Here is a 56,874-nt window from a genome sequence, read left to right on the forward strand (position 1 = left end):
GCATTTGAGAAGTTCTCAATCTGAGTCTTTACCTCATCCCTGGAGGGAAGCGGAAAGTCAATTAAGGTTACTTCCTTCTGCAAGTCATTGGCGATTTCAAAGTTGGGTGCAACTATTATGCAGTTGCTTCTATAACCGTGTGAGCGGATGTTGATGGCGAGGTCTTTCAGTCGGCGGCGATAGATGGCGTTACAGCTGCCGGTAAGGTAGTTGTGTGCGTCACAGAAGACAAAAATATTCTTGCTGTTTTCCTCCCGCGCCTTTTCTTCGCAGAAATCCAGTGCCAGTTTCAGGTCAAAGGTCTTATCTCCGACCACGGCGCCGTTGGTCTGGATGCCGAGCGTCGAGTTCCAGAGGAAGAGTCGATGATTGAGCGATTTTGAGATCTCACCTAGCTCGGCAATGACCCGCTCTTCTTCAAACGATTCGATAACCAGAATCGCATAACGTGCCTTTAGATAGTCGGTGATTTTTTTGGTGCGATTCATGTCGCGCATCTCCTTAATGCATTGAGTTATTTGGGTTGTATAGGGAGGCCGGTCCTGGTCATGCCAAGGCCGGAAACAACGAACTCAACGCTTCTTGTAGTCCTGAAAAAATTGATATCTACTCGATCGCTGGTCTTGATCAGTTGCTTGTGTTGATAAGGATGAATGGCATTGCTGTTATAGCGACCAGCAAGCGTTAGATCCACGGCCTTGACCACTCTCGTCATGGCCGCGTCGCGGAAGATTTCCTTGGGGGCGTACCCGCTGTAGAGCACCCAGTTCTTCTCCTCATGCACAGCGTTGATGAGTTCCTCTATGGCCAGGGCCTGGTCAAGCGGCTCTCCACCCGAGATGGTCACTCCGTCGATTCCCTCCAAGGCATTTATCTGTTCAGCCAGGGCGCTCACGGAAATGGATGTGCCGGCTCCGGGGTTATGGGTGTTCTGATTGAAACAGCCGTTGCAGTTCAGGCTGCACCCTTGCACCCACACAACCATCCGCAGTCCTGGGCCGTTGGCGCGACTCAACTCGGTATGATGCACATGCAGGTTCATCTAGAGTCTGGCGCTCAGTATTTGCAGCGTCTGTTCCTCATGTACCACCGTGTATTCCGGTTTCCATTCGGTCAGCAGCTCGGCTGTAGGGCTGGCCAGCAGCGATTCAAGCTCCTCGGTAAGCTTCGTGCATATATCACCCTTCACGCCAAACACCTCTTCTTTGATTTCATTGCCAGAAAAAGTGACGCGGATGCTGTATTCGTAGTTTGAGCCGAATTCTATTTCGAAGTGATCGGCTGATTCTTTTAGTCGCGTTGGGACGCCGGAGGCATTTATACGGCTAATGGTATTTTCAACGGCAACGCTGATGTAGGCCCGTTGAAAGCGGGATGCCAGGCCCACGATTTTCGTTTCGTCCCCGGGTGCGGGGTAGCTTTGTTCGATTAATAGCTCATAAAGGTTGTTTTCTATCTTGCATACGAAATAGTTGAAGTCGTCTTCAGCGCGCGCGCAGATGGCGCGAAATTGGCGTTTGCCCAAGTAGCCCAAAGAGCCAAGGGCCGCCTTACTGAATTCGCTGTTGAATTCGGAGACCAGGTCGGTTGTAGGTGTCAGGCCGAGTTTTACAAAGGCCTTGGTTATTGCTTCTTCGTCGGTATAGGTAAAATCGAATTTTGTACAATGTGACATGTCATAGCTCCAGCTTTCTACCAGGCTTGATTTCTTCTGCGTTTTTTATGTTGTTTAGCGTGGTGGACGAAAGCTCTATATTGCGGAGAGGGGGCGTCGAAGTGTTGGAGTCGGTCGGGGAGGTTTGGGCCTGTGGTGTGTCTTGAATTGCAATTACCCGGCGTCGCTGAGAGGTTTGTGGTGCGCTGTTCTCACCAAGTAAGCTGGAGTCTATTACTTCAAGCAGGCGTTTTATAGTCAAAGCCGGGTTTGAAGTTGCTTTTTCATAGAGGCCAATGCTAAGTAATACATCGGTGCTGTCATCGAAAATTAACTTTACGTAGTAGGTCTGAGATTCGTTGCCGATAATGCCTATGTGAGTGATCTGATTAAGATCGCGGGAAAGCTTTTCCCAATGGTTGCCGTTGAAGGAGGCAATGATCAGTTTGGTGGCTGAGGCGATAAAGGCGTTGCTGCCTCTTTGGATGTCATCATCATAAAAGTTTTGGTAACTCACCAACGCTTTTTCTCCAGGGGCGATTCCCAATGAAGAGGCGAGGTATTGGTTGGCCGAGAAGTCTATGTCTTCATGGAATTTTATGGACTTTGACCAATGATAAAGGCCAATTGAAGCGATGACGGTATTAGCGCTAATGAATATATAGTTGGAGGGGAGAATCAGTATAAGTCCGATAGCGAGTAAGGGAAGTATCCAGAAACCATATTTTATGAGTTTCTGCACCTTGGCTTGCTTTGAACGATAACCTGTAAATGATTTCCCTGGAGCGTATTTGCGTCCTGGAATAAATATGATGACTGCGGCCAGGCCAAAAAAAATCACGCCGATAAGTCCAAGTACCGCAGTTTTGGTCCTGCCGCTCTGTAAGCCTTCAAGAAATGCCAGGACACCTCCAGCAACAAAAACAGGAAGCATTGCAAGAATGGCCAAGCTGCGGGCCTTCCCCTTTGTTTCTATGAACATCTTCCACAGGGGAACAGTTGTTATCACTCCCTCTCTCCTTGATGGGCAAAATTGGCGGTCTTGATGCGATGGTTTCGTATTAAGTGCCCGGCGCATTCTACACAGACAGCTAATAAAAAGAATGGGGGCAGGCATCTGGCATTGGAAATGGAAACTCCACAAAAGTACCGCTATCAATCAGCGATGCGTGCTTTCAACGCGTGCAGGCTAGAGGTTGCTGGTTGATAACCGAGATTGCAGATTTGTATCCAGTGGCTGGATTTGAAAGAGGCAAAATCAGGAGGAGTGGGCGGAAGGTGTTGGGGGCAAAGGACTTGGGAGCGAGCCCGAGAGCACACCAGAAGTCTGGTGGGAAAAGAGCTTGCCGGAGAAGGTGTTCTGGCGGGCAGTCAATGATTCGCCAAACGCTTCTCGGGCAAGCCCTGCTACAACGGGGCGTGTTCCAGGTTACTGGCGGCGCAACACGAAATCGCGAATCCGCTCGGCCGCCTCGACGCATTCCGCCAGCGGCGCTACCAGGGCCATGCGCACACGGCCGGCGCCGGGGTTGTTGCCGTCCACTTCCCGGGACAGGTAGGAACCCGGCACCACGGTGACGTGTTCCTGTTCGAACAGGTCGCGGCAGAACGCGGCGTCATCCCCGGCCACGTTGGGCCACAGGTAGAAGCTGCCGTCCGGGCGCTGCACGTCCAGCACCGGCGAGAGGATCGCCAGCACCGCATCGAACTTCTCGCGGTACAGGGCGCGGTTGGCGCGTACATGCACTTCGTCGTTCCAGGCGGCCACGCTGGCCAGTTGGGTTTGCACCGGCATGGCGCAGCCGTGGTAGGTGCGGTACAGCAGGAAACCCTTGAGGATCTCGGCATCACCGGCGACGAAGCCCGAACGCAGGCCTGGCAGGTTGGAGCGCTTGGACAGGCTGTGGAACACCACGCAGCGCTTGAAGTCCTGGCGACCCAGCTCGACGCAGGCGCTGAGCAGGCCTGGCGGCGGGCTCTGTTCGTCGAAGTACAGCTCGCTGTAGCACTCGTCGGCGGCGATCACGAAATCGTGTTCGTCGGCCAGGGCGATCAGCTTCTTCAGGGTGTCCAGCGGAATCAGCGCACCGGTAGGGTTGCCCGGCGAGCAGAGGAAGAGGATCTGGCAGCGCTGCCAGATCTCTGCGGGCACGGCGTCGAAGTCCGGGTTGAAGCCGTTTTCATCCAGGCACGGCAGGTAGTGCGGCTTGGCCCCGGCCAGAAAGGCCGCGCCTTCATAGATCTGATAGAAGGGGTTGGGGCTGACCACCAGGGCCTCGTCACCACGGTTGACCACGGTTTGGGTGAAGGCGAACAGTGCCTCGCGGGTGCCGTTCACCGGCAGCACGTTGCGCGCCGGGTCGATCCAGCCCGCCGGCACGCCGAAGCGCCGCTCGCACCAGGCGCCAATGGCTTCGCGCAGGGCCGGAATGCCCAGGGTGGTGGGGTACACCGCCATCTGCTCGAGGTTGCTGGCCAGGGCTTCGGCGACAAAGCTCGGCGAGCGGTGCTTGGGCTCACCGATGGACAGCGCGATTGGGCGTTTGTCCGGGTTGGGGGTGACGGTGCCGAGCAAGGCGCGCAGCTTTTCGAACGGGTAGGGCTGCAACTGGTTCAAAGCGTTGTTCATGGATGCGGGTTCTCACTCAAAGCGCTGGTTCTGGCCTGTCAGATGCTCAGGCGGGTCAATTCGATGGTCGGTTCGTGGCCGACGCTCAGTTGTTCGACGATGGCGTCCTGCAAGCGGCTGCACAGTTGCGGGTCGGACAGTGGCTGGTTGTGCGCGTCGGTAATGAAGAACACGTCTTCCACGCGCTCGCCCAGGGTGGCGATCTTGGCGTTCTGCAGCGACAGGTCGAACTCCAGGAAGATCTTGCCGATCCGCGCCAGCAGGCCCGGGCGGTCCGGGGCGCTGAGCTCCAGCACGGTGACCGGGCGCTGGGCGTCGTTGTGGATGGTCACTTCGGGCTCGAAGGCAAAGTGCTTGAGCTGGCGCGGCACCCGACGCTGGATGATGGTCGGGTAGTCGTCGGGGTTGCGCACGGCTTCGGTCAGGCCCTTGCGGATCTGCTCGATGCGCTGCGGGTTGTTGCCGATGGATTCGCCGTCGTTGTCCAGGACGATGTAGGTGTCGAGGGTGAACTGGCTGCTGGAGGTGATGATGCGGGCGTCATGGATGTTCAGGTTGAGCTGGTCCATGGCGGCCACGGTCACCGCGAAGAAGTCGTGCTGGTCGGGGGCGTAGATGAAGATCTGGGTGCCGCCCTCGAACTCGCGCTGGGCGATTTCCTTGATCAGCACCAGCGGCCCGCCGTCGGCCGGCTGCTGGAGGATGGCGTCGCTGTGCCAGGCCACGTCGCCGGCGGTGTGGCGCAGGAAATAGTCGTCGCCCAGCTGTGACCAGAGCTGCTCGACTTCGTCCGGGTCGGTGCCGCTGCGCACCAGGATGTCCAGGGCCGCGCTCTGGGTCTGGCGGATTTGCTCTTCACGGTCCACCGGGTTTTCCAGGCCGCGGCGCAGGGCACGCTTGGTCTCGGTGTAGAGCTGGCGCAGCAGGCTGGCGCGCCAGGAATTCCACAGGGTCGGGTTGGTGGCGTAGATATCGGCCACGGTCATTACATAGAGGTAGTCGAGGCGGGTCTGGTCGACCACTATCTGCGCGAAATCGTGGATCACCTGCGGGTCGGAGAGGTCCTTGCGCTGGGCGGTGGTGGACATCACTAGGTGGTTCTGCACCAGCCAGACGATCAGCCGGGAGTCCCATTGCGGCAGCTGGTGGCGCACGCAGAAGGCCTGGGCATCCACCGCGCCGATATCCGAGTGATCGCCATGCCGGCCCTTGCCGATGTCGTGGTACAGCCCGGCCAGGTAGATCAGCTCGGGCTTGGGCAGCTTGCCCATGAGCTTGCTGGCCAGGGGGAATTTCTCGGAGATGGGCGTGTACTGCAGTTTGCGCAGGTGCTTGATCAGGTTCAGGGTGTGGGCGTCGACGGTATAGATGTGGAACAGGTCGTGCTGCATCTGCCCGACGATAAAGCCGAATTCCGGCAGGTAGCGCCCGAGAATGCCGTAGCGGTTCATTCGCCGCAGGTTGCGGTGGATGCCGATCTCGCACTTGAACAGTTCGATGAACAGGCTGGTGTTGCGGATATCGTGGCGGAAGTCGTCGTCGATCAGGTGCCGGTGCTCGCGCAGCAGGCGGATGGTGTCGGCGCGCACGCCCTTGATCTCCGGGTGCTGGGCCATCAGCACGAAGATTTCCAGCATGGCGAACGGCGTGCGCTTGAACACGTTGTCGTTGATCGCCTCGATATAGCCGTCATGCAACTGGAAGCGCGGGTTGATCGGCTGTGGCGGGGCCTCGTCCTCGGGGGCCAGGATCACCTCCTCGAAGTGCTGGATGATCAGGTCGCTGAGCTGGGCGATGCTCATCACCACCCGGTAGTACTGCTGCATGAAGCTTTCGATGGACTGCTTGGCGTCCTCGCCGGCAAAGCCCAGCAACTCGGCGATGGAGCGCTGGTGGTCGAGCAGCAGGCGATCCTCGGCGCGGCCGGCCAGCATGTGCAGGGCGTAGCGGACCTTCCACAAGAATTCCTGGGACGAGGCCAGCAGGGCGTTCTCGCTTTCCACCAGGAAGCCTTCGCCGGCCAGGGCCCGCAGGTTCAGGGTGCCGTACTGGCGGCGGGCGACCCAGAGGATGGTCTGGATGTCCCGCAGGCCGCCGGGGGAGCCCTTGACGTTGGGCTCCAGGTTGTACTCGGTGTCGTTGTACTTGTGGTGGCGCGCCTTCTGTTCGGCGTGCTTGGCCAGGAAGAAATCCTTGCTCGGCCACATGTGTTCGGTACTAGTGACTTCCAGCATGCGCTGGCGCAGGCGCTCGGGGCCAGCGATGGTGCGGCTTTCCATCAGGTTGGTGATCACCGTCAGGTCGGCGCGGGCCTGCTCGGCGCATTCGTCCACCGAGCGCACGCTTTGCCCGACTTCCAGGCCAATGTCCCAGAGCAGGGTGAGGAAGCGTTCGATGGAGTCGCGGAAGATCTCGTGATCGGCGCTGTCCAGGAGGATCAGCAGGTCGATGTCGGAGTAGGGGTGCAGTTCGCCGCGGCCGTAGCCGCCGACCGCCACCAGGGCGATGTCGGCTTCGTCGCTCCAGCTGAACTGGTCCCAGGCCTTTTGCAGGATGTTGTCGATGAACCAGGCGCGGTCCTCGATCAGCCGGCGGATTTCCCGACCGCTGCGAAAGCGGTTGTCGAGCACCTCCCGTGCCTGGCGGATGGCTTTCTTGAAGGCCGCTATCGGGCTGGCCTTCAAAGCCAGTTCCGCCTGGAACTGGCCGCGGTCGAAGAGTTCGGGGTCCACCTGCGGCATCGATTGGCTTTCCTTTCTATCTATAAGGTCGGGACGCGCGGTTGGGGCTTCAGGCAGACACTCGGGGGATGGTGTCGTCGCTGCGCAGGGTGAAGATCTCGTAGCCGGTCTCGGTCACCAGCAGGGTGTGTTCCCATTGCGCCGAGAGCTTGCGGTCCTTGGTGATGGCGGTCCAGCCGTCGCCCAGTACCTTGGTGTCGGCCTTGCCCTGGTTGATCATCGGCTCGATGGTGAAGGTCATGCCGGCCTTGAGTTCCATGCCGGTGCCGGCGCGGCCGTAGTGCAGGATCTGCGGCTCTTCGTGGAACACCTTGCCGATGCCATGGCCACAGAATTCGCGAACCACCGAGAAACCGTTCTTTTCCGCGTGCTTCTGGATCACTTCGCCGATGTCTCCGAGGCGGCAGCCCGGCTTCACCAGCTCGATGGCCTTGTACATGCATTCCTGGGTGACTTGCGACAGGCGCTCGGCCCAGACCGGCACGCTGCCGACGTGGAACATGCGGCTGGTGTCGCCGTGGTAGCCATCCTTGATCACGGTGACGTCGATATTCAGGGTGTCGCCATCCTTCAACGCTTTCTCGTTGGGGATGCCGTGGCATACCACGTGGTTGATCGAGGTGCAGATGGACTTGGGGAAGCCCTTGTAGTTCAGGGGGGCCGGGATCGCGCCCTGCACGTTGACGATGTAGTCGTGGCAGATGCGGTCCAGCTCGTCGGTGGTGATGCCGGGTTTGACATGCTCGGCAATCATTTCCAGGACTTCGGCGGCCAGTTTGCCAGCGACACGCATTTTTGCGATGTCCTCGGGAGTTTTGAGGGTGACGGTCATACAGGCTCTCTTGACGCTCAGTGGCGCGATAAACACGGAATGGCTTGAAAACCTGCATCCGCAAGGCTCGGCCTGCGATGGGCCGGTGAGGTTTTCAGAAGCCGCAAAGGTGCGATTCTAACAGAGGCTCGGCGCAAATCTGTGGTTCTGCTGGTGCGTCTCTCTATATGACGGGGCATTCTGGACCTGTTTCGAGGGCTGGGCAAAAAGCCCTGGGATAGGCGGCTGTGAATCCGGGTTCCGTTTTCGCCCTTGCTGTGGTATAAAATGCGCCGCTTTCCGGGGATGCCCCGAAAAGCCCAAACCCACACACGTGTCGACACGATGACCTGGGTGCCCGCAGCACTGGCTGTTGGTTGGTCATTGGGATACGTGGAGGCCTAACCCGACTTATCAAGGAACTATCATGTCCCAAGTCAATATGCGCGATATGCTGAAGGCCGGTGTGCACTTCGGTCACCAAACCCGTTACTGGAATCCGAAAATGGGCAAGTACATTTTCGGCGCGCGTAACAAGATTCACATCATCAACCTTGAAAAAACCCTGCCAATGTTCAACGAAGCTCTGACTTTCGTAGAGCGTCTGGCCCAGGGCAAAAACAAGATTCTGTTCGTCGGCACCAAGCGTTCCGCTGGCAAGATCGTTGCTGAAGAAGCAGTACGTTGCGGTTCGCCGTACGTCGATCACCGCTGGTTGGGCGGCATGCTGACCAACTACAAAACTATCCGTGCTTCGATCAAGCGTCTGCGCGATCTGGAAGTTCAGGCTGAAGACGGTACCTTCGCCAAGCTGACCAAGAAAGAGGCGCTGATGCGCACTCGCGATCTGGAAAAGCTGGATCGTTCGCTGGGCGGTATCAAGGACATGGGCGGCCTGCCTGATGCTCTGTTCGTGATCGACGTTGACCACGAGCGCATTGCCATCACCGAAGCCAACAAGCTGGGCATCCCGGTCATCGGCGTTGTCGACACCAACAGCAGCCCAGAAGGCGTTGACTACATCATCCCAGGCAACGATGACGCCATTCGCGCCATCCAGCTGTACATGGGTTCGATGGCTGACGCCGTGATCCGTGGCCGCAACAACGTTGCTGGCGGCACCGAAGTGTTCGAAGAAGCTGCAGCACCGGCGGCTGAAGCCTGAGTAACTGACGCTTAGCGTTGACTCAGCACGCAAAAAGGGGGCTTGGCCCCCTTTTTGCCAACTCGAAATTCATTTCGTTGCCGTGGCCCCTTACAGCATCTGTAATGCGCGGCTGTTATGAAGTGGTTTCGGGGCAAGGCCCAAGAATTGAGCGCCCGTTCGATCGGGTGGAATGGTTGAAAACCTATCCAAGAGGATTTTGAAAATGGCAGAGATTACTGCAGCGTTGGTTAAAGAACTGCGCGAGCGTACCGGCGAAGGCATGATGGACTGCAAGAAGGCCCTGACCAAGGCCGGCGGCGACATCGAGAAAGCCATTGATGACATGCGTGCTTCCGGCGCGATCAAGGCTGCCAAGAAAGCCGGTAACGTAGCTGCCGAAGGCGCTATCGCCATCAAGGACGACGGTAAAGCCGCCGTTCTGCTGGAAGTCAACTCGCAGACCGACTTCCTGGCTCTGCAAGACGACTTCAAGGCATTCGTTGCTGCCAGCGTGGAACAGGCTTTCGCCGACAAGCTGACCGACGCTGCTCCGCTGATCGAAGCCCGTGAAGCTGACCGTCTGGTTCTGGTTGGCAAGACCGGTGAAAACGTCAACATCCGTCGTCTGGCTCGCGTTGAAGGTGACGTGGTCGGTACCTACCTGCACGGCAACAAGATCGGTGTTGCCGTTGTTCTGAAAGGCGGCTCGGTTGAGCTGGCCAAGGACATCGCCATGCACGTAGCCGCCAGCAACCCTGAGTTCCTGCTGCCATCGCAAGTTTCCGCCGAAGCCATCGAGCGTGAAAAAGCCGTGTTCCTGCAGCTGAACGAAGACAAGATGAAAGGCAAGCCAGCTGAAATCGTCGAGAAGATGATTGCCGGCCGTATCAGCAAGTTCCTGGCCGAAGCCAGCCTGGTTGAACAAGCCTTCGTCAAGGACCCAGAAGTCACCGTGGGTGCTCTGGCCAAGAAAGGCGGCGCTGAAATCGTTTCCTTCACTCGCTTCGCCGTAGGTGAAGGCATCGAGAAGAAAGAAGACAACTTCGCCGAAGAAGTTGCTGCACAACTGGCTGCTGCCAAGCAACAGTAAGACGGTTTTTTAACTGTCGCCCAGAAGAGGCTGCCCGCTCACGCGCGCAGCCTCTTTTCAAATGGGCTGGATGATTTTGTTGTCCAAGGTCGGAACCGGTTTACAAAGCCGTGTTCTGATGGCGCTGTGACAGCGTCAAGCTAGAGTGAACGCAGGCTGTAAACAGCCAGCAAAGAATTTTTAAATACGCCGCAGGAGAGATTCGCAATGGCTCAGCAGGGCAGTGGTTATCAAGCTCGCTATAAACGCATTCTACTCAAGCTTAGCGGCGAGGCCCTGATGGGCTCGGAAGAGTTCGGGATCGATCCCAAGGTGCTGGACCGCATGGCACTGGAAGTCGGCCAGTTGGTCGGCATCGGGGTCCAGGTGGGCCTGGTGATCGGCGGCGGCAACCTGTTCCGCGGCGCCGCACTGAGTGCCGCCGGCATGGATCGGGTGACTGGCGACCACATGGGCATGCTGGCCACTGTGATGAACGGCCTGGCCATGCGCGATGCACTGGAGCGGGCAAATATCTCGGCCATCGTGATGTCGGCTATTTCCATGGTTGGCGTGACCGATCACTATGACCGTCGCAAGGCCATGCGCCACCTGAACTCCAAAGAGGTGGTGATTTTCGCGGCCGGTACCGGTAACCCGTTCTTTACCACCGACTCCGCAGCCTGTCTGCGCGCCATCGAGATCGATGCCGATGTCGTGCTCAAGGCAACCAAGGTCGACGGTGTTTACACTGCAGACCCGTTCAAGGACCCGCATGCCGAGAAGTTCGATCATCTGACTTACGATGAAGTGCTGGATCGCAAGCTGGGAGTGATGGACCTGACGGCTATCTGCCTGTGCCGCGACCACAAGATGCCGCTGCGGGTATTCAACATGAACAAGCCCGGCGCCCTGCTGAATATCGTGCATGGTGGCGCTGAAGGAACCCTGATCGAGGAAGGCGAACAATGATCAACGAAATCAAGAAAGACGCTCAAGAGCGCATGAAGAAGTCCCTGGAATCCCTGGCCCATGCTTTCGGCCAGATCCGCACCGGCAAGGCCCACCCCAGCATCCTGGGCAGCGTGATGGTGCCTTACTACGGTACCGACACGCCGTTGAGCGGTGTTGCCAACGTGACGGTGAAGGACTCCCAGACCCTGCAGGTGGTGCCGTTCGAGCGCAACATGCTGGGGGCTATCGACAAGGCCATCGGCAGTGCCGGCCTGAACCTCAATCCGACCAACCTGGGTGAGCTGCTGCTGATCAAGATGGCGCCGCTGACCGAGGAAACCCGCAAGGGCTTCACCAAGCAGGCGCGTGCCGCTGCTGAGGACGCACGGGTTGCTGTGCGCAATATTCGTCGCGATGCCCTGGGCGAGCTGAAGAAGCTGACCAAGGACAAAGAGATCAGTGAAGACGAAGAGCGCCGTGGCAGTGCCGATATCGACAAGCTGATCAAGGACTTCGAAGCTCAGATCGCCAAGGCGACTGAAGAAAAAGAAAAGGACCTGATGGCCGTATAAGGGTCAGACGTTTTCATGGAAAAGACCAAACAGCCAGTATCGTCCTCGGTGCCGCGGCATGTCGCGATCATCATGGACGGTAATAACCGCTGGGCCAAAAAACGCTTTATGCCGGGTGTCGCCGGGCATAAGGCGGGTGTCGACGCGGTACGTGCAGTGATTGAAGTGTGTGCCGAGGCCAAGGTCGAGGTGCTGACGCTGTTCGCCTTTTCCAGTGAGAACTGGCAGCGCCCGGCCGACGAAGTCAGTGCCTTGATGGACCTGTTCTTCAAGGCGTTGCGGCGTGAGGCCAAGCGTCTGAACGAAAACAACATCAGCCTGCGGATCATTGGTGACCGTTCGCGTTTTCATCCCGAGTTGCAGGCGGCGATGCGCGAAGCGGAAGCCATGACGGCGGGCAGCGATCGTTTCATCCTGCAGATCGCCGCCAACTATGGCGGTCAGTGGGATATCGCCCAGGCCGCCCAGCGCCTGGCGCGGGAAGTCCAGGCTGGCCATCTGCGCCCCGAGGACATCACTCCGGACCTGTTGCAGACCTGTCTGGTTACCGGTGACCTGCCGTTGCCAGACCTGTGCATCCGTACCGGTGGTGAGCATCGCATCAGCAATTTCCTGCTGTGGCAGCTGGCCTATTCCGAGTTGTATTTCTCCGACCTGTACTGGCCGGACTTCAAACACGACGCCATGCGCCTGGCGCTGGCCGATTACGCATCTCGCCAGCGGCGCTTCGGTAAAACGAGTGAGCAGGTCGAGGCTGGAGCCCGGGTTTAATGCTTAAACAACGAATCATTACTGCACTGATCCTGTTGCCGATCGCCCTGGGCGGTTTTTTCCTGCTCGAAGGCTCTGGGTTCGCCCTGTTCATCGCCCTGGTGGTGAGCCTGGGCGCCTGGGAGTGGGCTCGCCTGGCGGGCTTCGAGGCGCAGTCGGCGCGGGTCGCCTATGCCGTGCTGGTGGCCGGGCTGTTGTTCCTGATGCACCTGGTGCCGGGCGTCGCGCCCTGGGTGCTGGGCGCGGCGGTGTTGTGGTGGGGGCTGGCGACTTTCCTGGTGCTGACCTACCCGCGCACCCGTGAGCAGTGGTCCGGCGCGGCGCCCAAGCTGCTGATCGGCTTGCTGATCCTGCTGCCGGCCTGGCAGGGCTTGGTGTTCATCAAGCAGCTGCCGCTGGGCAACTGGCTGATCATGGCGGTAATGGTGCTGGTCTGGGGCGCGGACATTGGCGCCTACTTCTCCGGCAAGGCATTCGGCAAGCGCAAGCTGGCGCCCCAGGTCAGTCCCGGCAAGAGCTGGGAAGGCGTGTATGGCGGCTTGGCCCTGAGCCTGCTGATTACCGCGGTGGTGGGGCTGGTACGGGGTTGGGGCTTTGGCCAGATCCTCCTGGCGCTGCTCGGCGCGGCCATCGTGGTGTTTATCTCGGTGGTCGGTGACCTGACCGAGAGCATGTTCAAGCGCCAGGCCGGCATCAAGGACAGCAGTAACCTGCTGCCTGGGCATGGCGGCGTGCTGGATCGCATCGACAGCCTGACCGCGGCCATTCCGGTGTTCGCGGTGCTGCTGTGGATGTCTGCACCGTGAGTGGCGTGCAGCAGATCACGGTGCTGGGGGCCACTGGCTCCATTGGCTTGAGCACCCTGGATGTGATTGCCCGGCATCCGCAGCGTTATCAGGTATTCGCCCTCACGGGTTTCAGCCGCTTGGCCGAATTGCTGGCGCTGTGCATTCGCCATGTACCGCGTTTTGCCGTGGTGCCTGAAGTGGCGGCTGCCAGCCGGTTGCAGGAAGACCTGCGGGCTGCCGGCCTGCCTACCCGGGTTCTGGTGGGTGAGCAGGGTTTGTGCGAGGTTGCCTCGGCGCCTGAAGTCGATGCGGTGATGGCGGCGATCGTGGGGGCGGCAGGTTTGCGTCCGACCCTGGCGGCGGTGGAAGCCGGCAAGAAGATTCTTCTGGCCAACAAAGAAGCGCTGGTGATGTCCGGCGCGCTGTTTATGCAGGCGGTGGGCAAGAGTGGTTCGCTGCTATTGCCTATCGATAGCGAGCACAACGCCATCTTCCAGTGCATGCCCGCGGATTTTTCCCGGGGCTTGAGCCAGGTCGGTGTGCGGCGGATTCTGTTGACCGCCTCCGGTGGTCCGTTCCGTCAGACGCCTATGGCCGAGCTCGAGCATGTCTCGCCGGAGCAGGCTTGTGCTCATCCGAACTGGTCCATGGGACGCAAGATCTCCGTGGATTCGGCCAGCATGATGAACAAGGGCCTGGAACTGATCGAGGCTTGCTGGCTGTTCGATGCCAAGCCGGCCCAGGTCGAGGTGGTGGTGCATCCGCAGAGCGTGATTCACTCCCTGGTGGATTATGTCGACGGCTCGGTGCTGGCGCAGTTGGGTAACCCGGACATGCGCACGCCCATCGCCAATGCCCTGGCCTGGCCGGAACGTATCGATTCCGGGGTGGCGCCGCTGGATCTGTTCGCCATTGCCCGCCTGGATTTCCAGGCACCCGACGAGCAGCGGTTCCCTTGCCTGCGCCTGGCGCGTCAAGCTGCCGAGGCCGGTGGCAGTGCCCCGGCAATGCTCAATGCGGCCAACGAGGTGGCGGTTTCGGCGTTTCTCGAACGGCGCATCCGCTATCCGCAGATCGCGAGTATTATCGAAGAGGTTTTGCAGCGCGAACCGGCGCAGGCGGTCAATGAGCTCGATGCCGTGTTCGCGGCTGACGCCAAGGCCCGAGGCCTGGCAGAGCAATGGTTGCAGCGTAACGGGCGATAGGATGCGCACCCGCGTGAGTGGCGGCCAATAGGATTGCGGAGAAAGTAGATGAGCGCGCTCTATATGATTGTCGGCACCCTGGTAGCCCTGGGCGTGCTGGTCACCTTCCATGAATTCGGTCATTTCTGGGTCGCGCGGCGCTGTGGCGTCAAGGTGCTGCGCTTCTCCGTGGGCTTTGGCATGCCCTTGCTGCGCTGGCATGACCGCCAGGGCACGGAATTCGTGATTGCCGCCATTCCCCTGGGCGGCTACGTGAAGATGCTCGACGAGCGTGAAGGCGAGGTTGCGGTCGAGGAGCTGGGCCAGTCCTTCAATCGCAAGTCGGTGCGCCAGCGCATTGCCATTGTCGCTGCGGGGCCGATTGCCAACTTCCTGCTGGCGCTGGTGTTTTTCTGGGCGCTGGCGATGCTGGGCAGCCAGCAGGTGCGTCCGGTCATCGGCGAGGTCGAGGCGGGCAGTATCGCTGCGCAAGCTGGCCTGCTTGCCGGTCAAGAGATCGTGGCCATCGATGGCGAGCCGGTTTCCGGCTGGGCTGCAGTCAACTTGCAGCTGGTAAGGCGCTTGGGTGAAAGCGGTGCCTTGCAACTGCTGGTGCGCGAGCAGGGCGCCAGCGTCGATTTGCCGCGCCAGCTGACTCTCGATAAGTGGCTCAAGGGTGCCGAGGAGCCTGATCCGATCCGCTCCCTGGGAATTCGTCCATGGCGCCCGGCGTTGCCGCCGGTGCTTGCCGAGCTCGATCCCAAGGGCCCGGCCCAGGCTGCCGGGCTGAAAACCGGCGACCGCCTGCTGGCCCTCGATGGCCAGCCGCTCAACGATTGGCAGCAAGTGGTCGACTGGGTGCGGGTGCATCCGGGAAGCAAGGTGGTGTTGCAGGTCGAGCGCGATGGCGCGCGGATCGAACTGCCGGTGACCCTCGCCAGTCGCGGCGAGAGCAAGGCGCCCAATGGTTACCTGGGGGCTGGGGTGAAAGCGGTGGACTGGCCGCCGGAGATGCTCCGCGAGGTCAGCTACGGCCCTCTGCAGGCCATTGGCGAAGGGGCCCGGCGGACCTGGACCATGAGCGTCCTGACCCTGGAATCATTGAAGAAAATGTTGTTCGGCGAGCTCTCGGTAAAAAACTTGAGTGGACCGATAACCATTGCTAAAGTGGCGGGCGCTTCTGCCCAGTCGGGCATTGCTGATTTCTTGAATTTCCTTGCTTATCTGAGTATTAGCCTGGGTGTTCTGAATCTGTTGCCCATCCCGGTGCTGGATGGGGGACATTTGTTGTTTTATCTGATCGAGTGGGCGCGTGGTCGTCCCCTGTCGGATCGGGTGCAGGGTTGGGGGATACAGATCGGTATCAGCTTGGTGGTCGGAGTCATGCTGCTTGCTCTGGTCAACGATCTGGGTCGTCTGTAACGCTTCGCTGAATTGCGAATCTGCCGCATTTTGCGGCAGTTTGTTTATTGCCAGTTGGAATAAGAAAGGACTTCATGAAACGTCTGCTGCTAACTGCGGTTCTCACCGTATTGATGATCGCCGAAGTTCACGCCGAGTCCTTCACTATCTCCGATATCCGGGTCAACGGCCTTCAGCGCGTTTCCGCGGGTAGCGTCTTTGGTGCCTTGCCGTTGAACGTCGGCGAGCAGGCGGACGACCGTCGCCTGGTGGAGTCCACTCGTGCGCTGTTCAAAACCGGTTTCTTTCAAGATATCCAGCTGGGCCGCGAAGGCAATGTCCTGGTCATCACGGTAGTCGAGCGGCCGTCGGTTGCCAGTATCGAGATCGAAGGCAACAAGGCGATCTCCACTGAAGACCTGATGAAGGGCCTGAAACAGTCCGGCCTGGCCGAAGGCGAAATCTTCCAGCGCGCCACTCTCGAAGGCGTGCGTAACGAACTGCAGCGTCAATACGTCGCTCAGGGCCGTTATTCGGCCAGCGTTGAGACCGAAGTGGTGCCGCAGCCGCGCAACCGGGTTGGCCTCAAGGTCAAGATCAACGAAGGCACGGTCGCTGCCATCCAGCACATCAACGTGGTGGGCAATACTGTCTTCCCCGATGATGACCTGATCGGTCTGTTCGAACTCAAGACCACCAACTGGCTGTCGTTCTTCAAGAACGATGACAAGTACGCCCGTGAAAAACTTTCCGGTGACCTGGAGCGCCTGCGTTCCTACTACCTGGATCGTGGCTATATCAACATGGATATCGCCTCCACCCAGGTGTCCATCACCCCGGACAAGAAACACGTCTATATCACTGTCAACGTCAACGAAGGCGAGAAGTACAGCGTTCGCGACGTGAAACTCAGCGGCGACCTGAAAGTGCCTGAAGACCAGGTCAAGGCGCTGTTGCTGGTGGAGAAGGGCCAGGTGTTCTCGCGCAAGCTGATGACCACCACGTCCGAGCTGATCACCCGTCGCCTGGGTAACGAGGGTTATACCTTCGCCAACGTCAACGGCGTGCCGCAGCCACACGATGAAGACCACACCGTGGACATCACTTTCGTGGTGGACCCGGGCAAGCGTGCCTACGTCAACCGCATCAATTTCCGTGGCAACACCAAGTCTGAGGACGAAGTGCTGCGTCGCGAAATGCGCCAGATGGAAGGCGGCTGGGCTTCGACCTACCTGATCGATCAGTCCAAGACCCGCCTCGAGCGCCTGGGCTTCTTCAAGGAAGTCAACGTCGAGACTCCGGCCGTGCCGGGTGTCGATGACCAGGTCGACGTCAACTACGCAGTTGAAGAGCAGGCTTCCGGTTCGATCACCGCCAGCGTCGGTTTTGCCCAGAGCGCCGGTCTGATCCTCGGTGGTTCGATCACCCAGAACAACTTCCTGGGTACCGGTAACAAGGTCAGCATTGGCCTGACCCGCAGCGAATACCAGAGCCGCTACAACTTCGGCTATGTCGACCCCTACTGGACCGCCGATGGCGTGAGCCTGGGCTACAACGCCTTCTATCGCACCACCGACTACAAGGACCTCGACGTCGACGTAGCCAGCTACGCGGTGGACAGCCTGGGTGCCGGCGTCAGCGTGGGCTACCCGATCAGCGAGACTTCGCGCCTGACCTTCGGCTTGACCGCACAGCAAGACAAAATCAAGACCGGCCTGTACACCGTCGACGAAATCTTCGACTTCGTGAACAAGCAGGGCGACAACTACCTGAACTTCAAGGCGTCTGCCGGCTGGTCCGAGTCGACCCTGAACAAGGGCGTGCTGGCCACCCGTGGTCACTCGCAAAGCCTGGTGCTGGAAACCACTACTCCGGGTAGCGACCTGTCGTTCTTCAAGCTCGACTACCGTGGCCAACTGTTCACGCCGCTGAGCGAGAACTACACCATGCGCTTCCATACCGAGCTGGGTTATGGCGATGGCTTCGGTGATACCAAGGGCCTGCCGTTCTACGAGAACTACTATGCCGGTGGTTTCAACTCGGTTCGTGGCTTCAAGGACAGCACCCTGGGCCCGCGCAGTACCCCGAGCCGTGGTGCAGGTGTAACCGGCAACGCCGGTACGGCTGCCGACCCGGATCAGGATCCGCTGCCATTCGGCGGTAACGTGTTGATCCAGGGTGGTGCCGAGCTGCTGTTCCCGCTGCCGTTCGTCAAGGATCAGCGTTCCCTGCGTACTTCCCTGTTCTGGGATGTGGGTAACGTCTTCAACTCTCGTTGCGAATCCACGTCCAACACCATTGCGGCGTCGAACGTGAAAACGCAGTGCAACGATATCAGCCTGAGCAACCTGGCCAGTTCGGTGGGTGTCGGCGTGACCTGGGTCACCGCCCTGGGGCCATTGAGCTTTGCCCTGGCGATGCCAGTGAAGAAACCGGATAACGCTGAAACCCAGGTGTTCCAATTCTCCCTCGGCCAGACCTTCTAAGCGTCCGGCCCAAGACAACGACAATGGATTTTGTAGGAGTGCATCGTGCGTAAGTTGACTCAATTGGTTCTCCTGGCCTCGGTTCTGGTCGCGAGCCCGGCATTTGCCGAAATGAAAATCGCTGTCCTGAACTATCAGATGGCCCTGCTGGAATCCGACGCGGCCAAGAAGTACGCGGTAGATGCCGAGAAGAAGTTCGGCCCGCAGCTGACCAAGCTGAAGACTCTGGAAAGCAGCGCCAAGGGTATCCAGGATCGTCTGGTTGCCGGTGGCGACAAGATGCAGCAAGGCGAGCGTGAGCGCCTGGAGCTTGAGTTCAAGCAAAAGGCCCGTGACTTCCAGTTCCAGTCCAAGGAGCTGAACGAAGCCAAGGCCGTTGCCGACCGCGAAATGCTCAAGCAACTGAAGCCGAAGCTGGATAGCGCAGTTGAAGAAGTGATCAAGAAGGGCGGTTTCGACCTGGTCTTCGAGCGTGGCGCAGTGATCGATGTCAAGCCTCAGTACGACATCACTCGCCAGGTCATCGAGCGTATGAATCAGCTGAAGTAAGCCATGACTGCGACTATGAAACTCGGCCAGTTGGCCGAGTTCCTCGGCGCCACCCTGAGTGGCGACCCGGAGAAGGAAATCACTGGGCTGGCCACCTTGCAGGAGGCCGGCCCAGCTCAGTTGAGCTTTTTGGCAAATCCGCAATACCGCAAGTACCTGGCCGAGAGCCAGGCCGGCGCGGTGCTGCTGAAGGCTGCCGATGCCCAAGCCTATGCCGGCGATGCATTGGTGGTGGCTGACCCTTACCTGTCCTACGCCCGTGTTTCCCATCTGTTCGATCCCAAGCCCAAGGCTGCGGCCGGTATTCACCCTTCTGCGGTGATTGCCGTCGATGCCGTGGTGGACCCGCAAGCCAGCATCGGCCCATTCGTGGTGATCGAGAGCGGTGCGCGGATCGCGGCCGGTGTCACCGTTGGCGCCCACTGCTTTATCGGTGCCCGCAGTGAAATCGGCGAAGGCGGCTGGCTGGCTCCCCGCGTGACCCTGTACCACGACGTGCGCATCGGCAAGCGCGTGGTCATTCAGTCGGGCGCGGTGCTGGGCGGTGAAGGCTTCGGCTTTGCCAACCAGAAGGGCATCTGGCAGAAGATCGCGCAGGTCGGTGGCGTGACCATCGGCGACGATGTGGAGATCGGCGTGAATACCGCGATCGACCGCGGCGCCCTGGCCGACACCCTCATCGGCAACGGTGTGAAGCTGGATAACCAGATCCAGATCGCCCACAACGTCCAGGTCGGCGATCACACCGCCATGGCCGCGTGCGTGGGGATTTCCGGCAGTACCAAGATCGGCAAGCACTGTATGCTCGCCGGCGGTGTGGGCCTGGTTGGCCACATCGAGATTTGCGACAACGTATTCCTGACCGGCATGACCATGGTCACCCACTCGATCACCGAGCCGGGTGCCTACTCTTCCGGTACTGCCATGCAACCTGCTGCCGAGTGGCGCAAGAGCGCGGCACGCATCCGTCAGCTCGATGACATTGCGCGGCGCCTGCGTCAGTTGGAAAAGCGCGTTGGGGACGTGACCCCCGACGGCAATGCTTCATCAGATGGCTGATACCATTTCCATATCAAGTGTGCACAGCCGCTAGACTGCCTCCTTGATTTGCTAGAGGAGTGCGCGTGAGTCGCGCACTCCCACTCTTTACTACAGGCTTCCCCCCGAAATGATGGACATCAACGAGATTCGCGAATACTTGCCTCACCGTTACCCTTTCCTGTTGGTGGATCGGGTGGTGGACCTGGATGTCGAAGGCAAGCGCATTCGTGCCTACAAGAATGTCAGCATCAACGAACCGTTCTTCAATGGCCACTTCCCGGCGCACCCGATCATGCCGGGCGTGCTGATCATCGAGGCCATGGCCCAGGCTGCGGGTATCCTCGGTTTCAAGATGCTCGACGTGAAGCCGGCTGATGGCACCCTTTATTACTTCGTCGGTTCCGACAAACTGCGTTTCCGCCAGCCAGTGCTGCCGGGCGACCAGTTGATCCTCGAAGCCAAGTTCATCAGCTGCAAGCGGCAGATCTGGAAGTTCGAATGCCAGGCCTCGGTTGATGGCAAGCCGGTATGCTCGGCTGAAATCATCTGTGCGGAACGCAAACTATGAGTTTGATTGACCCTCGCGCAATCATCGATCCGACGGCCGTCCTGGCCGACGACGTTGAGGTTGGCCCGTGGTCGATCATCGGCGCTGGTGTGGAAATCGGCGAGGGTACAGTGATCGGGCCTCATGTTGTGCTCAAGGGCCCGACCCGGATCGGCAAGCACAACCGCATCTACCAGTTCTCTTCGGTAGGTGAGGACACCCCCGACTTGAAGTACAAGGGCGAGGAAACTCGTCTGGTGATCGGTGACCACAACGTGATCCGCGAAGGCGTGACCATTCACCGTGGCACCGTCCAGGACCGTTCCGAAACCACCCTGGGCGATCACAACCTGATCATGGCCTATGCCCACATTGGCCACGACAGCGTGATCGGCAACCACTGCATCCTGGTCAATAACACCGCACTGGCCGGCCATGTGCATGTGGAAGACTGGGCGATTCTTTCCGGTTTCACCCTGGTGCATCAGTACTGCCATATCGGCGCCCACAGCTTTTCCGGCATGGGCACCGCCATCGGCAAGGATGTTCCGGCCTTCGTCACGGTGTTCGGCAACCCGGCCGAAGCCCGTAGCATGAACTTCGAAGGCATGCGCCGGCGCGGTTTCAGCGAAGAGGCGATCCATGCGCTGCGGCGTGCCTACAAGGTGGTCTACCGCCAGGGGCTGACCGTGGAGCAAGCCTTGGCCGAATTGACCGAAGCCGCAACGCAGTACCCTGAAGTCGCGCTGTTTCGTGACTCGATCCAGTCGTCGACTCGCGGCATCACCCGCTGATCATGGGGACTCTGCGCGTTGCGCTGGTGGCTGGCGAAGCCTCCGGCGACATTCTCGGCGCCGGTCTGATGCGGGCCCTCAAGGCCCAGCACCCGGCGGTGGAATTCATCGGTGTCGGTGGTCCGCTGATGCAGGCCGAAGGCCTGGTTTCCTACTTCCCCATGGAGCGCCTGGCAGTCATGGGGCTGGTGGAAGTGCTCGGGCGCCTGCGTGAGCTGCTGGCCCGGCGCAAGCTGCTGATCCGCACCCTGATCGCTGAAAAGCCGGACGTGTTCATCGGCATCGATGCCCCCGACTTCACCCTGAATATCGAACTCAAGTTGCGTCAGGCCGGGATCAAGACCGTGCACTACGTCAGCCCTTCGGTCTGGGCCTGGCGGCAGAAGCGGGTGCTGAAGATCCGCGAAGGCTGCGACCTGATGCTGACCCTGTTTCCCTTCGAGGCGCGTTTCTACGAAGAGCAGGGCGTGCCGGTCAAGTTCGTGGGTCATTCCCTGGCCGATGCCATTCCGCTGCAGGCGGATCGCGCCGCGGCACGTGCCGAATTGGGCCTGCCCGAGGGGCCGTTGGTGGCCCTGATGCCCGGCAGTCGCGGTGGCGAAGTGGGGCGCCTGGGTGCTCTTTTCCTGGATGCCGCCCAGCGTTTGCGCGCCTTGCGCCCCGGCGTGCGCTTCATCATGCCCTGCGCCAGCCCGGAACGTCGGGTACAGCTGGAGGAGTTGCTGGCCGGTCGCGACCTGCCATTGACCTTGCTCGATGGCCAGTCGCACAAAGCCCTGGCGGCCTGTGATGCGGTGCTGATCGCCTCGGGTACCGCGACCCTCGAGGCCCTGCTGTACAAGCGGCCGATGGTAGTGGCTTACCGCTTGGCGCCGCTGACCTTCTGGATTCTCAAGCGTATGGTCAAGAGCCCCTATATCTCCTTGCCCAACCTGCTGGCCCAGCGCCTGCTGGTGCCTGAGTTGTTGCAGGATGACGCCACGGCCGAAAGCCTGGCCCAGACCCTCTCGCCGCTGATTGAAGGCGGCGAGGAACAGACCCGCGGTTTTGACCAGATCCACCGCACCTTGCGCCGTGATGCGTCGAATCAGGCCGCACAAGCTGTGCTCGAACTGATTGGCAAGCCTGTATGAGTAATCCGAAGATGCAGATGGGACTGGATTTCACCCTGGTGGCCGATGCCGGCGACCTGGTGGCCGGCGTCGATGAAGTCGGCCGCGGCCCCCTGTGCGGTGCGGTGGTGACCGCAGCGGTGATTCTCGATCCGCAGCGGCCGATCATCGGCCTCAATGACTCGAAGAAGCTCACCGAGGCCCGCCGCGAGAAACTCTTCGACGAGATCTGCGAAAAGGCCCTGAGCTGGTGCATCGCCCGGGCCGAGGTGGAAGAGATCGACGAGCTGAACATCCTTCACGCCACCATGCTGGCCATGCAGCGGGCGGTGGAAGGCCTGGATGTGACGCCTAAGCTGGCGATGATCGATGGCAACCGCTGCCCGAAACTGGCGATGCCGGCCGAGGCGGTGGTCAAGGGCGATAGCAAGGTGCCGGCGATCGCTGCCGCCTCGATCCTGGCCAAGGTCAGTCGCGATCGCGAAATGGCCGCCATGGAGAAAATCTACCCGGGCTACGGCATTGGCGGGCACAAGGGCTATCCAACCCCGGTGCATCTGGAAGCCCTGGCTCGCCTGGGGCCGACGCCGATCCACCGGCGTTCCTTCGCTCCGGTGCGCCAAGCCTATGAAGCACTCGAGGCGCAGGGCGGGATACCGTCCTGAGGCTGATGTTTTGATCGGGGCCCGGTACAATCCGGGCCTTGTTGTTTTCGCGCTTATTACAGGATCACTATGCCGGCTTCATTCGTTCACCTGCGCCTGCACACTGAATTTTCCCTGGTCGACGGTCTGGTGCGGATCAAGCCGCTGGTCAAGGCGCTGGCCGGCATGGGCATGCCGGCGGTGGCGGTCACCGACCAGAGCAACATGTGTTCCCTGGTCAAGTTCTACAAGGCCGCCATGGGTGGCGGGATCAAGCCGATCTGCGGCGCCGACCTGTGGTTGTCGAACAAGGACCCGGACGGCCCCCTGAGCCGCATCAGCCTGCTGGCGATGAATGCTGAAGGCTATCGCAACCTCACCGAACTGATTTCCCGCGGTTTCACCGAGGGGCAGCGCAATGGCCTGACCATTATCGAGCGCGAATGGGTGGTGCAGGCGGCGCAAGGCTTGATCATGCTCTCCGCAGCCAAGGAGGGCGAAATCGGCATGGCCCTGGTCGACGGCGACCTGGCCGTGGCTGAAAGCCTGGCCCTGGAGTGGATGGCGGTCTTCCCGGAGCGCTTCTATCTGGAAGTGCAGCGCACCAACCGGCCCAATGACGAAGAACACCTGCACGCCGCGGTGGCCCTGGCCGACAAGATCGGTGCGCCGCTGGTGGCCACCAACGATGTGCGCTTTATCAAGCAGGGCGACTTCGAAGCCCACGAAACTCGCGTTTGCATTGGTGAAGGTCGGGCCCTGGATGACCCGCGCCGTTCGAAGAACTACAGCGACCAACAGTACCTGAAAAGCGCCGAGGAAATGGCCGAGCTGTTCAGCGACCTGCCTGAGGCGCTGGAAAACACCGTGGAGATTGCCAAGCGCTGCAATATCCAGGTGCAGCTGGGCAAATACTTCCTGCCGGATTTCCCTACGCCCAACGGCATGGGCATCGACGACTACCTGCGTCACGTTTCCCACGAAGGCCTGGAAGAGCGTCTGGCAGTGCTCTGGCCCAAGGACACCACGCCCAACTATGAAGAGAAGCGCCAGACCTACCTGGATCGCCTGAAGTTCGAGCTGGATATCATCATCCAGATGGGCTTCCCCGGTTACTTCCTGATCGTTATGGACTTCATCAAGTGGGCCAAGAACAACGGCGTGCCGGTGGGCCCGGGCCGGGGCTCGGGTGCCGGTTCGCTGGTGGCCTATGTGCTGAAGATCACCGACCTCGACCCGCTGGCCTATGACCTGCTGTTCGAGCGGTTCCTCAACCCCGAGCGTGTATCCATGCCCGACTTCGACGTCGACTTCTGCATGGATGGCCGCGACCGGGTGATCGACTACGTGGCCGAGGCCTACGGGCGCAATGCGGTGAGCCAGATCATCACCTTCGGCACCATGGCTGCCAAGGCGGTGGTGCGCGACGTGGCGCGGGTCCAGGGCAAGTCCTATGGCCTGGCCGACCGTCTGTCGAAGATGATCCCCTTCGAGGTCGGCATGACCCTGGAGAAGGCCTACGAGCAGGAAGAGATACTGCGCGACTTCCTCAAGGTCGACGAGGACGGCCGCGAGATCTGGGACATGGCCCTCAAGCTCGAAGGGGTTACCCGCGGTACCGGCAAGCACGCCGGTGGCGTGGTGATCGCGCCGACCAAGCTCACCGACTTCTCGCCGATCGCCTGTGACGAAGAGGGCGGCGGCCTGGTGACCCAGTTCGACAAGGATGACGTCGAGGCCGCCGGCCTGGTGAAGTTCGACTTCCTTGGCCTGCGCACCCTGACCATCATCAAGTGGGCGATGGAGACCATCAATCGCGAGCAGGCGAAGCACAACCTGCCCGACCTGAATATCGATTTCATCCCGCTGGACGACCGCAAGACCTACGAGCTGTTGCAGAAGGCCGAGACCACGGCGGTGTTCCAGCTGGAATCCCGGGGCATGAAGGAGCTGATCAAGAAGCTCAAGCCCGACTGCCTGGAAGACCTGATCGCACTGGTGGCGCTGTTCCGCCCAGGCCCGCTGCAATCGGGCATGGTGGACGACTTCATCAACCGCAAGCACGGCCGTGCCGAGCTCGCCTACCCGCACCCGGACTACCAGTACGACGGCCTGCAGCCGGTACTGGCGCCGACCTACGGCATCATCCTGTACCAGGAACAGGTGATGCAGATTGCCCAGGTGATGGCTGGCTACACCCTCGGCGGCGCCGACATGCTGCGTCGGGCCATGGGTAAGAAAAAACCCGAGGAAATGGCCAAGCAGCGCGGTGGTTTCATCGAAGGTTGCGCCAATAACGGTATCGACGGCGAACTGGCGGGCAACATCTTCGACCTGGTGGAAAAGTTCGCCGGCTACGGCTTCAACAAGTCGCACTCGGCCGCTTATGGCCTGGTGTCCTACCAGACCGCCTGGCTCAAGACCCACTTCCCGGCGCCGTTCATGGCCGCGGTACTGTCGGCGGATATGCACAACACCGACAAAGTGGTGGTGTTGATCGAGGAAGTGCGCAGCATGAAGCTGCGCCTCGATGCGCCGGACGTGAACAGTTCCGACTTCAAGTTCACGGTCAACGACGACGGGCGCATCGTCTATGGCCTGGGCGCGATCAAGGGCGTGGGCGAGGGCCCGGTGGAGGCGATTGTCGAGGCTCGTGCCGAAGGCGGCCCGTTCAAGGACCTGTTCGACTTCTGTGATCGCGTCGACCTCAAGCGCATCAACAAGCGCACCCTGGACGCGCTGATCCGCAGCGGCGCCCTGGACCGCCTGGGCCCCTATTTCCATGACGAGCTCAAGGCCTACCAAGCCAATATCGACCGCAACCGCGCGGTGCTGGTAGCGGCCCTGGAGGAGGCGATCAAGGCTGCCGAGCAGACCGCACGCACGGCCGACAGCGGCCACGCCGACCTGTTCGGCGGCTTGTTCGTCGAAGAGGACGCCGATGTCTATGCCAAGCATCGCCAGGCTCGGGAACTGACCTTGAAGGAACGCCTGCGGGGCGAGAAAGACACCCTGGGCCTGTACCTGACCGGTCACCCGATCGACGAATACGAAGGCGAGATCCGCCGTTTTGCCCGCCAGCGCATCATCGACCTGAAGCCGGCGCGCGATACCCAGACCGTGGCCGGGATGATCATTGCCCTGCGGGTGATGAAGAACAAGAAAGGCGACAAGATGGGCTTCGTCACCCTCGACGACCGCTCGGGGCGGATCGAGGCCTCGTTGTTTGCCGATGCCTTCCATTCGGCGCAGTCGCTGTTGCAGACCGACGCCATGGTGGTGGTGGAGGGTGAGGTCAGCAACGACGACTTCTCCGGTGGCTTGCGCCTGCGGATCAAGCGGGTGATGAGCATGGAGGATGCGCGAACCAACCTGGCCGAGAGCCTGCGCCTGAAAGTCCGTACCGAAGCCTTGAAGGGCGATCAGCTACGCTGGCTGGGGGAGCTGTTCAAGCGTCATCGTGGCGCCTGCCCGATCACCATGGAATACACCCGGGATGACGCCAAGGCCCTGTTGCAGTTCGGCGAGGACTGGCGGATCGATCCGGCAGACAGCTTGATTCAGGCTCTGCGTGACCAGTTCGGCAAAGACAACGTCTTTCTCCAATACCGTTGACGGCAAGGCGCCGCTATTGCGCCTTGGTGTCACCTGAATTTTTAATCTCGACCTCGACGCGCCTGTCCCTTAAGGTAAGGCGCGAATAGACAACCGGCCCGCCCAAGCCCCCTTGGACGTCGAGCCCAGACGGACGCCTATGAACCCGAATTTTCTTGATTTCGAACAGCCGATCGCCGACCTGCAAGCCAAGATCGAAGAGTTGCGCTTGGTCGGTAATGACAATTCGCTGAATATCGGCGATGAGATCTCCCGCCTGCAGGACAAGAGCAACACCCTGACCGAAGACATCTTCGGCAAGCTCACCAGCTGGCAGATCGCACGTCTGGCACGCCACCCGCGCCGCCCCTACACCCTGGACTACATCCAGCACATCTTCACCGAGTTCGACGAGCTGCATGGCGATCGCCACTTCTCCGACGACGCCGCGATCGTTGGCGGCATTGCCCGTCTGGACGAGCAGCCGGTGATGGTCATTGGTCACCAGAAGGGCCGTGAAGTACGCGAGAAAGTGCGCCGCAACTTTGGCATGCCGCGTCCGGAAGGCTACCGCAAGGCTTGCCGCCTGATGGAAATGGCCGAGCGCTTCAAGATGCCGATCCTGACCTTTATCGATACCCCGGGCGCCTACCCGGGCATCGATGCCGAGGAGCGCAACCAGAGCGAGGCCATTGCCTGGAACCTGCGAGTCATGGCGCGCCTGAAGACCCCGATCATCGCCACCGTGATTGGCGAAGGCGGTTCCGGCGGTGCGCTGGCCATTGGCGTCTGCGACCAGCTGAACATGCTGCAGTACTCCACCTATTCGGTGATCTCGCCGGAAGGTTGCGCCTCGATCCTGTGGAAAACCTCGGAGAAGGCCGCCGACGCGGCAGAGGCCATGGGCATTACCGCCGAGCGCCTGAAAGGCCTGGGCATTGTCGACAAGGTGATCGCCGAGCCTCTGGGCGGCGCCCATCGCGACCCGGCCGCTGCCGCTGCCTCGATCCGTGCCGAGCTTGGCGCTCAGTTGGCGATGCTCAAGGGCATGGATAACGACGCGTTGCTGACCCGTCGTTATGATCGCCTGATGAGCTACGGTCTCTGATCGATCGCAGCTCCCGTCTCTAGGAGCTGCTGAGCGGCCTTGACTGTACTCGCGACCCGGGCGCCGTTGATCGATTCGATCGCGGCGCCTTTTTTATTGCGGGCCGGTGCCCGGCCGCTGCCACAGGTCCTGATTGCTGCATGAATCCGCTCGCTGCTCGACTGTTGCACCACCTTGAGCCCTGGCGTGACGCCGGCCATTGGCGCATCGCCTTTTCCGGTGGCCTGGACTCCACCGTGCTGCTGCACGTGCTGGCGGGCCTGGCGCAACGGCAGCCACTGCCACCCCTGAGCGCGGTTCATGTCCATCACGGGTTGCAAGCCGCGGCGGATGCCTGGCCGGGGCATTGCCAGGCGGTTTGCGATGCCCTGGGGCTGCCGTTGCAGGTGATCCGAGTCGAGGTGCAGCCCGGAGCCAGCCTGGAGCGCGCCGCCCGGGAAGCGCGCTATGGTGCGTTCGCTGGATTGACCGCGGTCAATGAGCTGCTGCTGACCGCACAGCACCGTGACGATCAGGCTGAAACCCTGTTGTTCCGTTTGCTGCGCGGTGCTGGCGTTCGCGGGCTGGCGGCCATGCCGCACATTCGCCCCTTGGGCGCCGGTCACCTGCTGCGGCCGTTGCTCGGGGTGTCTCGGGACGAGTTAGAGGGCTACGCCGCCGAGCATGGCTTGAGCTGGATCGAAGACCCTTCGAACAAGGATCAGCAGTATTCGCGCAATTACCTGCGGCATCAGCTCATGCCCATGCTGCGGGCCCGCTGGCCCCAGGCGGCGGCCAGCATGAGTCGCAGTGCCGCGCACCTGCGAGAAGCACAGGGGCTGCTCGATGAGCTGGCGCTGATGGATCTTGAGGCTGCCCGCGGGCAGGAGGATTTCCCCTGGCTGGACTTGCCATCCCTGGCCCTTGGCCCCTTGCGGCAATTGTCTGCGGCCCGCCAGCGCAATGCCCTGAGTCATTGGTTGAGCGCGCTTACCCGCCTGCCGGACAGCGATCACTGGGTCGGCTGGGAGAGCCTGCGGGATGCCACTGCGGCGGCGCAGCCGCTCTGGCGCCTGGCCGATGGCGAGTTGCATCGCGCGGGGGAGCGCATCTGGTGGCTCAGCGGCGACTGGTTGCGCCCCCTCGGGGCCGGCTGCTCCTGGGCCGCCCCCGACCAGCCCCTGCAGTTGCCCGGTAACGGCCAGGTGTATTTCAGTGGCCAGGCGCCGGCGAGGCCCTTGCAGATTCGTTACCGCCAGGGGGGAGAAATCATGCCGATCGATGGTCGAGGTCACCGTGATCTCAAGCGTCTGCTCAACGAAGCCCGGGTGCCGGGTTTCGTCCGTGGCAGATTGCCGCTGCTGTATCAGGGCGAGAGCTTGCTGGGGGTGGCCAACCTGCCGGGGCTGCGAGCCGAACCCCGGTCTGCCTGGCAATTGCATTGGCAAGCACCGATCAGCGATCAAGGTTTGAGCTGAAAGGGGCTTTCCGGTAGACTACGCTCCCTTCTTGATACAACTTCTGTGGATTCGCCTGAATTGCAGGAGTTGCCGATTACCAAGCAGTCTTTGCTGGGCGATTCCAAAAAATGTGTAGCGAGCAACCTACCGGTGTTTTTGCATCCGGTCTGTCACCACGCGGCGGTTTTTTTGAAAGGTGCACTGTGATTAATGCAGGTGATCGGGGGCTTCGGCCTTCCTTCGCTTTCCCCGGCGGCACTGACCGCTTTAACGCAGACTTCTAGGGTTTTTCATGACGCGCTACATATTCGTCACGGGCGGTGTTGTTTCTTCATTGGGGAAAGGCATTGCCTCGGCTTCATTGGCGGCCATCCTGGAGGCGCGGGGACTTAAGGTCACCATGCTCAAGCTGGACCCGTACATCAACGTCGACCCGGGCACCATGAGCCCGTTCCAGCACGGTGAAGTGTTCGTCACCCACGACGGCGCCGAGACCGACCTGGACCTGGGCCACTACGAGCGGTTCATCCGCACCACCATGACCCAGAACAACAACTTCACCACCGGCCGCGTGTACGAGCACGTGCTGCGCAAGGAGCGCCGTGGTGATTACCTGGGCGCCACCATCCAGGTGATTCCGCACATCACCGACGAGATCAAGCGTCGCATCATCAAGGGCGCCGGCGATGCCGACGTGGCCCTGGTGGAAATCGGCGGTACTGTCGGCGACATCGAGTCGCAGCCGTTCCTCGAAGCCATCCGCCAACTGCGAGTCGAAGTCGGCTCCAAGCGCGCGATGCTGATGCACCTGACCCTGGTTCCGTACATCGCCACCGCTGGCGAGACCAAGACCAAGCCGACCCAGCACTCGGTGAAGGAGCTGCGCTCCATCGGCCTGCAGCCTGACGTGCTGATCTGCCGCTCCGACCATCCGGTGGATGTGTCCTCGCGGCGCAAGATCGCCCTGTTCACCAACGTTGAAGAGCGTGCGGTGATCTCCCTGGAAGACGTCGACACCATCTACAAGATCCCGGCCGTGCTGCACGCCCAGGGCCTGGACGATTTCGTCGTCGAGCGCTTCGGCCTGCAGTGCAATGGCGCCGACCTGTCCGAGTGGGAACAGGTGGTGGACGCCAAGCTCAACCCTGAGCACGAAGTCACCATCGCCATGGTCGGCAAGTACATGGAGCTGCTGGACGCCTACAAGTCGCTGATCGAAGCGATGAGTCACGCCGGCATCACCAACCGCACCAAGGTCAACCTGCGCTATATCGATTCCGAAGACATCGAGAACCAGGGCACTGCGCTGCTCGAAGGCGTCGATGCAATCCTGGTTCCAGGCGGTTTCGGCCTGCGTGGTGTGGAAGGCAAGATCACCGCGGTGCAATACGCTCGCGAGAACAAGGTGCCGTACCTGGGTATCTGCCTGGGTATGCAAGTGGCGGTCATCGAGTTCGCCCGTAACGTCATGGGCTGGAAAGACGCCAACTCCACCGAATTCGATCGCGCCAGCGGTCACCCGGTCGTGGGCCTGATCACCGAGTGGGAAGATGCCACCGGTGCTGTCGAGACCCGTACCGAAGCGTCCGACCTGGGCGGCACCATGCGCCTGGGCGCTCAAGACTGCCTGCTGGAGTCGGGTTCCAAGGTGCATGACTGCTACGCCAAGGACGTGATCGTCGAGCGTCATCGTCACCGTTACGAAGTGAACAACAAGCTGCTGCCACAGCTGATCGAGGCTGGCCTGAAGGTTTCCGGTCGTTCCGGCGATGGCGCCCTGGTTGAAGTGGTCGAGGCTGCGGATCATCCATGGTTCGTCGCTTGCCAGTTCCACCCCGAGTTCACCTCGACGCCACGTGACGGCCATCCGCTGTTCAGCGGTTTCGTCAAGGCGGCATTGGCTCAACACCAGAAGAAGGCGTGAACCTGATGGCGCAGAAGATCATCCGCGTCGGCGATATCGAGATCGCCAACGACAAGCCGATGGTGCTGTTCGGCGGCATGAACGTGCTGGAAAGCCGTGATATGGCGCTGCGGGTCTGTGAAGAATACGTGCGGGTGACCGACAAGCTCGGTATCCCCTACGTGTTCAAGGCCAGCTTCGACAAGGCCAACCGTTCGTCGGTGACCTCGTACCGCGGCCCGGGCATGGAAGAAGGGCTGAAGATCTTCGAAGAGATCAAGAAGACCTTCAACGTGCCGGTGATCACCGATGTGCACGAGCCTTACCAGTGCGAGCCGGTGGCCCAGGTCTGCGACATCATCCAGCTGCCGGCCTTCCTCTCGCGGCAGACCGACCTGGTGGTGGCCATGGCCAAGACTGGCGCGGTGATCAACATCAAGAAGGCCCAGTTCCTCGCGCCTCAGGAAATGAAGCACATCCTGAGCAAGTGCGAAGAGGCCGGCAACGATCAGCTGATCCTCTGCGAGCGTGGTTCCAGCTTCGGCTACAACAACCTGGTAGTGGACATGCTCGGCTTCGGCATCATGAAGCAGTTCCAATACCCGGTGTTCTTCGACGTGACCCACGCCCTGCAAATGCCGGGCGGTCGTTCCGACTCCGCCGGTGGTCGCCGGGCCCAGGTCACCGACCTGGCCAAGGCGGGCATGAGCCAATCCCTGGCCGGCCTGTTCCTGGAAGCTCATCCGGACCCGGACAATGCCAAGTGCGATGGCCCTTGCGCCCTGCGCCTGGACAAGCTGGAGCCGTTCCTGGCCCAGCTCAAGGCCCTGGACGAACTGGTCAAGAGTTTTCCGACGGTAGAAACCGCGTAAAGCCGATTTCTCCGGTAAAGTACCGCACGATTATTGCTCAGGCCCCCGGGCCTGAGCCTTATCGTCTGCAAGACTGTCCGCTTTCCCCCGCCTTGCCGACGGTAAAAGATTTCCTACAGCTGCGTCGTTTTCGTCAACTTTGGAGTGTTTACAACAATGGCAAAAATCGTCGACATCAAAGGTCGTGAAGTTCTCGACTCCCGTGGCAACCCCACTGTCGAAGCGGACGTGCTTCTCGACAACGGCATCATCGGCAGCGCTTGCGCGCCGTCCGGTGCTTCCACCGGCTCCCGTGAAGCACTGGAGCTGCGTGATGGCGACAAGAGCCGTTACCTGGGCAAGGGCGTGCTCAAGGCGGTAGCCAACATCAACGGTCCGATTCGCGACCTGTTGCTGGGTAAAGACCCGATCGACCAGAAGGCTCTGGATCAGGCCATGATCAAGCTGGACGGTACCGAGAACAAGGCGACCCTGGGTGCCAACGCGATCCTCGCCGTGTCCCTGGCTGCTGCCAAGGCCGCAGCCCAGGACCAGGACCTGCCGCTGTACGCCCACATCGCCAACCTCAACGGCACGCCGGGCGTGTACTCGATGCCGGTGCCGATGATGAACATCATCAACGGTGGCGAGCACGCTGATAACAACGTCGACATCCAGGAATTCATGGTGCAGCCGGTTGGCGCCAAGTCCTTCTCCGAAGGCCTGCGCATGGGCACCGAGATTTTCCATCACCTCAAGGCCGTACTGAAGGCCCGTGGCCTGAACACCGCCGTGGGTGACGAAGGTGGTTTCGCGCCGAACCTGGCTTCCAACGAAGACGCCCTGAAAGTGATCTCCGAAGCCGTGGCCAACGCCGGCTACACCCTGGGCACCGACGTGACCCTGGCCCTGGACTGCGCCGCCAGCGAATTCTACGAAGACGGCAAGTACAACCTGGCCGGCGAAGGCCAGGTGTTCACTGCCGAAGGTTTTGCCGAGTACCTGAAAGGCCTGACCCAGCGCTACCCGATCATCTCCATCGAAGACGGTCTGGACGAGTCCGACTGGGTTGGCTGGAAAATCCTCACCGACAAGATCGGCGAGAAGGTGCAACTGGTGGGTGACGACCTGTTCGTGACCAACACCAAGATCCTCAAAGAAGGCATCGACAAGAAGATCGCCAACTCGATCCTGATCAAGTTCAACCAGATCGGCACCCTGACCGAAACCCTGGAAGCCATCCAGATGGCCAAGGCTGCCGGCTACACCGCGGTGATCTCCCACCGTTCCGGTGAAACCGAAGATTCGACCATCGCCGACCTGGCCGTGGGCACCTCGGCTGGCCAGATCAAGACCGGTTCGCTGTGCCGTTCCGACCGCGTTTCCAAGTACAACCAACTGCTGCGTATCGAAGAGCAGTTGAATGGCAAGGCCAAGTACAACGGCCGTGGCGAGTTTCGCGGCTGAGTTGTAGATGGTAAAAAGACACCGGATTGTGTCGGAAAAATCGCTACAGCGAGTTTTTTACCACTAATCTGATGCCTTAAAAGCACAAGCCTGGTTCTTCCAGGCTTCGTGCTATCAGTAGCTCCAAAGTTGTTGGCATGGCTGTCTTTTTCACTGGATACCCGATATTCGATGCGCAGTCCCAATTGGTTGTTCCTGGTCTTGCTCTTGCTGCTGGCCGGCTTGCAGTACCGCCTGTGGGTGGGGAACGGCAGCCTGGCCCAGGTAGCGGACCTGACTCAGCAGATTGCCGACCAGCACGCTGAAAACGAGCGTCTGCTGGAGCGCAATCGCGTACTCGATGCGGAAGTCATGGAATTGAAGAAAGGCATGGAGACCGTTGAAGAACGGGCTCGCCATGAGCTGGGCATGGTCAAGGAGGGCGAGACCCTCTACCAGTTGGCCCAATGAGCGATCTGCTGCCGGCCTTCTGGGCCGTGATTCCTGCCGCGGGCGTCGGTGCCCGCATGGCCGCGGACCGTCCCAAGCAGTACCTGCAACTGGGCGGACGCACAATTCTCGAACACAGCCTCGGCTGTTTTCTCGACCATCCTGGCCTCAAGGGGCTGGTGGTCAGCCTGGCGCTTGACGATCCCTACTGGCCGAACCTGGCCTGCGCCCGGGACCCGCGAATCCAGCGGGTTGCCGGTGGCGCAGAGCGTTCCGGCTCGGTGCTCAATGCCTTGCTGCATCTGCACGCCCAGGGCGCGGCCGATGAAGACTGGGTGCTGGTGCACGATGCCGCGCGGCCGAACCTGTCCCGGGATGACCTGGACAAGCTGCTGGCCGAACTGGCGGACGACCCGGTGGGTGGCCTGCTGGCGGTGCCGGCCCGGGATACCCTGAAGCGCATCGACAAGCACGGGCGGGTGCTGGAAACCGTCGACCGCAGCCTGATCTGGCAAGCCTATACCCCGCAGATGTTCCGTCTGGGCGCCTTGCACCGAGCCTTGGCCGACAGCCTGGTGGCGGATGTGCCAATCACCGATGAAGCTTCGGCGATGGAGTGGGCGGGGCAGGCCCCGCGGCTGATCGAAGGGCGTGCCGACAACCTCAAGGTCACCCGGCCCGAGGATCTGGAGTGGCTGCGTCAGCGTTGGTCCAATCGCCACTGACCTCGATTCCGCCGGTTACAAATCCTGGTACTCCGGGCGTTGTGCCAAGCCCTGCTTGAGATAGTCCACCAGTTTGCGCACCTTGGGCGACAGGTGCCGTTGTTGTGGGTACAGCGCCCATACGGCGGTGTTGGGCGGCTGATGAGCTTCGAGCAGGGAGATCAGCGTGCCGTTCTGCAGATGCTCCAGCACGTAGTAGTCCGGCAGCTGGCACAACCCGACGCCCTGCAAGGCGGCATCCAGCACCGCTTGGCCGCTGTTGCAGCGCCAATTGCCCTGGACCCTTTGCGAAAATTCGCGCCCATCCATCTCCAGTTGCCAGATGTCCGAGCTGCCGATCAGGCAGTTGTGCCGGCCGAGTTCCGACAGGCTGTGGGGGCGGCCATAGTGTTCGAGATAAGAGGGCGATGCGCACAGGTACATGCGTCGCGGTGCCAGGCGGGCAGCCACCAGTCGCGAGTCTTGCAGGCGTCCCAGGCGAATTGCCAGGTCGAGCCCCTCATGCACCAGGTCCAGGGTGCGGTTGCTCAGTTCGATATCCACCCGCAACTGCGGGTACAGCCCCATGAAGCGGGTGACCAGCGGCACGATAAAGCGCTCGCCGTAGGCCACGGCGCAAGTCATGCGCAGCATGCCCTTGGGCTCGCTGGTCAGGTCGCCCACGGCCCGCAGCGCTTCTTCGCGACCATCCTGCAAACGCTGGCAGTGCTGGAGAAAGGTCTGGCCGGCCTCGGTCAGGGTGACTCGCCGGGTACTGCGGTACAGCAGGCGGGTTTGCAGGCGCTCTTCCAGGCGCACCACCTGGCGGCTGATATGGGATGAAGAGACCCCCAGGCGTTCGGCGGCGGCGGTGAACTGGCTGCATTCGGCCACCGCGACAAATTCGTCGATGCCTTCCCAGCGGTTTTCGCTCATGGATTATCCCTGTGTAGCAATAATGTTTTGCTTTGGGTCGGATTATTCATCGCATTGCCGTGTTTTACACTCACTGACTCGTTTTTATTCGTTGGAGAGTCAGGATGATCAAGTCACGTGCTGCCGTAGCCTTCGAGGCCAAGAAACCCCTGGAAATCGTCGAAGTGGATGTCGCCATGCCCAAGGCCGGCGAGGTGCTGCTGCGGGTCGTGGCTTCCGGGGTGTGTCACACCGACGCCTATACCCTGTCGGGCGCTGATCCGGAGGGGATTTTCCCGGCGATCCTCGGCCATGAAGGCGGCGCGGTGGTGGAGGCGATCGGCGAGGGGGTGACCTCGGTGGCGGTGGGCGATCATGTGATTCCGCTCTACACCCCGGAATGCGGCCAGTGCAAATTCTGCCTGTCGGGCAAGACCAACCTCTGTCAGGCGATTCGCGCCACCCAGGGCAAAGGCCTGATGCCGGATGGCACCACGCGCTTCTCCTACAAAGGCCAGCCCATTTTCCACTACATGGGTACCTCGACCTTCTCCGAGTACACCGTGCTGCCGGAAATCTCCGTGGCCAAGATTCCCAAGGAAGCGCCGCTGGAGAAGGTCTGTCTGCTGGGGTGCGGCGTGACCACCGGCATCGGTGCGGTGATCAATACCGCCAAGGTCAAGGCGGGTGACACCGTGGCCATCTTCGGCCTGGGTGGTATCGGCCTGTCGGCGGTGATAGGTGCGGTGAAGGCCAAGGCCGGGCGCATCATCGCCATCGATATCAACCCGGCCAAGTTCGAGATCGCCAAGCAACTGGGCGCGACCGATTGCGTCAACCCCAAGGATTTCGATCGTCCGATCCAGGAAGTCATTGTCGACATGACCGATGGCGGGGTGGATTTCTCCTTCGAGTGCATCGGCAATGTGCAGTTGATGCGCGCCGCCCTGGAATGCTGCCACAAGGGCTGGGGCGAGTCGGTGATCATCGGCGTGGCCGGTGCCGGCCAGGAAATCGCCACCCGTCCGTTCCAGTTGGTGACCGGCCGCGTATGGCGCGGTTCGGCCTTCGGTGGCGTGCGCGGGCGCAGCGAACTGCCAAGCTATGTGGAAATGTCCCAGACCGGCGAGATCCCGCTGGACACTTTCATCACCCACACCATGGGCCTGGAAGACATCAACAAGGCATTCGACCTGATGCACGAAGGCAAGAGCATTCGTTCCGTCATCCACTTCTAAGAACCGCTGCAAGCGGCAAGTCGCAAGCGCCAAGCGGGGATTCTCACTGGCAGCTTGGCGCTTGCGGCTTGTGGCTTGAGGTCTGCCATGAGTCTGGAGAATCTCTCTTGCCAGAAAAGCTTCGGCGGCTGGCACAAGCGTTACAAGCATCACTCCCAGGTGCTGGGTTGCGACATGGTGTTCGCCGTGTACCTGCCACCCCAGGCCGAGCAGGGCGGCAAGCTGCCGGTGCTGTACTGGCTGTCGGGCCTGACCTGTACCGATGAGAACTTCATGCACAAGGCCGGTGCCCAGCGCATGGCCGCGGAGCTGGGGTTGATCATCGTCGCGCCCGACACCAGCCCACGGGGTGCCGGTGTACCGGGCGACCCCGATGGCGCCTGGGATTTCGGCCTGGGGGCGGGGTTCTACCTCAATGCCACCCAAGAGCCCTGGGCCCAGCATTACCGAATGCACGACTATGTGGTGCACGAATTGCCAGCGTTGGTGGAGGCGCATTTCCCTGCCTCGCAAAAGCGCGGCATCAGCGGGCACTCCATGGGGGGGCATGGGGCGCTGGTTTGTGCGCTGCGCAATCCCGGTCGCTATCAGTCGCTGTCGGCGTTCGCGCCCATCGGCAATCCAATGGATTGCCCTTGGGGGCAGAAGGCGTTTTCCCGCTACCTGGGCGAAGAGCGCTCGCGCTGGCGCGAGTGGGATGCCAGCGTGCTGCTCGCCGAGGCCGGCGAGCGGTTGTCGATCCTGGTGGATCAGGGCGACCGGGATGACTTCCTCGCCACCCAGCTCAAGCCGGAAAGCCTGCAGCAGGCGGCGAAGAATGCCGGTCATGAACTGACGCTGCGCCTGCAGCCGGGCTATGACCACAGCTACTTCTTTATCGCCAGTTTCATCGACGACCACCTGCGTCACCATGCACGCGCTCTTAGCGCCTAATGCTCGCCAAAGCAGGTAGAATCACGCCCTGACTCATTCAGGGCGTTTTTCTATGCGTATTGGCCACGGTTACGATGTGCACCGCTTCGCCGACGGCGACTTCATCACTTTGGGTGGTGTGCGTATCTCCCATCATTGCGGGCTGCTGGCCCACTCCGACGGCGACGTGCTGCTGCATGCGCTCAGCGACGCCTTGCTCGGTGCCGCGGCACTGGGGGATATCGGCAAGCACTTTCCGGACACCGACCCGCAGTTCAAGGGCGCCGACAGCCGGGTGCTGCTGCGGCATGTTGTCGCGCTGATCCATGCCAAGGGCTGGAAGGTCGGCAATGTCGACAACACTATAGTCGCCCAGGCGCCGAAGATGGCTCCTCATATCGAAGGCATGCGCGCCCTGATCGCCGAAGACCTGCAGGTTGAACTGGACCAAGTGAACGTCAAGGCCACCACCACTGAAAAGCTCGGTTTCGTGGGGCGCGAGGAAGGTATCGCGGTGCATTCCGTAGCCTTGTTGCTGCGCTCATGAATGAACTGCAACTCTTGGGCCCGCGGGCCTACGGCGAGGCATTGGGCAGCGCAGTGCTCAAGGCGACGGCTGAAGATTTCCAGGTCGATGAGGTGCTCGATATTCCCCTCAGTGGCGACGGCGAGCACCTGTGGCTGTGGGTCGAGAAGCGCGGCCTGAACACCGAGGAAGCGGCCCGGCGAATTGCCAAGGCTGCAGCGGTACCGCTGCGTACCGTCAGCTATGCCGGACTCAAGGACCGCCAGGCCCTGACGCGGCAATGGTTCAGCGTGCAGTTGCCGGGCAAGGCCGATCCGGATCTGCGGGCTGCGGAAAACGACACCCTGAAAATCCTCAAGACCGGCCGCCACAAGCGTAAGTTGCAGCGCGGTGCCCATTCGGCCAATGGCTTTACCTTGCGCCTGACCGAGCTCAAGGCCGATCAGGCCGCTGTTGATGAACGCTTGCAGCGGATTGCCCAGCAGGGGATTCCCAACTACTTCGGCACCCAGCGCTTCGGGCATGGCGGCGGCAACCTGGTGGATGCTCGTGACTGGGCCTTGCGCCAGGCCTTGCCGGAACAACGCAATATGCGTTCGCGGCTGCTTTCCGCCGCCCGCAGCTACCTGTTCAACCAGGTGCTGGCAGCGCGGGTGGCGGACGGCACCTGGCAGCAGGCGCAGGTGGGTGATCTGCTGGCGTTTACCAATAGTCGCAGCTTCTTTATGGCGGGCGAGGCCGAGTGTTCCGATCCGCGCCTGGGGATTCTCGATCTGCATCCCACTGGCGCCCTATGGGGCCAGGGCGACTCGCCGGCGGCAGGTGCAGCCCATGATCTGGAGCAGGCAATTGCCGGGCGTGAGCCGGCACTGTGCGATTGGCTGGCAAAAGCCGGAATGGACCACGAACGGCGCATCCTGCGGCTGCCCATTGGCGGTTTGACGTGGCATTATCCCGTGCCTGATATTCTGCAACTGGAATTCGTCCTGCCGGCCGGATGTTTCGCCACCGCCTTGGTGCGTGAACTTGTCGATCTGGTGCCGGTGGGGCAGACGGACAGCTCATGCGCATTCTGATTTCTAACGATGATGGGGTTACGGCTCCCGGTATCGCCGCGTTGCATGCCGCGCTGGCGGATCATGCCGAGTGTGTGGTGATCGCACCGGACCAGGACAAAAGCGGCGCCAGCAGCTCGCTGACGCTCGACCGTCCGTTGCATCCCCATACCCTTGGCAATGGCTTCATCAGCATCAACGGTACGCCGACCGACTGTGTGCACCTGGGGCTCAATGGCTTGCTGGAGCACGAACCGGACATGGTGGTCTCGGGGATCAACCTGGGGGCCAACCTCGGCGATGACGTGCTGTATTCCGGAACGGTTGCTGCGGCATTGGAAGGACGTTTCCTGCAACGCCCGGCGATCGCTTTTTCACTCGTGTCGCGGCAGGTGGAGAATCTCGCCACCGCCGCCTATTTCGCGCGCAAGCTGGTTCAAGCCCAGGGCTTGCTGGATCTGCCACCACGGACGGTGTTGAACGTGAATATTCCCAACCTGCCGCTCGATCATATTCGCGGCATCCAACTGACCCGGCTCGGCCATCGCGCCCGCGCCGCGGCGCCGATGAAGGTGGTCGATCCGCGCGGCAAGGCGGGGTACTGGATCGCCGCCGCTGGTGATGCCGAGGATGGCGGCCCGGGCACGGACTTCCATGCTGTCATGCAGGGCTATGTGTCGGTCACCCCGTTGCAGCTGGATCGCACCTTCAATGATGCGTTCAGGCAATTGGATGGCTGGCTGGAGGGGCTGCGCTGATGGCTCGGGAACAAGACGATCTGTTGCGGCGGGGTATCGGCATGACTTCCCAGCGCACCCGGGAGCGGTTGATTCAGCGTCTTTATGACGAAGGACTGTCCAATCCCCAGGTGCTGGAAGTGATCCGGCGCACACCGCGGCATTTGTTTGTCGATGAGGCGCTGGCCCATCGCGCCTACGAAGACACGGCACTGCCTATCGGCCATAACCAGACCATTTCCCAGCCTTATATGGTGGCCCGCATGAGCGAGCTGCTGCTGGAGGCGGGGCCGCTGGACAAGGTGCTGGAGATTGGCACGGGGTCGGGCTACCAGACGGCGGTACTCTCGCAACTGGTGGAGCGGGTGTTTTCCGTGGAGCGGATCAAGGTCCTGCAGGACCGAGCCAAGGAACGCCTGCAAGAGTTGAACCTGCGTAATGTGGTGTTCCGCTGGGGCGATGGCTGGGAAGGCTGGCCTGCGCTGGCGCCTTACAACGGCATTATCGTGACTGCGGTGGCCACCGATGTTCCCCAGGCCCTGCTCGATCAACTGGCGCCTGGCGGGCGTCTGGTGATTCCGGTGGGCGCCGGTGAAGTGCAGCAACTGATGCTGATCGTTCGCGAAGAACAGGGCTTTGCCCGGCATGTCCTGGGTGCTGTACGTTTTGTTCCGTTGCTCAATGGTCCTCTGGCCTGAGCATTTATCTGGCCTGGGGTGAATTCTCCCGGCCGGGCTGTGTCTTAGTGCCGTCCTGATCGTCAATGAGTGGGGCGGTGATCAGGGGCAAACTCTTGTAATGGGCCCAACGCTTTGCCAGCGGTAAAGCGCCTGCCTCCAGTTATACTTGCGTCACTTCACGCCTGAGCCAGGCAATCTATATCGTCAACAGCACAAAGGGAGCGGCGGGTGAGTCTCACAGTCATTGCGCAGCGTATGGGTATCACAAGCTTTCAGCGACTGATGATTGGCCTTGTCTTGAGTTCCTTGTTGGTCGGTTGCTCCAGCACCAAGACCAGCAGTGTGGGAGTGGTTGAACGCAGTAACACCAATGCGGCGCCGCAGCGTCCTACGGTAACGACCGGACAATATGTCGTGCGCCGTGGGGATACGCTGTTTTCCATTGCCTTCCGCTATGGCTGGGACTACAAGGCGCTGGCTGCCCGTAACAATATCGCCGAGCCTTATACCATTCATCCGGGGCAGACCATCCGCTTCGATGGTCGTACTGGAGCGGCGCCGGCAGCCGTGGTCACCAGCACCCAGTCCAGTGCTTCCTCATCGAGCAAGACCACGGTCATTCGTCGTCCGGCAGGACCAACGCAGCCTCCCGCAGCCCCCCCCGCAGCGACCTCGACGGCTTCCGCAGGCAAGCCAGCCCCCGCTCCGGTGCCGGCTCCAGTACCGCCTGCAGGCCCCGCGCCAACGGGCTGGAACTGGCCTTCCAACGGTGTTTTGATTGGAAAATTTTCTTCAAACGGTAGTTTGAATAAAGGCATTGATATCGCCGGGGATTTGGGACAGCCTGTTTTAGCTGCGTCTGATGGGACGGTGGTTTACGCTGGGAGTGGCTTAAGGGGCTACGGCGAATTAGTCATCATCAAACACAACGAAACCTACGTCAGTGCTTACGGTCACAACCGCAAGCTATTGGTTCGGGAGGGACAGCAGGTCAAAGTCGGACAGACAATTGCCGAGATGGGATCAACTGGTACAGACCGGGTGAAACTGCACTTTGAGATTCGCCGACAAGGTAAACCTGTAGATCCGTTGCAATTCCTGCCACGTCGTTGATCCGTTACCAGCCTGTTCCGCTCACGTAGAGGGAACAGGCTCCAGCGCTGCCAGGGATAAAGGCGTCGCTTGAGCCTGAGGTCGAACTCACCAAAGGACTATAACAATGGCTCTCAGTAAAGAAGTGCCGGAGTTTGACATCGACGATGAGGTTCTCCTTATGGAGAGCAGCATCGATATGGATTCGATGTCGAATAATGAGGGGGCAACTCCACCTTCCGTTCGCGCCAAATCCAAAAGCTCCGCTTCACTCAAGCAACACAAGTACATTGATTACACCCGCGCGCTCGATGCGACGCAGCTGTATCTCAATGAAATCGGTTTTTCTCCATTGCTCTCTCCCGAAGAGGAAGTGCACTTTGCGCGTTTGTCGCAGAGTGGCGACCCGGCCGGGCGCAAGCGCATGATTGAAAGTAACTTGCGACTGGTGGTGAAAATCGCCAGGCGCTATGTCAATCGTGGCTTGTCGCTGCTGGACCTGATCGAAGAGGGCAACCTCGGGCTGATCCGGGCGGTGGAGAAGTTCGACCCGGAACGCGGCTTCCGCTTCTCGACGTACGCCACCTGGTGGATTCGTCAGACCATCGAACGCGCGATCATGAATCAGACCCGCACCATCCGGTTGCCGATTCATGTGGTCAAGGAGCTCAACGTCTACTTGCGCGCCGCCCGCGAGCTGACGCAAAAACTCGATCATGAACCTTCCCCCGAAGAAATCGCCAACCTGCTGGAGAAGCCGGTGGCTGAAGTCAAACGCATGCTCGGCCTGAACGAGCGGGTGTCTTCGGTAGATGTCTCGCTGGGGCCAGACTCGGACAAGACCCTGCTCGACACCCTGACTGATGATCGTCCGACGGATCCTTGCGAGCTGTTGCAGGACGACGATCTTTCACAAAGCATCGATCAATGGCTTTCCGAGCTGACGGAAAAGCAGCGTGAGGTGGTGGTACGCCGCTTTGGCTTGCGAGGTCATGAAAGCAGCACTCTCGAAGATGTCGGCCTGGAGATAGGCCTGACCCGCGAGCGGGTTCGGCAGATTCAGGTTGAAGGGCTCAAGCGCCTGAGGGAAATTCTCGAGAAGAATGGATTGTCCAGTGAATCGCTGTTTCAGTAGTTCCTGGCATTGATCCACAAGAGCCCCGATCAACTCGGGGCTTTTTATTGTCCGCTACTGGTTATTCACAAACGCCAGATTCTGCCGGCAGTGGGGATTAATCTTAACTTGCGTGTAAGCCAAAGATTACTTTTACGTAGGTATTCAGTTCGCTGTTACTTCTGACTTGCCTAGATTGGCTTAAGTGATTTTTTATATTACTGATTTATAAGCATTTTTATTTTCAGCATGGCCTGGTTTGACAGAGTTGGCTGCAAATAGTGCGATTGCTCTTACCGAGGAACTCTCTAATATCAGCCCTGTGTCGACGGATAGACACAGCCATCAAGGAAGATGGTTAGGACGTCGCAGGAAGCGATTCATCAGGACGATGAAAAGGAACACAGGGACTAGGGAAAAAAGTGGGCGGGTCATACCGCCCCTTTTTTTTGCCCGCAGAAAAGTCCCAGCAGCGGTATACCTGGACCCAAAATGCAAAAAGGCCCGCAAGGGGCCTTTTTTCGGAACGCCTGGTAATCAGCGTTCCAGGTCTTTGATCTTGCCTTTGACGCCATCCCACTCTTCGGCATCCGGCAACGAATCTTTCTTCTCAGTGATGTTCGGCCAGATCTCGGCCAGCTCGACGTTCAACTGAATGAATTCTTGCATCTCTTCCGGGACTTCGTCCTCGGAGAAAATGGCTACAGCGGGGCATTCAGGCTCGCACAGCGCGCAGTCAATGCACTCATCCGGGTGAATCACCAGGAAGTTCGGCCCTTCGTAAAAGCAGTCCACCGGACAGACTTCTACGCAGTCGGTGTACTTGCACTTGATGCAGTTGTCGGTGACGACGAAGGTCATTTCTAATTCTCTCCTCAGGCGGCGGCAGCGGAGCCCCTAGATGACGGGGACGCCAGGTTTGAGAGCGATAGTCTGCGGACCAGGCTAATAGTCCGCAGCATCCCAAACCGCGCGAGATTCTAACAGCTTGAAGGCGTTCGCGTTAGATGCGTGTCTTCAATGTATAGAGCATTTCCAATGCTCGACGTGGGGTCATGTCGTCCAGATCCAGCTTGGCCAGGTCGTCGAGTACCGGGTGTGGCAGGCTGGCGAACATATCGCTTTGCAACGGAGCCTGGGCCTTGCCCGCCACCGCACGCGGTGCTTCATGGGGCAGGCTGCTGGTTTCCAGTCGGCTCAAATGTTCCCGGGCGCGGGTGATCACATCCCCTGGAACCCCCGCCAGCTGGGCCACAGCGAGGCCATAGCTCTGGCTGGCAGGTCCGGGCAGCACATGGTGCAGAAAGACGATGCGTTCGTTGTGCTCAGTGGCATTGAGATGCACGTTGGCCACCAGCGGCTGGTTTTCCGGCAGTACGGTCAGCTCGAAATAGTGGGTCGCGAACAGGGTATAGGCCCGCAGATGGGCGAGACGTTCTGCCGCAGCCCAGGCCAGGGAAAGTCCGTCGAAAGTACTGGTGCCACGCCCCACTTCGTCCATCAGCACCAGGCTGCGGTCCGTGGCGTTGTGCAGAATGTTGGCGGTTTCACTCATTTCCACCATAAAGGTCGAGCGTCCGCCAGCCAGGTCGTCGCTGGAGCCGATCCGGGTGAAGATCCGGTCCACCAGGGACAGTTCACAGCTGGCCGCCGGAACAAAGCTGCCAATATGCGCCAGCAGCACGATCAGTGCGGTTTGCCGCATATAGGTGGATTTACCGCCCATGTTCGGGCCGGTGATCACCAGCATCCGCGTGTTGTCATCCAGGCTCAGGTCGTTGGCCACGAAAGGCGTGGTCAGCACCTGCTCCACCACCGGGTGGCGGCCCTGGGTGATGCGCATGCAAGGTTCGCTGACGAAGCGTGGGCAGTTCAGGTCCAGATTCAGCGCACGCTCGGCCAGGTTGCTCAGTACATCCAGCTCGGCCAGGGCGGCGGCGGTGTCCTGCAAGGGCGGCAGGTGGCTGATCAAGGTTTCCAGCAGGGCGTCATAGAGCATTTTCTCCCGTGCCAGGGCGCGGCTCTTGGCCGACAGCGCCTTGTCTTCGAACTCCTTGAGTTCCGGAGTGATGAAGCGCTCGGCGCCCTTGAGGGTCTGGCGACGAATGTAGTCTGCCGGTGCCTGCTCAGCTTGTTTGCTTGGCAGTTCGATGAAATAGCCATGAATGCGGTTGTAGCCGACCTTGAGGTTGGCCAGGCCGGTACGGGCCTTTTCCCGAGCCTCGAGGTCGATCAGGAACTGCCCGGCGTTTTCGCTCAGGGATTGCAGTTCGTCCAGCTCAGCGTCGTAGCCGGTCTTGAGCACACCACCGTCGCGGATCACCGCCGGCGGGTTATCGATGATCGCCTTGGCCAGCAGGGCGGCGAGCTCGGGGTAGGTGCTGGTGGTGACGGCCAGTTGCTGGAGATGCGCCGAGTCCAGCTCGGTCATCGCTTCCTGCAATTCGGGCAGGGCGGCCAGGGCATCACGCAGGCGGGCCAGGTCCCGAGGACGGGCATTACGCAAGCCGATCCGCGCCAGGATCCGCTCGATATCGCCGATTTCCTTCAGTTGCGGCTGCAAGCGCTCGAAGCGATAGCCATCCAACAGGCAGGTAATCGAAGACTGGCGCGCCTGCAGAACCTTGAGGTCGCGCAACGGGCGGTTCAGCCAACGGGTCAGCAACCGGCTGCCCATGGCGGTCTGGCAACGGTCGACCACCGACTGCAGGGTGTTGTCGCGCCCGCCGGCCAGGTTGGTGTCCAGTTCCAGGTTGCGCCGGCTGGCGCCGTCCAGCACCACGGTGTCGTCCAGCCGCTCATGGCGCAGGCTGCGCAGGTGAGGCAGGGCGGTGCGCTGGGTTTCCTTGGCGTAGCCGAGCAGGCAACCGGCGGCGCCAAGGGCCAGGGTCAAGGTTTCGCAGCCGAAGCCCTTGAGATCCTGGGTGGAAAACTGTTGGCACAGGCTTTTGTGCGCCGAATCCCGATCGAAATCCCAGGGCGCGCGGCGGCGGACGCCACGGCGTTTTTCCGCCGGCAGGCCCTGGGGCCAGTCATCGGGAATCAGCAGCTCCACCGGATTGATCCGCTCAAGCTCGGCCAGCAGGTTTTCCCAGCCCTTGATTTCCAGGACGCTGAAATTGCCGCTGGTGATGTCCAGCACCGCCAGACCGAACAGGCGCTCATCACCCAGCACGGCAGCGATCAGGTTGTCACGGCGCTCATCCAGCAGGGCTTCGTCGCTGATGGTGCCCGGGGTGATGATACGCACCACCTGGCGCTCCACCGGGCCTTTGCTGGTGGCGGGGTCGCCCACCTGCTCGCAGATCACCACCGACTCGCCGAGCTTCACCAGCTTGGCCAGGTAGCCCTCAAGCGAGTGATAGGGGATACCGCACATGGGAATCGCCTGGCCTGCCGACTGTCCGCGTGCCGTGAGGGTGATGTCCAGTAGCTTGGCGGCCTTCTTCGCATCCTCATAGAAGATCTCGTAGAAGTCGCCCATGCGGTAGAACATCAACTGATCAGGGTGCTGGTTCTTGAGGCGCCAGTACTGCTGCATCATCGGCGTGTGGGAGGACAGATCGGAGGTATTTTTACTCATTGGTATTCAAGTGGATTCGTTGAATGGGTGACGCAAAGGAGCGCTGGGCTCGGCTTTTTGCAGATGGCGGCAAGGTTACCACGGGTGCCGAAGCCTTACAGGCAACAAGGCGCTACCGATTTTGTCCGGGAAATGCCGTGCATATGCAAAACAGCATTTGTCATTGTTAAAAAGTTCGAGCAATATGCGTTCTATGCAAATACGCAATGTTTCTACCGTCCTAAGAGAGCTGCTGGACCGCGATGGTATCTCCCCTACGGAGCTGCATCGTCGTACTGGTGTGCCTCAATCTACCCTCTCGCGGATTCTCAGCGGGAAGATCGTCGATCCCTCGGATAAACACATCTCGCGGATCGCCGACTACTTCCAGGTGAGCACCGACCAATTGCGTGGGCGTGTGGATATCGCGCCTGCCCGGGCCGCAGCCGCCCGCGACGAGATTCATTCGGAACTCAAGGATATAAGCCTTTGGGACGACGACACCCCGGTCGAGGATGACGAGGTGTCGGTTCCATTTCTTCGCGAGGTTGAATTGGCTGCTGGATCAGGAAGATTCGTCATCGAGGAAAGCGAGCGCGCCAGCCTGCGGTTCGGCAAGCGCAGCCTGCGCCACAACGGTGTGCAGTTCGACCAGGCCAAGTGCGTCACGGTACGTGGCAACAGCATGTTGCCGGTACTGCGGGACGGCGCCACGGTCGGCGTCAACGCCGGCAAGAGCGCCATTGGCGATATCGTCGATGGCGACCTGTATGCCATCAATCACAACGGCCAGTTACGGGTGAAGCAACTGTATCGCCTGCCCACCGGCATTCGCCTGCGCAGCTTCAACCGCGACGAGCACCCGGATGAGGACTACAGCTTCCAGGAAATCCAGGAAGAGCAGATCAGCATCCTCGGCCACGTTTTCTGGTGGGGCATGTACGCCCGCTAAGCCGTCACCCCCCAGTAAAGCCCGCCATTGAGCGGGCTTTTTTTTGCCCGCGAAAAAACCCTGTCCCCAATATCCATGCGGTCCCCATGCATGGGCGCAAGACAAATGCATAAATAAATGCATTTTCGCATTGACTGCATATGCACGAATGCATAATATCCACCTCAAGCCGTCAACAACGGCTGCAACGACGCTCTTTAGTGGCAAAGCAAAGGCAGCGATGAACCGGCCTCGACGGTTCAGAGGGTTGGCAACTGACCCGGGTGTGCAGCGTAAAGCACCAGAAGCAGTTATCCGGCGGACAGGGTCGCGGTCGGAGGAACAATTTGAATGGGTCCGTACCGCGCCAGTAGTGCCGAAAGACCAAGGTTTGTATTGCTGAAAAGCCCGGGCGACCGGGCTTTTTGGAATGCCTGCCTAACGTGGGCCACCCATAGACAGGGACCCCTTGAAACACTCATTACCGTTTTTACCAACTGGCCATTTCGCTGGCCTTCAAACTGCACGGGAGACCTGAATGACAAACGAGCAGCAAGCCTTGCTGGACATGCCGATCTGGATGGTCATCGTCCTGGCGCTGGTCGGTGGCGTTTCCGGTGAAATGTGGCGCGCCGACAAGGAGGGCGCCCGCGGCTGGTCGCTGTTGCGGCGCCTGGCCCTGCGCTCCGGAGCCTGTGTGGTCTGTGGCGTCTCGGCAATCATGCTGCTGTATGCCGCCGGTGTGTCGATCTGGACCGCCTGCGCCTTCGGCTGCCTGACCGCCATGGCCGGCGCCGACGTCGCCATCGGCCTGTACGAGCGCTGGGCGGCCAAGCGCATCGGGGTCTGTGAGCCGCCTTCGCGGGATTCCAACTCGAGTCAGCCCTGATTGCCGGGTGACGCCTGCCTTCGACCTGATTCTGGAGCCAGACAATGAACGAACTTATCCAGTTGCATGACGCCATGGCGTCGACGATCAAGGCCGCGATGCCACAGTTGCTAAAGGTCGAGGCGGCTCCCGGCACGCCGGATGGCTCAGTGGTGCCAGCCGTCTATTTCTCCATCAGCGCTATGGACCACAGTGCCGACCCCGGCGACGGTCGCAGTGGCCTCAAGGCCAGCTTCGAGGCTCGCCTGCTGGTTGACCCCAACCTGGCCCGGGCGCCCTTGCAGGCGGCCATTCTGGCGGCCCAATTGATGGACCTGTTGCGCGGCCAATACTGGGATCTCGACTTCGTCGATGGGGTAACGGCCATGCAGGCCAAACCTGCTCCTGCGCCTGAGGCGTCGGCACTGAAAAACCTCTGGTTGGTGCAATGGCAGCAGGTCATTTATCTGGGGCAGGAGCAGTGGCCCTGGCCCAATCAACCACCGGGAAGCTTGGCGCTGGGGTTCAGCCCTGACACAGGCCTGGGCAACCGGGATAGATACCAGTCGCCGGAGCAGATGGAATGAGCTTTGTCGCCGCGACTCACGACCGGCTGATCGCCGGCTTGATCATCCCCTGCAGCGTGGTCGCTGTGGATCTCTTGGCCGGCATGGTGCGGGTTTCCGATGGCGCCGGCTGGACCAGTGCCTGGGTCCGCTGGCACAGCCAGGCCGCCGGCAAGGCCCGCCATTGGCGAGCGCCAAGCCTGGGCGAGCAGGGTGTCCTGATCAGCCCTAGCGGCGAGCCGGCACAGGGCACCTTTGTCCCCGGCCTGTATGGCAATGCCGGCCCCCAGCCGGACAACCGCGAGCATGTCGAAGTCTGGCGTTTCGAAGACGGCGGCTCGCTGGTCTATGACTGGCAGGCCAGCAGCTACAGCATCAGCCTGCCCCACGGCACCGTTAGCATTCAGGTGGGCGCCAGCTCGGCGCTGATCACCGACAGTGCCATCAGCGCCAAGGCCGCCAGCATCAGCCTGAGCGGGCCGATCACCCTGAATGGCGATGTGCAAGTCAACGGAGCCTTGAAGGTGGCCGGGGATATCAATGGCGGCGGCAAGATCATCGATACCGGCGGCAATACGCCCAACCACAAGCACTGACCACAGCCCGCCCCAGCGGGCTTTTTTCTGCATGGAGTCATCATGAGCAGCAGCAAGAAAACCACTAGCAAGCGAGCCAGTGTCAGCCTCGCGGTGTTCCGCGACAACCTCTACACCAGCCGCATGCTGATCCTGCCGGATGGCAGGCAGTTGTCGGTCGAGCAAGGGCAGGTATCCGCCGACGCTGCCGACAGCGCCGCACTGGATTACCTGCGCCAGCACCCGGATCTGCAACCCCAGGAGTAACGCCATGATCGGAATGGATCGCCGTACCGGCCTGGCGCTGTCCGGCATCGAGCATGTCCGGCAGTCCATCGAAGACATCCTGACCACGCCCCTCGGCAGTCGGCGCATGCGCCCGGAGTACGGCAGCAACCTGCGCCGTTATGTCGACCTGCCGGTCACCGGCGGTTGGAAAAGCGCGGTGCAGGCCGAAGTGGCCCGGGCGCTGTTGCGCTGGGAACCGCGGCTGAAGCTGGAGCGCGTGCAGGTGGTGGCGGTGGTGGAGGGGCAGATTAGCTTTCAACTGAGCGGCCAGTACCTGGGCAATAACGCGGTTTTGGAGGTGGTGGCATGAGCATGCTGGACTTGTCGGCACTGCCGGCACCACAGGCGCTGGAAACCCTCGATTTCGAAGAGCTGTATCAGGGCAAGCTGGCGACTTTCCGCCGGCATATGGGCGAAGGCTGGACCGCGGCCCTGGAGAGTGATCCGGTGGTCAAGCTGCTGGAACTGTCGGCTTATGGCGATCTGCAAATGCGCGCCCGGATCAACGATGCGGCCAAGGCCTTGCTGCTGGCCCATGCCAAGGGCACGGACCTGGATCACCTGGCGGCCAACGTCAAGCTGCAGCGGCTGGTGATCCAGCCGGGCGATCCTCTGGCGGTGCCGCCAGTGGATGAAGTCAAGGAATCGGACGATGCCCTGCGCGAGCGCATCCAGTTGGCCTATGAAGGGCTGACCACGGCGGGCCCGCGCAACAGCTACATCCTGCATGCTCGTAACGCCTCGGCGCTGGTGGCGGATGCCTCGGCAGAAAGCCCGGCGCCGGCCTGCGTGACGGTTTCGGTTCTAGGGCTGGAGGGTGACGGGACCGCAGGTCCTGAGTTGCTGGCGGCGGTTGCCAAGGCTCTCAACGACGACGATGTGCGGCCGGTGGCGGATCGGGTCACGGTGCAGAGTGCCCAGGTGCTGCGCTACCGCGTCGATGCGGTGCTGCACATGAAGGGCCCGGGCCCGGAAAGCGATGCTGCCTTGGTCGAGGCTGAGCGCAGGTTCAAGGCCTGGATGAACCCGCGCAAGCGCCTGGGGGTGGAGGTGGCCCGTTCGGCCATCGATGCCCAGCTGCACGTCGCCGGGGTGGCCCGGGTGGAGTTGCCAGGGTGGCAGGACCTGGCGCCAACGCCAGCCCAGGCGGCGTACTGCACCGGCTACAGCATCAAGCTGGGTGGCTGATATGAGCAGCCTATTGCCAATCAACAGCACGCCCCTGGAGCGCGGCCTGGAAGCGATCAATACCAAGGACACGGCCAGCATCCTGCGCACGCTCTACAACCCCGACACGTGCCCAGCGCATCTGCTCTCGCAGCTGGCCTGGGCCTGGTCGGTGGATCGCTGGGACCCAGGCTGGTCTGAGACGGTCAAGCGCAGCGCCATCAAGGCTTCATTCTTTATCCATGCACGCAAGGGCACCATCGGCGCACTGTGCCGGGTAGTGGAGCCGCTGGGCTATCTGATCGAGATCATCGAGTGGTTCAACACGGTGCCCCAGGGCGTACCCGGAACCTTTGCCTTGAAGGTAGGCGTCCTCGATACCGGAATCACCGAGGAGATGTATCAAGAGCTGGAACGCCTGATCGATGACGCCAAGCCGGTCACCCGGCAGCTGACCGGTTTGGCGATCAGCCTGGAAACTCAAGGCGCCTTGAATATTGGCGTTGCGGTGTACGGCGGGGATGAAATCGACGTGTACCCGCCAGTGCTACGCGACATTGTCGCGACCGGCGTCCTCGGCAACACCGGCCGCGAGGACTCAACCGACAGCGTCGACGTTTATCCGCCATCCCCTGAAACCATTGCCCTTATCTGCCAAATCGGTGCCCCTGGGCGTGAACACACTATCGACATATTGGACAGCTACCCATGATCGACCCGAACAGTCAGTTCTTCGCAATTCTTACGGCGGCCGGCGAAGCCAAGCAAGCCAACGCCGATGCCCTGGGCATTCCCTGGAAACTCACGGAAATGGGGGTGGGTGATGCCAACGGTACTGACCCTATCCCTGACCGGGCGCAGACCCGGCTGATCAACGAGCGCCGGCGCCGGCCGCTGAACAAGCTGTCGGTCGACCCGGCGAATCCCAACATCCTGGTGGCCGAGCAGATTATCCCGGCCGACGAGGGTGGCTGGTGGATTCGTGAAATTGGTTTGTATGACGCCGACGGCGCTCTGGTCGCGGTGGCGAACTGCGCCCCGAGTTACAAGCCGCTGATGTCCCAAGGCTCTGGTCGCACGCAAGTCGTGCGTATGAACTTCATCGTCTCCAGCGCGGCCAGCGTGGTGCTGAAAATCGATCCGGCCGTGGTGCTCGCTACCCGGCAATATGTCGATGATTCGATTGCCGATGCGGTCAGTCGCCAGGACGCCAAGGCGTCGGTGTTGGTGGCGACCACGGGGCCGATTCAGCTGGCCGGGGCCCCGACCATTGACGGGGTCCCGGTGCCGCTGGGCTCGCGGGTGTTGGTGAAGGACCAAGCCCAGGCCAAGGACAACGGGATCTACCTTACGGCCGACATCTGGAAGCGAGCCGCCGATGCAGACAGCAGCGCAAAAGTCACCCCCGGCCTGCTGGTGGCTGTCGAACAGGGCGCAACCAGTGCTGACTCCCTATGGCTGCTGTCGACTGATGGGCCGATTGTGCTGGGCACCACGCCGCTGGCGTTCAAGAGCGTGACCCAAGGACTGGCGCCGATCAACTCTCCAGCGTTTACCGGGGTGCCGAGCGCTCCAACTGCGGCTCAGTTCGATACAAGCAAAGCCCTGGCTACGACCGAATATGTGCAGCGGGCGCTCGGAAATTTTGCCGGGCAATTCGGGGCGTCCACTAGCCAGACGCTAACGCTCGCCCAGGCCGGTTTACTTATCAATGCGAGCAGTACGGTCACCCTTACGCTGCCAGCTGTCACCGCTCAGAACATCGGCGCGACATATCAAATCAACAACGCCGGCAATGGCGTAGTTACTGTTCAGGCCGCGCCTGGGCAGGCGCTCTACGGGGTTGGAAATTCAACACCACGGACATTCGTTCTGGGGTCGGGCGATACAGTGACAATCGGCTGCGTCGGGGTCGGTCAATGGTATGGATGGGGGGGGGTTCAACTCGGTTCCTCATCTGCATTTGCAGCGTCGTTAAACACCTCAGGTCATACAAAGCTGCCGAACGGGTTTATCGAGCAGTGGGTTACTGGTACTAGCGACAACAATGGAACGATGTCTCTAACGCTACCAATCAAGTTTCCCAACGAAATTTTAGGCGGTGTTGCTGACGAGTACGCGCCGGGAAACTGGCTGCCGGGCGGAGTCTCGATATGGGGGTTTGATTTTGCAAACAGTACGACCTCTGTCGTTGTTGCTAGATCACGCCAGATCGTAGGTACAGCAGGGCCTGTGGCAAAGGCAGGGATATCGGGGCGAATTCGAGTGTGGGGGCGCTAACATGGAAATCTATTTTTTCGATGCTCAGACGCTGGGTTTTTTAACCGCGGGATATCATGGAGACGTGGTTACTCAAGGTCTCTGCGAGTTGTCCGCCGACGAACACAGGGCGCTGCTTGCTGGCCAGGCAATGGGTAAACGTATCGTTGCAGATAAGGCCGGGAGGCCTGCGCTTGTCGATCTTCCTCCCCCGCCTCGCGAGGAGCTGCTGGGAGCTGAACGGGCATGGCGGGATACACGTCTTGCTGCAACCGACGCGGTAGTAATGCGACACCGCGACGAGCTGGAAGACGGCGCTGCTACCACTTTGAAAGCCGAGCAATACACCGAGCTCCAAGCCTACCGCCGGGCGCTGCGTGGCTGGCCCGAGTCTGGCGAATTCCCGCTCAGCGAACACCGGCCGCCGGTGCCCGCGTGGCTGCCCAGCCTGACCCTATAAACGCCCCGCACTGTCGGGGCGTTTTCATTCCAGCGCTTCGGCACCTGTACCACCCACGGCCTCGTACATGCGGGGCCTTGACATTTCTGGAGACTCTATGAGCTTTTTCCACGGCGTTACCGTCACTAACGTGGACACCGGTGCACGCACCATCTCGCTGCCCACTTCCTCGATCATCGGCCTGGTGGACACCTTCACCGAAGGCCCTGGCGCCACTGCCAAGGCCAATGATCTGCTGCTGATCAGCAACGAGCGCGAGGCCATCGCTGCCTGGGGCGCGGATGCGGCCATCACCAAGGCTTGCCAGGCCATCTACCAGCGGGCCAAGGCGGTGATCGTCGCTTGCGGCGTGGCCAAGGTGGCCGATGCGGCCGAGCAGACTTCGGCGATCATCGGCGGCGTGCTGGCCAACGGCAAGCGCACCGGCCTGCAGGCGCTGCTGGACGGCAAGAGCCGGTTCAACGCCCAGCCACGCCTGCTGGTCACCCCCAAGCACAGCTCGACCCAGGCGGTGGGCACCGCGCTGGTGGCCCTGGCCGACAAGCTGCGCGGCCTGGCGATTCTCGATGGTCCCAACAGCACCGACGAAGCGGCCATGGCCTACGCCAAGAATTTCGGCGCCAAGCGCGCCTATATGGTCGACCCGGGCATCAAGTACTGGGACAACAGCGCCAACGCCACCGTCGATGCCCCGGCCTCGGCCTGGGTGGCCGGCCTGTTCGCCTGGACCGACAACGAATACGGCTTCTGGGCCTCACCCTCGAACAAGGAGTTCGTCGGCATCAGCGGCACCAGCCGTCCCATCGAGTTCCTGGACGGCGATGAAAGCTGCCGCGCCAACCTGCTGAACAACGCCAACATCACCACCGTGATTCGCGATGCGGGCTTCCGCCTGTGGGGCAACCGCACGTTGTCCAGCGATCCGAAGTGGGCCTTTGTCACCCGGGTGCGGACCCTGGATATCGTCATGGACGCCATCCTCTACGGCCACAAATGGGCGGTGGACCGCTCGATCACCGCGACCTACGTCAAGGACGTCACCGAAGGCCTGCAGGCGTTTATGCGCGACCTGAAGAACCAGGGCGCGATCATCAACTTCGAGGTCTACGCCGACACCGAGCTCAACACCGCCAGCCAGCTGGAGCAGGGCAAGGTGTACTGGAACATCCGCTTCACCGACGTGCCACCGGCCGAAAACCCCAACTTCCGCGTCGAGGTCACCAACCAGTGGCTGACCGAAGTCCTCGAACCAACCGCTTAAGGAGCAGCAGCAATGGCAATGATTCCCGAAACCCTGGCGAACATGAACCTGTTCGTCGATGGCATCAGCTTTCAAGGCGACGTGCCGAGCCTGACCCTGCCCAAGTTGACCCTCAAGACCGAGGAGCACCGTGTCGGCGGCATGGATCTGCCGGTGGAGCTGGACATGGGCATGGAAAAACAGGAAGCCGGCTTCACCACCACCGGCGTGCGTCGCGAGTCGCTGAAGATGTTCGGCCTGGCTGACGGCAGCGGTTTCAGCGGTGTGTTCCGTGGCGCCTTCAAGGGCCTCAAGGGCAAGGTCACCCCGGTGATCGTCACCCTGCGTGGCCTGCTCAAGGAAGTGGACATGGGCGATTGGAAGGCCGGCGACAAGGCTGAGATCAAGCACAACGTGTCCCTGACCTACTACAAGCTGGAAGTCGAGGGTCGGCTGATCTACGAGATCGATGCCCTGGGCATGAAGCGTGTGATCAATGGCGTCGACCAGCTCGCCGCGCAACGTTCGGCCCTGGGCCTGTAAGGAAACCAATCGCATGTCTCAAGCAATCAGCAAGACCCCGGCCTGGATGACCCTGAGCGCGGAAAACGTGGTGATCAGCCTCAGCAAGCCTGTGGAAATGAACGGCGTGCTCTGCGACAAGGTCACCTTGCGTGCTCCCACCGTACGCGATGTGCGTGCGGCCAATGCTGGGGCCGTTGGCGATGATGAACAGCGTGAACTGATGCTGTTCGCCAGCCTGGCGCAAATCGGCGCCAAGGACCTGGAAGGCATGGCGCTCAAGGACTACCAGCGCCTGCAGGCCGGTTATTTTCGCCTGGTGCAAGACGACGAACTTTGACCCGGCGCTGATCAAGGTGGCGGCAAAGCGGCTCGCCAGCGAGCTGCATTTTTCCGCAGAGGAAATCATGACCATGCGCTATTGCGACATGGTCTGGTGGCTCACGGATTGAGCCCGTCACCACGGGAGTAGGGACGTTACATGGCGAGCAAACTCTTATCAGAGCTGGCGGTGATAGGCACCGCCATCCGTTCGACGGCGGACGCCGCCTTCAATACGGTAGAAGACCGGATCAAGAAACTGCAGGAGCAGGGCAACCAGGCCAGGGTGCTGGAAAAGACCATAGGCCAGACCCTGCGCCTGCAGGATCAATGGAAAAAGGCCCACGACACCGGAGCGTCTTCCGCCGCCGGATTGTTGCGCCGCTTGCAGGACAGTCGCGACGGACTGCGCCAGCAGGGTGTCCTGGTGCATAAGCTGCGTCAGGAATATCAGGCCCTGGGCAATGTGGCTCGAGGCTCGGCGCTGCAGGCCCGGGGGCATCAGCAGATTGCCCAGGGCAAGGCCGACTTCAAGGCGGCTTACAGCTGGGCCAAATTCGGTGCGGAAAAACTCAGCGTCCCGGTCAAGGTCAACGCCGACTATCAAGCGCTGATCCGCGATATGGCGATCAAGGCCAATGTGGCCAACCAGCCTCAGGAAGCGCAACTGAGCCGCACCGTCATCCAGACCTCCCGAGACACGGGAATGGCCCGTAACGATGTGGCGGCCCTGGTGAGCCAGATGACCACCAGCGGCATGTCGCTGGACAAGGCCCGAGGCTACGCGGCGCTGGGCGCCAAGTTTGCGGTGGGGCAGGGCGCGGCTGGCGAAGACACCGCGCAACTGATGCGAGCCCTGGAGCTGCACGCCGGAATCAGCGATCCCAAGGTCATGGAGCAGGCCCTGGAGGCCATCGCCTTGCAGGGGCTGGCGGGCAACTTCGAGGCCGCCGATATGGCGCGCTTGCTTCCGGCCTTGCTTGAGAGCGCCAAAGGTACGGGGCTTACCGGTATGGATGCGGTGAGCCAGCTGGGCTCGATGCTGCAAGTGCAGATGAACACCGCGGCAAGTCCTGAGGCGGCCGCAGGCCAATTGCAGAACTGGATAGAAAAAATCGGCTCCAGCGATGCGGTCAACGCCTACAAGGATGCCGGCATCGATTACCAGGCTTCGCTGAACACCGGTATCCAGAAGGGCATGTCGAGCCTGGAAGCGAGCTTTGCCCTGGCCATGCAGTACGTCAGGGCCATCGACCCGGACAAGGCGGCGAAGATGGCCGAGGCCCAGGCGCAGATCAGCCAGGAAACGGACCCGGCCAAGGCCAAGGCCATGCTCGAGGCGCTGGAAGAGTCCCTGCGTACCGGCGACCTGTTCACCAATATGCAGATCAAGGCCGCCTTGATGGCCCAGACCCAGGGTCGGCAGCAGTACGAGCAAGTGAAGAAGGACTCGTTGA

Annotated in this window: 55 protein-coding genes (2 of these 55 only partly in view); 45 read left to right on the forward strand and 10 right to left on the reverse strand. The window is 60.9% G+C overall.

The window, feature by feature from the left end:
* The 7 genes from J4P02_RS19110 to map all read right to left on the reverse strand — a co-directional run.
* A protein-coding gene (locus tag J4P02_RS19110; protein ID WP_426193076.1) for an AAA family ATPase crosses the window boundary here: on the reverse strand, window positions 1–488 show its 5' end (the start). 1,123 nt of this gene lie to the left of the window's left edge; only the first 488 of its 1,611 coding nucleotides appear in the window; the start codon lies at window positions 486–488; its stop codon lies off the left edge, out of view.
* A gap of 26 nt (window positions 489–514) precedes the next feature.
* Window positions 515–1,042: a 4Fe-4S single cluster domain-containing protein gene (locus J4P02_RS19115; protein ID WP_426193078.1), complete on the reverse strand. Its 528-nt coding sequence runs from the start codon at window positions 1,040–1,042 to the stop codon at window positions 515–517.
* Window positions 1,043–1,675 (reverse strand): DUF2997 domain-containing protein, encoded by a 633-nt coding sequence (locus J4P02_RS19120; RefSeq protein ID WP_426193080.1) that lies wholly within the window; start codon window positions 1,673–1,675, stop codon window positions 1,043–1,045. It abuts the gene before it with no gap.
* Between the two features lies 1 nt (window position 1,676).
* Window positions 1,677–2,663, reverse strand: a complete 987-nt coding sequence (locus J4P02_RS19125; protein WP_426193082.1) for a hypothetical protein — start codon at window positions 2,661–2,663, stop codon at window positions 1,677–1,679.
* A 420-nt stretch (window positions 2,664–3,083) separates the two neighbouring features.
* Complete coding sequence (gene dapC / locus J4P02_RS19130; RefSeq protein WP_426193084.1) at window positions 3,084–4,283, reverse strand: succinyldiaminopimelate transaminase; 1,200 nt, start codon at window positions 4,281–4,283, stop codon at window positions 3,084–3,086.
* A gap of 38 nt (window positions 4,284–4,321) precedes the next feature.
* Entirely contained in the window at window positions 4,322–7,024 is a 2,703-nt protein-coding gene (locus J4P02_RS19135; protein ID WP_426193086.1) for a [protein-PII] uridylyltransferase, read from the reverse strand.
* 49 nt (window positions 7,025–7,073) lie between these two features.
* A complete protein-coding gene (map, locus tag J4P02_RS19140; RefSeq protein WP_426193088.1) occupies window positions 7,074–7,856 on the reverse strand; it encodes a type I methionyl aminopeptidase in 783 nt (260 codons plus the stop codon).
* Between the two features lie 406 nt (window positions 7,857–8,262).
* Between map and rpsB the strand changes: the two genes are divergently transcribed.
* From rpsB to ispD, 23 genes are all read left to right on the forward strand, one after another.
* Window positions 8,263–9,000: a 30S ribosomal protein S2 gene (gene rpsB, locus J4P02_RS19145; RefSeq protein ID WP_426193090.1), complete on the forward strand. Its 738-nt coding sequence runs from the start codon at window positions 8,263–8,265 to the stop codon at window positions 8,998–9,000.
* A gap of 205 nt (window positions 9,001–9,205) precedes the next feature.
* The gene (gene tsf / locus J4P02_RS19150) at window positions 9,206–10,072 is read left to right on the forward strand and encodes a translation elongation factor Ts (protein WP_426193092.1); all 867 of its coding nucleotides are present in this window, start codon (window positions 9,206–9,208) and stop codon (window positions 10,070–10,072) included.
* Between the two features lie 207 nt (window positions 10,073–10,279).
* Window positions 10,280–11,023 (forward strand): UMP kinase, encoded by a 744-nt coding sequence (gene pyrH / locus J4P02_RS19155; protein WP_007924076.1) that lies wholly within the window; start codon window positions 10,280–10,282, stop codon window positions 11,021–11,023.
* On the forward strand, window positions 11,020–11,577 hold the full coding sequence (frr, locus tag J4P02_RS19160; protein WP_426193094.1) for a ribosome recycling factor: 558 nt from the start codon (window positions 11,020–11,022) through the stop codon (window positions 11,575–11,577). The genes pyrH and frr overlap by 4 nt, the downstream gene beginning before the upstream one ends.
* A gap of 15 nt (window positions 11,578–11,592) precedes the next feature.
* A complete protein-coding gene (gene uppS / locus J4P02_RS19165) occupies window positions 11,593–12,348 on the forward strand; it encodes a polyprenyl diphosphate synthase (protein ID WP_426193096.1) in 756 nt (251 codons plus the stop codon).
* Window positions 12,348–13,154 (forward strand): phosphatidate cytidylyltransferase, encoded by an 807-nt coding sequence (locus J4P02_RS19170; RefSeq protein ID WP_426193098.1) that lies wholly within the window; start codon window positions 12,348–12,350, stop codon window positions 13,152–13,154. The genes uppS and J4P02_RS19170 overlap by 1 nt, the downstream gene beginning before the upstream one ends.
* The gene (gene ispC, locus J4P02_RS19175) at window positions 13,151–14,341 is read left to right on the forward strand and encodes a 1-deoxy-D-xylulose-5-phosphate reductoisomerase (protein WP_426193100.1); all 1,191 of its coding nucleotides are present in this window, start codon (window positions 13,151–13,153) and stop codon (window positions 14,339–14,341) included. The genes J4P02_RS19170 and ispC overlap by 4 nt, the downstream gene beginning before the upstream one ends.
* A gap of 48 nt (window positions 14,342–14,389) precedes the next feature.
* The gene (gene rseP, locus J4P02_RS19180) at window positions 14,390–15,742 is read left to right on the forward strand and encodes a sigma E protease regulator RseP (protein WP_426193102.1); all 1,353 of its coding nucleotides are present in this window, start codon (window positions 14,390–14,392) and stop codon (window positions 15,740–15,742) included.
* 74 nt (window positions 15,743–15,816) lie between these two features.
* Window positions 15,817–18,207 carry an outer membrane protein assembly factor BamA gene (gene bamA, locus J4P02_RS19185; protein ID WP_426193104.1) on the forward strand — a complete coding sequence of 797 codons (2,391 nt, stop codon included), beginning with the start codon at window positions 15,817–15,819 and terminating at the stop codon, window positions 18,205–18,207.
* A gap of 45 nt (window positions 18,208–18,252) precedes the next feature.
* On the forward strand, window positions 18,253–18,756 hold the full coding sequence (locus J4P02_RS19190; RefSeq protein ID WP_016964695.1) for an OmpH family outer membrane protein: 504 nt from the start codon (window positions 18,253–18,255) through the stop codon (window positions 18,754–18,756).
* A 3-nt stretch (window positions 18,757–18,759) separates the two neighbouring features.
* Window positions 18,760–19,815 carry a UDP-3-O-(3-hydroxymyristoyl)glucosamine N-acyltransferase gene (gene lpxD, locus J4P02_RS19195; RefSeq protein ID WP_426193106.1) on the forward strand — a complete coding sequence of 352 codons (1,056 nt, stop codon included), beginning with the start codon at window positions 18,760–18,762 and terminating at the stop codon, window positions 19,813–19,815.
* A gap of 109 nt (window positions 19,816–19,924) precedes the next feature.
* Window positions 19,925–20,365, forward strand: a complete 441-nt coding sequence (fabZ, locus tag J4P02_RS19200; RefSeq protein WP_007940511.1) for a 3-hydroxyacyl-ACP dehydratase FabZ — start codon at window positions 19,925–19,927, stop codon at window positions 20,363–20,365.
* Window positions 20,362–21,138: an acyl-ACP--UDP-N-acetylglucosamine O-acyltransferase gene (gene lpxA, locus J4P02_RS19205; protein ID WP_426193108.1), complete on the forward strand. Its 777-nt coding sequence runs from the start codon at window positions 20,362–20,364 to the stop codon at window positions 21,136–21,138. The genes fabZ and lpxA overlap by 4 nt, the downstream gene beginning before the upstream one ends.
* 2 nt (window positions 21,139–21,140) lie before the next feature.
* Complete coding sequence (gene lpxB, locus J4P02_RS19210) at window positions 21,141–22,271, forward strand: lipid-A-disaccharide synthase (RefSeq protein WP_426193110.1); 1,131 nt, start codon at window positions 21,141–21,143, stop codon at window positions 22,269–22,271.
* A gap of 11 nt (window positions 22,272–22,282) precedes the next feature.
* Window positions 22,283–22,915, forward strand: a complete 633-nt coding sequence (gene rnhB / locus J4P02_RS19215) for a ribonuclease HII (protein ID WP_426193273.1) — start codon at window positions 22,283–22,285, stop codon at window positions 22,913–22,915.
* A 69-nt stretch (window positions 22,916–22,984) separates the two neighbouring features.
* Window positions 22,985–26,509, forward strand: coding sequence for a DNA polymerase III subunit alpha (gene dnaE / locus J4P02_RS19220; RefSeq protein WP_426193112.1), 3,525 nt, complete (start codon window positions 22,985–22,987; stop codon window positions 26,507–26,509).
* A gap of 139 nt (window positions 26,510–26,648) precedes the next feature.
* The gene (locus J4P02_RS19225) at window positions 26,649–27,596 is read left to right on the forward strand and encodes an acetyl-CoA carboxylase carboxyltransferase subunit alpha (RefSeq protein WP_426193114.1); all 948 of its coding nucleotides are present in this window, start codon (window positions 26,649–26,651) and stop codon (window positions 27,594–27,596) included.
* Window positions 27,597–27,736: 140 nt separating this feature from the next.
* Window positions 27,737–29,053 carry a tRNA lysidine(34) synthetase TilS gene (gene tilS, locus J4P02_RS19230; RefSeq protein ID WP_426193116.1) on the forward strand — a complete coding sequence of 439 codons (1,317 nt, stop codon included), beginning with the start codon at window positions 27,737–27,739 and terminating at the stop codon, window positions 29,051–29,053.
* A gap of 274 nt (window positions 29,054–29,327) precedes the next feature.
* Entirely contained in the window at window positions 29,328–30,959 is a 1,632-nt protein-coding gene (locus J4P02_RS19235) for a CTP synthase (RefSeq protein ID WP_426193118.1), read from the forward strand.
* Between the two features lie 5 nt (window positions 30,960–30,964).
* On the forward strand, window positions 30,965–31,810 hold the full coding sequence (kdsA, locus tag J4P02_RS19240) for a 3-deoxy-8-phosphooctulonate synthase (RefSeq protein ID WP_426193120.1): 846 nt from the start codon (window positions 30,965–30,967) through the stop codon (window positions 31,808–31,810).
* Between the two features lie 156 nt (window positions 31,811–31,966).
* Window positions 31,967–33,256, forward strand: coding sequence for a phosphopyruvate hydratase (eno, locus tag J4P02_RS19245; RefSeq protein WP_426193122.1), 1,290 nt, complete (start codon window positions 31,967–31,969; stop codon window positions 33,254–33,256).
* 171 nt (window positions 33,257–33,427) lie between these two features.
* Window positions 33,428–33,706 (forward strand): cell division protein FtsB, encoded by a 279-nt coding sequence (ftsB, locus tag J4P02_RS19250; protein ID WP_011059544.1) that lies wholly within the window; start codon window positions 33,428–33,430, stop codon window positions 33,704–33,706.
* Entirely contained in the window at window positions 33,703–34,410 is a 708-nt protein-coding gene (gene ispD / locus J4P02_RS19255; RefSeq protein ID WP_426193124.1) for a 2-C-methyl-D-erythritol 4-phosphate cytidylyltransferase, read from the forward strand. Before ftsB ends, ispD begins: the two co-directional genes overlap by 4 nt.
* Before the next feature lie 15 nt (window positions 34,411–34,425).
* Here ispD and J4P02_RS19260 read toward each other — a convergent pair whose 3' ends face one another.
* Window positions 34,426–35,325, reverse strand: coding sequence for a LysR family transcriptional regulator (locus J4P02_RS19260; RefSeq protein ID WP_426193126.1), 900 nt, complete (start codon window positions 35,323–35,325; stop codon window positions 34,426–34,428).
* Between the two features lie 104 nt (window positions 35,326–35,429).
* Here J4P02_RS19260 and J4P02_RS19265 point away from each other — a divergent pair, with 104 nt between their 5' ends.
* The 8 genes from J4P02_RS19265 (at window position 35,430) to rpoS (ending at window position 42,679) form a co-directional block, all read left to right on the forward strand.
* Window positions 35,430–36,542: an S-(hydroxymethyl)glutathione dehydrogenase/class III alcohol dehydrogenase gene (locus tag J4P02_RS19265; RefSeq protein ID WP_426193128.1), complete on the forward strand. Its 1,113-nt coding sequence runs from the start codon at window positions 35,430–35,432 to the stop codon at window positions 36,540–36,542.
* An 87-nt stretch (window positions 36,543–36,629) separates the two neighbouring features.
* On the forward strand, window positions 36,630–37,475 hold the full coding sequence (gene fghA / locus J4P02_RS19270) for an S-formylglutathione hydrolase (RefSeq protein ID WP_426193130.1): 846 nt from the start codon (window positions 36,630–36,632) through the stop codon (window positions 37,473–37,475).
* 52 nt (window positions 37,476–37,527) lie between these two features.
* Window positions 37,528–38,001: a 2-C-methyl-D-erythritol 2,4-cyclodiphosphate synthase gene (gene ispF / locus J4P02_RS19275; RefSeq protein WP_426193132.1), complete on the forward strand. Its 474-nt coding sequence runs from the start codon at window positions 37,528–37,530 to the stop codon at window positions 37,999–38,001.
* The gene (gene truD, locus J4P02_RS19280) at window positions 37,998–39,056 is read left to right on the forward strand and encodes a tRNA pseudouridine(13) synthase TruD (RefSeq protein ID WP_426193134.1); all 1,059 of its coding nucleotides are present in this window, start codon (window positions 37,998–38,000) and stop codon (window positions 39,054–39,056) included. Before ispF ends, truD begins: the two co-directional genes overlap by 4 nt.
* The gene (gene surE / locus J4P02_RS19285) at window positions 39,044–39,793 is read left to right on the forward strand and encodes a 5'/3'-nucleotidase SurE (RefSeq protein ID WP_426193136.1); all 750 of its coding nucleotides are present in this window, start codon (window positions 39,044–39,046) and stop codon (window positions 39,791–39,793) included. The genes truD and surE overlap by 13 nt, the downstream gene beginning before the upstream one ends.
* 41 nt (window positions 39,794–39,834) lie before the next feature.
* Complete coding sequence (locus J4P02_RS19290; protein WP_426193275.1) at window positions 39,835–40,470, forward strand: protein-L-isoaspartate(D-aspartate) O-methyltransferase; 636 nt, start codon at window positions 39,835–39,837, stop codon at window positions 40,468–40,470.
* 210 nt (window positions 40,471–40,680) lie between these two features.
* Window positions 40,681–41,565 (forward strand): peptidoglycan DD-metalloendopeptidase family protein, encoded by an 885-nt coding sequence (locus tag J4P02_RS19295; protein ID WP_426193138.1) that lies wholly within the window; start codon window positions 40,681–40,683, stop codon window positions 41,563–41,565.
* A 106-nt stretch (window positions 41,566–41,671) separates the two neighbouring features.
* The gene (gene rpoS, locus J4P02_RS19300; RefSeq protein ID WP_016964675.1) at window positions 41,672–42,679 is read left to right on the forward strand and encodes an RNA polymerase sigma factor RpoS; all 1,008 of its coding nucleotides are present in this window, start codon (window positions 41,672–41,674) and stop codon (window positions 42,677–42,679) included.
* Window positions 42,680–43,195: 516 nt separating this feature from the next.
* Here rpoS and fdxA read toward each other — a convergent pair.
* Both fdxA and mutS read right to left on the reverse strand, forming a co-directional pair.
* On the reverse strand, window positions 43,196–43,519 hold the full coding sequence (fdxA, locus tag J4P02_RS19305; protein ID WP_007924025.1) for a ferredoxin FdxA: 324 nt from the start codon (window positions 43,517–43,519) through the stop codon (window positions 43,196–43,198).
* Window positions 43,520–43,661: 142 nt separating this feature from the next.
* Window positions 43,662–46,241: a DNA mismatch repair protein MutS gene (gene mutS, locus J4P02_RS19310; RefSeq protein WP_426193141.1), complete on the reverse strand. Its 2,580-nt coding sequence runs from the start codon at window positions 46,239–46,241 to the stop codon at window positions 43,662–43,664.
* A 184-nt stretch (window positions 46,242–46,425) separates the two neighbouring features.
* On the opposite strand from mutS, the gene J4P02_RS19315 reads away from it, so the two are divergent.
* The 14 genes from J4P02_RS19315 to J4P02_RS19380 all read left to right on the forward strand — a co-directional run.
* Window positions 46,426–47,172 (forward strand): LexA family transcriptional regulator, encoded by a 747-nt coding sequence (locus J4P02_RS19315; RefSeq protein ID WP_426193143.1) that lies wholly within the window; start codon window positions 46,426–46,428, stop codon window positions 47,170–47,172.
* A 517-nt stretch (window positions 47,173–47,689) separates the two neighbouring features.
* Entirely contained in the window at window positions 47,690–48,040 is a 351-nt protein-coding gene (locus J4P02_RS19320) for a phage holin family protein (RefSeq protein ID WP_426193145.1), read from the forward strand.
* 44 nt (window positions 48,041–48,084) lie between these two features.
* Window positions 48,085–48,606 carry a hypothetical protein gene (locus J4P02_RS19325; protein WP_426193147.1) on the forward strand — a complete coding sequence of 174 codons (522 nt, stop codon included), beginning with the start codon at window positions 48,085–48,087 and terminating at the stop codon, window positions 48,604–48,606.
* Window positions 48,603–49,181, forward strand: coding sequence for a phage baseplate assembly protein V (locus J4P02_RS19330; RefSeq protein ID WP_426193149.1), 579 nt, complete (start codon window positions 48,603–48,605; stop codon window positions 49,179–49,181). The genes J4P02_RS19325 and J4P02_RS19330 overlap by 4 nt, the downstream gene beginning before the upstream one ends.
* 42 nt (window positions 49,182–49,223) lie before the next feature.
* The gene (locus tag J4P02_RS19335; protein ID WP_426193151.1) at window positions 49,224–49,427 is read left to right on the forward strand and encodes a hypothetical protein; all 204 of its coding nucleotides are present in this window, start codon (window positions 49,224–49,226) and stop codon (window positions 49,425–49,427) included.
* 4 nt (window positions 49,428–49,431) lie between these two features.
* A complete protein-coding gene (locus J4P02_RS19340; protein ID WP_426193153.1) occupies window positions 49,432–49,758 on the forward strand; it encodes a GPW/gp25 family protein in 327 nt (108 codons plus the stop codon).
* Entirely contained in the window at window positions 49,755–50,636 is an 882-nt protein-coding gene (locus J4P02_RS19345) for a baseplate assembly protein (RefSeq protein WP_426193155.1), read from the forward strand. The genes J4P02_RS19340 and J4P02_RS19345 overlap by 4 nt, the downstream gene beginning before the upstream one ends.
* 1 nt (window position 50,637) lies before the next feature.
* Entirely contained in the window at window positions 50,638–51,327 is a 690-nt protein-coding gene (locus J4P02_RS19350) for a phage tail protein I (RefSeq protein WP_426193157.1), read from the forward strand.
* Window positions 51,324–52,895 (forward strand): phage tail protein, encoded by a 1,572-nt coding sequence (locus J4P02_RS19355; RefSeq protein WP_426193159.1) that lies wholly within the window; start codon window positions 51,324–51,326, stop codon window positions 52,893–52,895. The genes J4P02_RS19350 and J4P02_RS19355 overlap by 4 nt, the downstream gene beginning before the upstream one ends.
* 1 nt (window position 52,896) lies before the next feature.
* On the forward strand, window positions 52,897–53,334 hold the full coding sequence (locus tag J4P02_RS19360) for a phage tail assembly chaperone (RefSeq protein ID WP_426193161.1): 438 nt from the start codon (window positions 52,897–52,899) through the stop codon (window positions 53,332–53,334).
* Window positions 53,335–53,431: 97 nt separating this feature from the next.
* On the forward strand, window positions 53,432–54,595 hold the full coding sequence (locus J4P02_RS19365; protein WP_426193163.1) for a phage tail sheath subtilisin-like domain-containing protein: 1,164 nt from the start codon (window positions 53,432–53,434) through the stop codon (window positions 54,593–54,595).
* Between the two features lie 12 nt (window positions 54,596–54,607).
* Window positions 54,608–55,117, forward strand: coding sequence for a phage major tail tube protein (locus tag J4P02_RS19370; RefSeq protein WP_426193165.1), 510 nt, complete (start codon window positions 54,608–54,610; stop codon window positions 55,115–55,117).
* A 13-nt stretch (window positions 55,118–55,130) separates the two neighbouring features.
* On the forward strand, window positions 55,131–55,436 hold the full coding sequence (locus tag J4P02_RS19375) for a phage tail assembly protein (RefSeq protein ID WP_426193167.1): 306 nt from the start codon (window positions 55,131–55,133) through the stop codon (window positions 55,434–55,436).
* Between the two features lie 141 nt (window positions 55,437–55,577).
* Window positions 55,578–56,874, forward strand: the 5' end (the start) of a protein-coding gene (locus J4P02_RS19380; protein WP_426193169.1) for a phage tail tape measure protein. Its footprint extends 1,340 nt past the window's final position; only the first 1,297 of its 2,637 coding nucleotides appear in the window; its start codon is at window positions 55,578–55,580; its stop codon lies beyond the right edge, outside the window.

Origin of the sequence: Pseudomonas sp. NFXW11 (assembly GCF_049887815.1) — a bacterium.
Taxonomy (GTDB): Bacteria; Pseudomonadota; Gammaproteobacteria; order Pseudomonadales; family Pseudomonadaceae; genus Aquipseudomonas.

Coding starts and splice junctions, on each gene's coding strand:
- J4P02_RS19115 (WP_426193078.1), bottom strand. CDS start 1,042: ATGAACCTGCATGTGCATCATACCGAGTTGAGTCGCGCCAACGGCCCA.
- J4P02_RS19120 (WP_426193080.1), bottom strand. CDS start 1,675: ATGTCACATTGTACAAAATTCGATTTTACCTATACCGACGAAGAAGCA.
- dapC (WP_426193084.1), bottom strand. CDS start 4,283: ATGAACAACGCTTTGAACCAGTTGCAGCCCTACCCGTTCGAAAAGCTG.
- J4P02_RS19135 (WP_426193086.1), bottom strand. CDS start 7,024: ATGCCGCAGGTGGACCCCGAACTCTTCGACCGCGGCCAGTTCCAGGCG.
- map (WP_426193088.1), bottom strand. CDS start 7,856: ATGACCGTCACCCTCAAAACTCCCGAGGACATCGCAAAAATGCGTGTC.
- rpsB (WP_426193090.1), top strand. CDS start 8,263: ATGTCCCAAGTCAATATGCGCGATATGCTGAAGGCCGGTGTGCACTTC.
- tsf (WP_426193092.1), top strand. CDS start 9,206: ATGGCAGAGATTACTGCAGCGTTGGTTAAAGAACTGCGCGAGCGTACC.
- pyrH (WP_007924076.1), top strand. CDS start 10,280: ATGGCTCAGCAGGGCAGTGGTTATCAAGCTCGCTATAAACGCATTCTA.
- frr (WP_426193094.1), top strand. CDS start 11,020: ATGATCAACGAAATCAAGAAAGACGCTCAAGAGCGCATGAAGAAGTCC.
- uppS (WP_426193096.1), top strand. CDS start 11,593: ATGGAAAAGACCAAACAGCCAGTATCGTCCTCGGTGCCGCGGCATGTC.
- J4P02_RS19170 (WP_426193098.1), top strand. CDS start 12,348: ATGCTTAAACAACGAATCATTACTGCACTGATCCTGTTGCCGATCGCC.
- rseP (WP_426193102.1), top strand. CDS start 14,390: ATGAGCGCGCTCTATATGATTGTCGGCACCCTGGTAGCCCTGGGCGTG.
- bamA (WP_426193104.1), top strand. CDS start 15,817: ATGAAACGTCTGCTGCTAACTGCGGTTCTCACCGTATTGATGATCGCC.
- lpxD (WP_426193106.1), top strand. CDS start 18,760: ATGACTGCGACTATGAAACTCGGCCAGTTGGCCGAGTTCCTCGGCGCC.
- fabZ (WP_007940511.1), top strand. CDS start 19,925: ATGATGGACATCAACGAGATTCGCGAATACTTGCCTCACCGTTACCCT.
- lpxA (WP_426193108.1), top strand. CDS start 20,362: ATGAGTTTGATTGACCCTCGCGCAATCATCGATCCGACGGCCGTCCTG.
- lpxB (WP_426193110.1), top strand. CDS start 21,141: ATGGGGACTCTGCGCGTTGCGCTGGTGGCTGGCGAAGCCTCCGGCGAC.
- rnhB (WP_426193273.1), top strand. CDS start 22,283: ATGCAGATGGGACTGGATTTCACCCTGGTGGCCGATGCCGGCGACCTG.
- dnaE (WP_426193112.1), top strand. CDS start 22,985: ATGCCGGCTTCATTCGTTCACCTGCGCCTGCACACTGAATTTTCCCTG.
- J4P02_RS19225 (WP_426193114.1), top strand. CDS start 26,649: ATGAACCCGAATTTTCTTGATTTCGAACAGCCGATCGCCGACCTGCAA.
- tilS (WP_426193116.1), top strand. CDS start 27,737: ATGAATCCGCTCGCTGCTCGACTGTTGCACCACCTTGAGCCCTGGCGT.
- J4P02_RS19235 (WP_426193118.1), top strand. CDS start 29,328: ATGACGCGCTACATATTCGTCACGGGCGGTGTTGTTTCTTCATTGGGG.
- kdsA (WP_426193120.1), top strand. CDS start 30,965: ATGGCGCAGAAGATCATCCGCGTCGGCGATATCGAGATCGCCAACGAC.
- eno (WP_426193122.1), top strand. CDS start 31,967: ATGGCAAAAATCGTCGACATCAAAGGTCGTGAAGTTCTCGACTCCCGT.
- ftsB (WP_011059544.1), top strand. CDS start 33,428: ATGCGCAGTCCCAATTGGTTGTTCCTGGTCTTGCTCTTGCTGCTGGCC.
- ispD (WP_426193124.1), top strand. CDS start 33,703: ATGAGCGATCTGCTGCCGGCCTTCTGGGCCGTGATTCCTGCCGCGGGC.
- J4P02_RS19260 (WP_426193126.1), bottom strand. CDS start 35,325: ATGAGCGAAAACCGCTGGGAAGGCATCGACGAATTTGTCGCGGTGGCC.
- J4P02_RS19265 (WP_426193128.1), top strand. CDS start 35,430: ATGATCAAGTCACGTGCTGCCGTAGCCTTCGAGGCCAAGAAACCCCTG.
- fghA (WP_426193130.1), top strand. CDS start 36,630: ATGAGTCTGGAGAATCTCTCTTGCCAGAAAAGCTTCGGCGGCTGGCAC.
- ispF (WP_426193132.1), top strand. CDS start 37,528: ATGCGTATTGGCCACGGTTACGATGTGCACCGCTTCGCCGACGGCGAC.
- truD (WP_426193134.1), top strand. CDS start 37,998: ATGAATGAACTGCAACTCTTGGGCCCGCGGGCCTACGGCGAGGCATTG.
- surE (WP_426193136.1), top strand. CDS start 39,044: ATGCGCATTCTGATTTCTAACGATGATGGGGTTACGGCTCCCGGTATC.
- J4P02_RS19290 (WP_426193275.1), top strand. CDS start 39,835: ATGACTTCCCAGCGCACCCGGGAGCGGTTGATTCAGCGTCTTTATGAC.
- rpoS (WP_016964675.1), top strand. CDS start 41,672: ATGGCTCTCAGTAAAGAAGTGCCGGAGTTTGACATCGACGATGAGGTT.
- fdxA (WP_007924025.1), bottom strand. CDS start 43,519: ATGACCTTCGTCGTCACCGACAACTGCATCAAGTGCAAGTACACCGAC.
- mutS (WP_426193141.1), bottom strand. CDS start 46,241: ATGAGTAAAAATACCTCCGATCTGTCCTCCCACACGCCGATGATGCAG.
- J4P02_RS19315 (WP_426193143.1), top strand. CDS start 46,426: ATGCGTTCTATGCAAATACGCAATGTTTCTACCGTCCTAAGAGAGCTG.
- J4P02_RS19320 (WP_426193145.1), top strand. CDS start 47,690: ATGACAAACGAGCAGCAAGCCTTGCTGGACATGCCGATCTGGATGGTC.
- J4P02_RS19325 (WP_426193147.1), top strand. CDS start 48,085: ATGAACGAACTTATCCAGTTGCATGACGCCATGGCGTCGACGATCAAG.
- J4P02_RS19330 (WP_426193149.1), top strand. CDS start 48,603: ATGAGCTTTGTCGCCGCGACTCACGACCGGCTGATCGCCGGCTTGATC.
- J4P02_RS19335 (WP_426193151.1), top strand. CDS start 49,224: ATGAGCAGCAGCAAGAAAACCACTAGCAAGCGAGCCAGTGTCAGCCTC.
- J4P02_RS19340 (WP_426193153.1), top strand. CDS start 49,432: ATGATCGGAATGGATCGCCGTACCGGCCTGGCGCTGTCCGGCATCGAG.
- J4P02_RS19345 (WP_426193155.1), top strand. CDS start 49,755: ATGAGCATGCTGGACTTGTCGGCACTGCCGGCACCACAGGCGCTGGAA.
- J4P02_RS19350 (WP_426193157.1), top strand. CDS start 50,638: ATGAGCAGCCTATTGCCAATCAACAGCACGCCCCTGGAGCGCGGCCTG.
- J4P02_RS19355 (WP_426193159.1), top strand. CDS start 51,324: ATGATCGACCCGAACAGTCAGTTCTTCGCAATTCTTACGGCGGCCGGC.
- J4P02_RS19360 (WP_426193161.1), top strand. CDS start 52,897: ATGGAAATCTATTTTTTCGATGCTCAGACGCTGGGTTTTTTAACCGCG.
- J4P02_RS19365 (WP_426193163.1), top strand. CDS start 53,432: ATGAGCTTTTTCCACGGCGTTACCGTCACTAACGTGGACACCGGTGCA.
- J4P02_RS19370 (WP_426193165.1), top strand. CDS start 54,608: ATGGCAATGATTCCCGAAACCCTGGCGAACATGAACCTGTTCGTCGAT.
- J4P02_RS19375 (WP_426193167.1), top strand. CDS start 55,131: ATGTCTCAAGCAATCAGCAAGACCCCGGCCTGGATGACCCTGAGCGCG.